We start from the raw sequence: 56,087 nt of genomic DNA, 5'->3' as shown, positions 1-56,087 counted from the left end.
AAGGTGTTGAAATACCGCGCATTGCGGCCGAACTCCTCGACCAGCGCCGCGCCGATCGCCAAGCCGGCGACCGGGTGGCCGTTGCCCATCGGCTTGCCCATGGTCACGATGTCCGGCACCACCCCGTGACGCTGGAACCCCCAGAACCCTTCGCCGGTGCGGGCAAAGCCGGGCTGCACCTCGTCGGCGACGAACAGCCCCCCGGCCTGCCGGATCGCCGCTGCCGCCGGGGCCAGGAACCCCGCAGGCCCCGGCCGCACCCCGTCCGAGGTGAACATCGTGTCCACGATCAGCATCGCCGGGCGGATGCCGCGGCGGCGCAGCCGCGCGACCGCCGCCTGAACCGCAGCGCCGAAACCCGCCTCGCCCTCGGCCCCCGGATCGCCGGGGGCGGGGACCAGCTCGACCTGCATCCCCAGGTCCACCGCCGTCCCCAGCGAGGGCGAGAACTGCGCCACCGCGTCGGTGATGCCGTGATAGGCGGTCTCGGTCACGATGACGCCGCTGCCGCCGGTCGCCGCCTTCGCGATGCGCAGCGCCAGGTCGTTGGCCTCGCTGCCGGTGCAGGTCAGCATCATCCGGTCCAGCGCCGGCGGCAGCGTTGCCAGCAGCCGCTCGGCCAGATCGAGAATGCCCTCTTGCAGATAGCGGGTGTTGGTGGCCAGCGTCGCGGCCTGCTGCGCGATGGCGGCGACCACCGCCGGGTGGCAATGGCCCAGCGAGGTGACGTTGTTGTAGGCGTCCAGATAGCGTCGCCCGGCAGCGTCGATCAGCCACGCCCCTTCGCCGCGCACGAAATGCAGCGGCTCATCATACATCAGCCGGTAGGCCGGGCCCAGCAGTCGCTCGCGGCGGGCGATCAGGCGCTCGGTCTCGGGCGGCAGCGCCACCTTGCCGGGCACGAAGGCGTTGGCCATCGCCTCTGTCTGCTGCGTCATGCGGCCTCCTTTGCCAGGCTGGCGATCCATCCGGCGTTCTGCGCCGGGCTGCAGCTGCGCATCTCGGCCAGCGCGGCGCGCGCGGGGGCGTTGTTGCGCAGGATATAGGGCGCGTTCTCGGGGTAGCGGCTGGCGCGGTAGCCGGTGATCAGCAGGGTCAGCGCCAGCCGCGCCTCGATCAGCAGCGGCAGCAGCGCGGTTTCCGCCGCGGTCAGCGGCAGCGCGCGCACCCAGGCGGCGATGAACTCGCCCGCCTCGGCGCGGTTGCCGTCGGGGCCGAACTGATAGGACGCGGCCACTGCCAGGTCGTTGACCAGCGGCGCGGTGACGATATCGCCAAAGTCGATGATCCCGGCGATGCGGTCGGGGTCGCCCGCATCCACCAGCACATTGTGGAAATTGAGGTCGTTGTAGATCACCTGCCGCCGCAGCCCCGGCAGCGCCGGCAGCGCGATGCGGGTGAAATCCTCAAGCACCGCGGCCACCAGCCAGCGCATCTCGTCCCCCCCGACATGGGGCAGCAGATGCCGCATCCGGTGCAGCTTGCTGCTGTCCCATTGCAGATACTGGTCCTGCCCGGGATGGGTGAAACCGGCAAAACCCGCGCAAAGTCGCGCGTGGACCCGGGCCAGCGCCCGGCGCTGCGCGGTCGAGCGCGGGGCGTCGACCAGCGGCAGCCCCTCGACCCAGCCCAGCAGCCGCAGCGCGCTGTCCCTACCGTCGGCCAGCCGCACCTGCACCAGCCGGGCCCCGTCCAGGCTGCGCCGCAGCCGGGGCACCGGCAGCCCGGGGTCCGCCGCTTGAAGATGGCAGATCGCCGCCGCCTGGAAATCGCTCAGCAGCGGGTTTTCGTCGGGGTTGGCCAGCTTCATCACCCAGCGCCCCCCGTCCGCAACGGTCAGCAGCAGGTTCTGGTCGCGCTCGGACGCCAGCGGCTTCACCGTCTCGACCCGCAGGCCATAGTGGCGCAGCGCCAGCGCGCGTGCCTCGTCGGGGCCGATGCGCGGCGGGGCGGAACTGAGGGTCTGGCTGTCGGCGGTCACGGGCAAGGGGCTTTCGGCAGGGCGCGGTTCCGCGGGGTCCCGGGGCAATGGCTTGTCAGCACGCGGGTTCTTGGGCATTTTCGGCGCAACTTGCCGGTGTCCTTCCACCGCGCAGCAACAGGCAGGACGAAAGCGCGATGACCGGACGTCTGGAATACAGGGCGCTGAGCGATCAGGCCTATGCCGCGATCAAGCAAGAGCTGATCTCGGGCCGGTTCGCGCCGCGGCAGATGCTGGTGCTGCGTACGCTGGCGGAAACCTATGGCATCTCGACCACCCCGGTGCGCGAGGCGCTGCAGCGGCTGGTCGGCGAAGGCCTGCTCGAGATGCTGCCCAACCGCTCGATCGCGGTGCCGGACTGGGACCCCGCCAAGTTCAGCGAACTTTACCGCATCCGCTGCGAGCTGGAAGGTCTGGCGGCCGAGCTGGCGACCGGCTATGCCACCCCGGCGCTGGTGGCCGAGCTGACGCAGCTGGTCGGCGCGATCGACGCGGCGCTGGCCGAAAACCGGCATGGCGATTACGTGGCGCTGAACCAGCGGTTCCATTTCGCCATCTACCGCACCGCCCGCTCGCCCCGGCTGCTGCGGATCATCGAGAACCTGTGGGGCGAGGTCGGCGTCTACATGAACGAGCTGTTCGCCGGGTCCGATTTCGGCGGCATCGCCAACGACGCCCACCGCGCGATCCTGTCCCGGCTGGTCGAGCGCGACGCCGCGGGCGTGCGCGCCGAGATGGTGCGCGACATCACCGTGGCGGCCGACGCCATGCTGCCGCGCATCCGCGAACTGGCGCAGGGCGGCGGGCAAGCCGCGTCGCGCACGCAGCTCTAGGCCCGGCCGCCGCCCCCCGTCCCCCTCACAGCTACCGCGATTTCGCATCCCGTCGTCCCCCTCAGGCCCATTCTTCCCCCGGCCTTTGTGATATCATATCACAGATATCAGATCTTGAAGTCAACCGCAGCCGTGGGCGACCATCGCCCTTGCGAACCAAGAGGGAGGAAGACGTGAGACCCCAGGCTGAACCCGTCGTGCATATCGACGACGCCCGCTTTCGGGTGACCGAGTGGCGCTTTGCCCCCGGTGCGGAAACCGGCTGGCACCGGCACGGGCATGATTACGTAGTAGTGCCGCTGACCGACGGGACGCTGGGGCTGGACACCCCCGGCGGCGCGCAGGCCCAGGCGCAGCTGGCCCGCGGCATCCCCTATTCCCGCAGCGAGGGGGTCGAGCACAACGTCACCAACGCCGGCGACGCGCCGCTGTCGTTCCTGGAAATCGAGGTCGTGGACCAGACGCCGGAAGCGGCGCTGACCCGGGCGCGGCTGGCGACGCTGGAGCGGCTGGCCGCCGGTTTCAACGACCGCGACCTGGACGGGGTGATGGGCTGCATGGCCGAGGATTGCAGCTACCGCACCGCTACGGGCGAGCTGCATGAGGGCGCCGCGGCCGTGCGTGCCGCCAGCGCCGCGCTGTTCACCGCCTGGCCCGAGGCCGCCTGGACCGGGGTGCAGCACGCGGTGGCGGGGGACAGCGGCCTGTCCTATTGGCGCTTCCGGGGCCGGGACGCGGCCGGCAACGCGGTCGAGGTCGCGGGTTGCGACCTGTTCACCTTTGACGGCGACCGGATCGCCTGCAAGGACAGCTACCGCAAGGCGGGCTGATCCTGCTCCGGCCCGGCGCCCCCGGGCCGTGGCGCGCTAGCGCACGTAGCGGATGAAGGGCGTTACCTGCGCGATCCGGTCATACAGCTGGCGGCCGGTGGTGTTGAAATCCTGCGTCAGCCAGTAGACCGCGGGGGTGCCGTTGGCGTCGGCCGCGGCATAGACCGCCTCGATCAGTTTGCGGCCCAGCCCGGTGCCGCGCGCCTGCGGATCGACGTAGAGATCCTGCAGGTAGCAGACATTCTCGATCTTCCAGCAGTGGCGGTGGAACAGGAAATGCACCAGCCCCATCGGCCGCCCCCCGACCAGCGCCAGAAACCCGTTGAAATCCTGCGGATCGTCGCCCAGCAGCCGGGAAAACGTGGTGGCATAGACCTCTTCGGGGACGGTGGTCTGGTAGAACTCCAGATAGCCGGTCCACAGGCGGCGCCATTCCGCGGCATCCTCGGGGCGAAGCGGGCGGATTTCGATGTCGGGCATGTGGGGCTCCGTCGGGGTGTCTGCCGGTGGGGACGACGCTAGCGGGGCGGCGCGGCGGTGGGAAGGGGCGGGGCGGTGCAAAGAGGATGCGCCCTTGCCCAAGGCGCCGCGCGGCGGCATGATCGCGGGCGCACACACAGGCAGGCCGATGTACATCCCCCCGCATTTCCAGGAAATCAGCCCGGACGAGATCGCGCGCGTGCTCGACGCGGCGCCGCTGGCCTGTGTCGTCGCCCAGACCGAATCGGGGCTGCTGGCCAACCACCTGCCGCTGCTGGCGGGCCCCGACGGCACGCTGCTGGGCCATGTGGCGCTGGCCAACGACATGCACCGGCTGATCCGCGACGGGCAGGAGGTGCTGGCGATCTTCCGCGGCGAGGACGCCTATGTCTCGCCCAACTACTACCCCAGCAAGCCCGAGCATCAGCGCCATGTGCCGACCTGGAACTATCAGGCGGTGCATGTCCACGGCCCCATCCGCTTTCAGCACGACCTGCGGTCGAAACGCGCCGCGGTCGGGCTGCTGACCCGCCTGCACGAGCGGCGGCTGAACGGGGACCGCGCCTGGCGGATGGCCGACGCCCCCGCCGACTACATGCAGCAGATGCTGGACACGATCGTCGCCTTCCGCATCGAACCGCAGCGCACGCTGGCCAAGTCCAAGCTGAGCCAGAATCGCGAGCCCCGCGACCAGCGCGCGGTGGTCAAGGCGCTGGCCGCCGACGGCCACGCCGCCCTGGCCGCGATCATGGAGCCGCGGCTGCCCGAGGGCTGACGGGGACGCAAGCCCGTTACGCAGCCCCCAGCAGGGCCCAGTCCTCGCCCGGCTCCATCACCAGATGGCCGGGGGCGCATTCGCGATAGCTCCGCGGGGGCGGGATGTGGCCGGGCGGGCGCAGCGGGCTGCGGATTTCCAGTTCCGGCAGGCGGCGCTTGCTGCCCCGCCGCTCGGGGTCCGGGATGGGCACCGCGGCCAGCAGGCGCCTTGTATAAGGGTGCTGCGGGTTGGCAAAGATCGCCGCACGGGGGCCGATCTCGACGATCTCGCCCAGGAACATCACCGCGACGCGGTGGCTGACCCGCTCGACCACCGCCATATCGTGGCTGATGAACAGATAGGCCAGCCCCAGCCGCTCCTGCAGGCGCAGCATCAGGTTGACCACCTGCGCCTTGACCGAGACATCCAGCGCCGACACCGCCTCATCCGCGACGATCACCTTGGGCTGCACCGACAGCGCGCGGGCGATGCAGATGCGCTGGCGCTGGCCGCCGGAAAATTCGTGCGGGAACCGGTTCATCATGTCGGGAGACAGCCCGACCTCGGCCAGCAGCGCGGCGACGCGCTGGCGCGCCTCGGCCTTGTCGGCGATCCCGTTCACGATCATCGGCTCGGCGATCGACTCGCCGATGCGGATGCGGGGGTTGAGGCTGGCGAACGGGTCCTGGAAGATCATCTGCAGGTTCTGCCGCTGCCGCTTCATCTCGGCCCGCGAGGCGCCGGTCAGCTCGGCCCCGTCCAGCAGGATCCGCCCCTGGGTGGGCGCGGCCAGCCCCAGGATCGAGCGTCCGGTGGTCGATTTCCCGCAGCCCGATTCGCCGACGATCGACAGGGTTTCCCCGGCATTCAGGCTGAACGAGACGTTTTCCACCGCATGGACCCGCCCCACCAGCCGGCCCAGCATCCCCTTGCGCACGTCGAAGCGGGTCGAGAGGTTCTGCACCTCGAGCACCGGCCGCGGCGCCGCGGGCGGCGGGGCGGTCTGCGCATCAGGGCCGGCCTGCCCGGTCTCCGGGTCGATGGTGGGGAAATACGCCGGGCGCGGGCGGCCCGCCATCGACCCCAGCCGCGGCACCGCCGCCAGAAGCGAGCGGGTGTAGTTGCTGCCCGGCTGGCGGAACACCCGCGTGGTCCGGTCGCATTCGACGACATCTCCGCGCAGCATGACCAGCGTGCGGTCCGCCACCTCGGCGACCACGCCCATGTCGTGGGTGATGAACATCACCCCCATGCCCTCTTCGTCCTGCAGTGTCTTGATCAGGTCGATGATCTGGGCCTGGATGGTCACGTCCAGCGCGGTGGTCGGCTCGTCCGCGATCAGCAGCCGCGGCTGGCAGGCCAGCGCCATGGCGATCATCACCCGCTGCCGCATCCCCCCCGAATAATTATGGGGATAGTCCGACAGCCGCGAGGCGGCAGCGGGAATGCGCACCTTTTCCAGCAGCTGCACCGCCTCGCGCCGGGCATCGTCGCGGCTGATGTCGCGGTGCAGGCGGATCGCCTCGACCAGCTGCGCGCCGATGGGCAGCACCGGGTTCAGGCTGGTCATCGGTTCCTGGAAGATCATCGCGATCTCGTTGCCGCGGATGGCGCGCATCCGGTCCTCGGGCAGTTCCAGCAGGTTCCGGCCCAGGAACTCGATCCTTCCGCTGTGGCGCACCGACTGCCGCGGGTGCAGCCCCATCACCGACAGCGCGGTCACGCTTTTGCCCGACCCGGATTCCCCGACCACGGCCAGCGTCTCGCGCGCCGAGATGTCGAACGAGATGTCGCGCAGCACCTCGGTCCACCCGTCGTCGGTGCGGAACGAGGTGTGGAGGTTCTGGACGGAGAGGATCGGTGAGGTCATCGGGATTATCCTGTCGGTGGGGGCGCCGGCCGGCCCGCTTCAGCTCTTGCGGCGGGGGTCGAGCATGTCGCGCAGCCCGTCCCCCACCAGGTTGACGGCCAGCACCGTCAGCGACAGCACCACCGCCGGAAAGGCGACGATATGCGGCTTGACCTGCCACAGCGCCCGGCCCTCGGTCATGATGTTGCCCCATGACGGGATGTCGGGCGGGGTGCCGGCGCCGATGAAGGACAGGATCGCCTCGATCACCATGGCCGAGGCGCAGATATAGGTGGCCAGCACCCCGGCCGTGCGATCCAGATCGGGGAAGAACCCGCCACCGCCATCCTGAAGGAATGGGCGCAGCGGATGGCGGCTTCCCGGCAAAAGGCATGACGATATGACGAAGGATCATTGACGATTCCGCCGTTTGCCGCGAGATTGGCTGCCGGACAGACGACCGGCAGCGGTTCGACGCGCGCGGCGGAACCCAGGCCGGCAGCCGGCCGCACAGCCATGAAAGGTAGCCCGATGAGCGAGGTGGTTTCGCCGACGCCGCTTTACCATCGTGTTTACGCGGTGATGCGCGAGCGCATCGTCAACGGCTATTACCCCGAGAACATCCCCGTCCCCAGCGAGGCCGAGCTGGCCGAAAGCTTTGCGGTCAGCCGCATCACCATCCGCAAGGCGATGGAGATCCTGGCGGCCGAGGGGCTGGTGACGCGGATGCGCGGGCGCGGGACTTTCGTCACCGACCGCGCGCAGCGCACGCAGCTGAACCGCACGGTGGTGTCGAACGTCAACGGGCTGTTCAGCTATCTGAACGCGGTGGGGGAAAGCACCCGGCTGCGGGTGATCAGCCTGGACCGGGGCGAAGCGCCGCCGCGCATCGCCCGGCTGATGGGGATCGCCCCGGATGCCGAGGTGGTGCGTTCGGTCCGGGTGCGCGATCTGGACGGGCGGCCCTATTCGCTGTCGATGGCCTATCTGCTGCCGGAAATCGGCGCCCAGATCGGGCAGGAGGAGCTGGCCCGCACCAACATGATCGACCTGGTGCAGCGCGCCGGGGCCAGCGTCGAGCAGGTCGAGCAGGTGCTGACCGCGACGCTGGCCGACGAATACGCCGCGCAGCATCTGGCGATCCCCATCGGCTCGCCGCTGATGCGGCTGATCCGGGTGTTCGTCGACGCGCGGCTGGGGCCGTTCTACGCCGCCGAGATCCTCTATTGCGCCGACCGCTACGAATACCGCGTCTCGCTGAAGCGCGAGCCGGGCAAGGATTTCCTGCTGCACGGCACCCAGCCGGAGTAAGGGGGCGACCGACCCGCCTCAGCCCCCTGTGCCGGTCTCGGCCTCGGCGCCCGCGCGCATCATCCGGTGCAGCAGGTCCAGCCGCGGCTCGACCGGGGCGGGATAGGCGGCGCGGCCGTGGCTCAGGCCAAGCGCCAGAAAGGTCTCGATCAGCTTGTAGCTGAGCGGCCCGGGGTTGACGACCGGCACCGGCAGCTCGGCCGCCAGATATTCCGCCGCCTGATGCATGGTGGTCGAGCCCAGGCAGATCACGTCGGCGCCGTCCTCCTCGATGCAGCGCAGGGCGACGTCGCGCATCCGGGGGAACACCTCGTCTTCCTTCCCGGTCAGCAGATTGGCGAAATCCGGCGGCTGGCCGAGGCTGCGCACCGAGGCGCATTGCCCCTCGAACCCGTATTCGCGGATCACCTTGCGATAGCGCGGTAACGCCGGGTCCCATTGCGCCAGCACCGAGAACCGTGCGCCCAGCGTCAGCGCGTACAGCATCGACGCCTTGCCCGCGCCGATCACCGGAATATCCAGCACGGAACGCAGCGCCGCCATGCCGCCGTCCGACATGGTATCGATGCAGACCGCATCGAACCCCTCGGCCTGCGCGTTGCTGCCGGCCTCGAAGATCGCCAGCTCCATCAGCCCCCAGTCATGCGGCGACATGAAGGACGACGGGCCGCAGGCCACTGGGCGATAGGTCAGCTGCCAGCCCTCGGGCAGCGGCACATGCGCCGACTGCGCCTGACGGTTGGCCAGCCCCGCCGCATCCAGCGCAAACGGGACGATGACAAGGATACGGGTCATTGCGCGCCCTCCAGACAGGCCGCGCCGGCGGCGCCGATGGCGCGGATCATGTCGTGCTTGGGGGCCAGCGGCGCGGGCCATGTGGTCCGGGAATGGCTCAGCCCCAGATCCAGCGCGACCGAGGCCAGCTTGTAGCTGAGCGGGCCGGGATTGATCACCGGCACGTCGACGCGCGCGGCCAGCCAGGCATGGGCCTCGTGCATGGTGGTCGAGCCGAGGATCAGCACCTGCGCGCCGTCCTCGTCGATGCAGCGGCGGGCGGCGGCCAGCAGCAGCGGGAACACCTCGTCCTCTTTCCCCGACAGCAGCGCCTTGTTGTCGGGGGTGACGCCAAGGCTGCGCAGCGAGGCGCATTTATGCGCCATCCCCAGTTCGGCCAGCGTGCGGGTATAAAGCATCCGCCAGCGGTCCCACATCATCAGGATCGAGAAACTGTCACCCAGCATCTGCGCCACCAGCATCGCGTGGCGTCCCGGCCCGATCACCGGGATATCCAGCATCGAGCGCAGCATCGCCATGCCGCTGTCGGACATGGTGTCGATGCAGACCGCGTCATAACCTTGGGCCTGCGCATCCAGCCCGGCGTCGAGGATCGAGAAATCCGCAAGCGCCATGTCGTGCTGGCTGGAATAGTTCTTGGGGCCGACCCGCACGGCGCGATAATGGAACGCGATCCCCGGCCCCAGGTCGACCGCGCCCAGCTGCGCCTGCCGGCGCGCCAGATCGTCGTCGCCCATGGGGAAGGGAACGATCACCAGGACCTTCTTCATCCTCTCCTCCTCCTTTAAGTCACGCGCCGGCTAACCGGCGGCTGCGATGCGCGCGGCGCTGATCCCGGCCAGCCGGCCGAAGGCCGTCGCCGACAGCAGCCCGTTGCCCGAAAGATAGCCATAGTTCGAATCGCCCGAGAGCCCGCGGGCGGCGCCGCCGCCGGCCATCAGGTTGGGCAGGGGGGTGCCGTCCTCGCGCAGCACCCGCGCCTGATGGTCGATGACCAGCCCGCCCTGGGTGTGGAACAGCGCCCCATTCACCTTGACCGCCCGATAGGGCGCCTTGAGCATGTCGCTGTCGCTGAAGCGGCGGCCGAAGCGGTCGGGCGTGCCGCTGGCGGCGGCCGCGGCGATCGCGTCGAACTCGGCCTTCAGCGCGGCCAGCGGCAGGCCGGTCGCGGCGGCCAGCTCCTCCAGCGTGTCGGCACTCTTGACCGCGCCCAGCTTGCGGATCTCGCGGTAGTCGTGGAACTCCAGCGCCGCCGTCTCGCAGCGCGCGTCATAGATGTCCCAGGCGACATGGCCGGGCTGGGCGGCCACCTCGGCGCCGTGTTCCGAATAGCCGCGCATCTCGTTGGAAAAGCGGCGTCCGTCGGTGTTCACCAGGATGCCGCCCTGCGTCACCACCGCCCAGGTCAGCGGCAGCGAATGGGGATGGGCGACCGAGCCATGGCCCTGATAGGCGCCCATGTCGGCCACGGAAGCGCCAAGGCCAAGGCCCCATTTCACCGCATCGCCCGTGTTCGACATATGCCCGCAGCATTCGGCGTCGGCGATCTCGGGGATATGGCGGCGGACCATGTCCGCGTCGCCCGCAAAGCCGCAGCAGGCCAGCACCAGCGCCTTGCAGCCCAGCGTTTCCAGCGCGCCATCGGGGCGGCGGAACCGCAGCCCCCTCACCCGTCCATCCGCGTCGGCATACAGGTCCTCGACCGAGGCGCCGGTGATCAGGTCGATCCCCGCGGCCGACACCGCCGACAGCAGCGCCTGTTCCAGGTCGGCGCCGGTGCGGCTTTTCGGCCCGTGCATCCGCATCCGCGAATGGCCGGGATAAAGGAAACCGGTCACCAGCTCGAACTCGATGCCGTGGGTTTCGGCCAGCCAGTCGATCATCGGGCCCGAGGTCCGCGCGGCCAGCATCGCCATGTCGGGGGGCGTGCGGTCATGGGTCTTGGCGATGATGTCGGCGGCGAAAACCTCGGGGCTGTCGTCGATCCCCGCTTGCGCCTGCAGGCGGCTGCCCGCCGCCGGGATCAGCCCGGCCGAAAGCGAGGTCGAACCCTGCGGGTTCGCGTCGCGTTCAAGGATCATCACCTCGGCCCCGGCATCATGCGCGGCCAGCGCGGCGACCAGGCCGCAGGCGCCGGCGCCGACCACCACGACCGGCATTTCGGCATCGAACTCCACGCGTTCGGCGGAAAGAACAGCCATATCGGACCTTTCACCTTGCAAAGGCGCACGAGGGCTGCGCGCCGGGGTGTCTCAATACTCGGTGCGATGCTCGGGCGACGTACCGTAGCGGGCCTCGAGCTCCTGGATCTCGGCCATGCGGGCGGTGTCGAAGAACTGCTTGAAGCTCATCACCCCCGGCGCGACCGAGGCGATGGTTTCCTCGGCCCTGAGCACCTCGAGCGTGCGCCGCGCCGCTTCGAGCGCCGACAGCAGCAGCCAGTTCGGATAGATGATGAGCTTGAAGCCCAGCGCCTCGATCTCGGCCCGGGTCAGGAACGGGGTCTTGCCCGAGGTCGCCATGTTGTAAAGCAGCGGCACCCCCGGAAACCGGGGCGCGATATGGGGCAGGTCCTCGGGCAGCGGGCTTTCGACGAAGATCACGTCGGCGCCGGCCTCGCGATACATCGCGGCGCGGTCCAGCGCGGCCTCGCGCCCATGGACCGCCAGCGCATCGGTGCGGGCGATGACCACGAAATCGGGATCGACGCGGGCATCGACCGCGGCCTTGACCTTGGCCACCATGTCCTCGGCCGGGATCAGCTGCTTGCCGGCCAGATGGCCGCAGCGCTTGGGCAGGACCTGATCCTCCAGATGCACGGCCGCGACGCCGCCGCGTTCGTAAAGCTGGATGGCGCGGCGCACGTTCAGCGGGCCGCCAAAGCCGTTGTCGGCATCGGCGATCAGCGGCAGGTCGGCGGCATCGGCGATGCGGGTGGCATTGTCCACCATCTCGGTCATGGTCAGCAGCCCGACATCGGGATAGCCCAGCCGGGTGGCCGAGGTCCCCGCCCCGGTCATGTACATGGCCTCGAACCCGGCCTCGGCGACCAGCCTTGCATACATGGCATCGACCACCCCGGGGGCCATGATGGCGCGGTCCCCCGCCAGGGCCAGGCGCAGGCGGCGCGTGCGTGTCAGCGACATGACTTCCTCTCCATTTCCGGGCGACCGGCGGGCGCCGGCCGCCAGCTTCACAGGCCCAGATAGGCCTGCCGCAATCTGGGATCGGCCAGCATCTCGGCCGCCGTCCCCTGCATGACCAGCTGCCCCTGTTCCAGCACATAGGCCCGCCCGGCGACGCCCAGCGACTGCATGACGTTCTGTTCGATCAGCAGCACCGCGACGCCTTCGGCATTGATCCGCGTGACCAGGGCGAACATCTCTTCGACCAGCAGCGGCGACAGGCCCAGCGAAGGCTCGTCCAGGATCAGCAGCTTCGGCTCGGACATCAGGCCGCGGCCGATGGCCAGCATCTGCTGTTCGCCCCCCGACAGCGTGCCGGCAAGCTGGCGCAGCCGTTCGGCCAGCCGCGGAAAGATGGCGCAGATGCGGTCGAAGTTCTGCCGCTTGCGCGCCCCCGCCCGGCGAAAGGCGCCAAGCTCCAGGTTTTCCGCCACGGTGAGGTTGGGAAACACCCGCCGCCCCTCGGGGACCTGGGCGATGCCCATCGCCACGATCTCGCGCGGGCGCCGCCCGGTCAGGCGCTGCCCGGCAAAGCGCACCTCGCCGGCGGTGGGCGGGATGAAGCCGCAGATCACGTTGTTCAGCGTGGTCTTGCCGACCCCGTTCGACCCCAGCAGCGCGACGATTTCCCCCTCGCCGATCCGCATGTCGATGCCGCGCAGCACCGCCATCTGCCCGTAGCCGGCGTGGATTCCGCTGATCTCAAGCATGGGCGGCCTCCTGCAGGCGGGCGGCCGCGCCGTGGCCCAGATAGGCCTCGACCACCGCCGGGTCGCGCACCAGCTGCTGGGGCGTGCCCTGCGCGATCATCTTGCCGTAGTTCAGTACATAGGCGGTTTCGGCCAGGCTCATCACCGCCTGCATGACGTGTTCGATCATCAGGAAGGTGTGCCCCTCGTCGCGGATCTGGCGGATGATGCCGACGATCTCGGTGACCTCGGTGGGGATCAGCCCGGCCATCACCTCGTCCAGCAGCAGCAGCCTGGCCCCGGTCGCCAGAGCCCGGGCGATTTCCAGCCGCTTGCGCCCGGCGATGGTCAGCGAGGCGGCGGGGCGGTCGAGCAGCGCCCCCATCCCCAGCCGCTGCCCGATCCGCCGCGCCTCGGCCAGCGCCTCGCGCCGGCTTTCATGGCGCAGATAGGCGCCGACGGCGATGTTTTCCTGAACCGTCAGCCCGGCAAAGGGCTGCACGATCTGGAAGGTCCGCACCATTCCCAGCCCGCAGATGCGATGCGGGGGCAGGCCGGTGATGTCCTGCCCGTCCAGCCGCACGCTGCCGGAATCGGCGCGGGTAAAGCCGGCGATGATGGTAAAGCAGGTGGTCTTGCCGGCGCCGTTCGGCCCCAGCAGCCCGACGATCGCCCCTTCGGGCACGTCCAGCGAGGCATCCGACAGCGCCAGCAGCCCGCCGAACCGCTTGGTCAGGTTGCGCACCTCAAGCATCGTCGCCCCCCTTTCGGCCCAGGACCCCGATCCGCGCAGCCAGCCCCATCAGCCCCTGCGGCAGGAAACGCAGCGCCGCGATCAGCACCAGCGCATACAGCACGAAGTTCAGCCCCGGCGCGCCGTGCAGCGCCGTCTTGGCGCCCTCGCCCAGCAGATGCAGGCCCAGCGTGCCGACCAGCGGCCCCCAGACCGTGCCCGCCCCGCCGATGATCGGCCCGATCAGCGCGGTGACCGAGATGCTGACCCCGTAGACCACGGTGCTGTCGATAAACAGCCACAGCTGCAGATAGACCGCCCCCGCCAGCCCCCCGAACGCCCCCGAGATCGCCATCGCGGTCACCTTGACCCGATAGGTGTCGATGCCCAGGGCGCGGGCGGCGTCCTCGTTCTCGCGCACGGCGACCAGATAGGCGCCGAAGCGCGAATATTTCAGACAGGCGGTCAGCGCCATCACCAGCGCAACAATGGCCAGCAGCAGCGTATAGGTCAGCACCCGGTCGTTGTTGAACTGCAGCGTCGCGACCCCGGGTTGCAGCTTCAGTTGCAACCCGCGCCCGGCGCCGGTGAGCTCGAAGGCCGAGGCGCAGATGCGCAGCACCTCGGCAAAGGCCAGGGTGACCAGCGCGAAATACGAGCCCTTGACCCCATAGCGGAACGCCAGCGCCCCGATGAACGCGCCCATCAGCGCCCCTGCCGCGATCCCCGCGGCAAAGGCCACCCAGGCATTGACGCCGAACTGCACCTGCAGCACCGCCGAGGCATAGGCCCCGGTGCCGTACATCGCCGCATGGCCAAAGGACGCCATGCCGCCAAAGCCGCCGGTGATGTTCCACGACAGCGCCACGATGGACATGGCCAGCGCGTTGATGGTGAACCCCATCCACACCTGCGAGGGCAGCAGATAGACCGCCAGCAGATAGACGACGACCAGCGCGACCAGCGCCGCCTGGCCAAGCGAGGCAAAGCGCATCATGTCGGCCTCCGGCCCAGAAGCCCGGCGGGGCGGAACAACAGCGTCAGGATGAAGGCCACGAAGATGCCCAGCTGGCCCAGGCTCTCGCCCAGGAACAGCCCGCCCAGCGCCTCGATCACCCCCAGCAGCAGCCCGGCGACCAGCGCCCCCGGCAGGCTGCCCATGCCGCCCATCACCACGGTGGTGAAGGCGACCAGCACGAAGGTGTAGCCAACCTGCGGCGTGACGTAGAAGGTCGGCAGCAGCAGGCAGGCGGCCAGCGCCACGCAGGCCGTGCCGATGCCAAAGCACAGCGCATAGGTGTGGCCGACGTCGATGCCGACGATCTCGGCCCCGCGCTTCTCGATCGCGACGGCGCGGATCGCCGCCCCGGTGCGGGTGCGGGTCATGAACAGCCACATCAGCCCCGCCACCAGCAGCGCCGCGAAAAACGCGATCACCCGGCCCAGCGTCAGATAGGCGCCAAGCACCTCGACGGTATCATAGGCATAGGCGATGTCGGCGGTGCGGGTGTTCGAGGTCCAGAAATACAGCGCCAGGTTGTCGATCACCAGCGACAGCGCCAGCGTCACCAGCAGCACGTTCTGTTCCGACCCCGCGCTCATCGGGGCGATGATGCCGCGCTGCAGGACATAGCCCAGCGCAAAGAACGCCGGCACCACGATGACGATGGCCAGATAGGGGTCGATGCCCCAGAAATGGAACAGGAAATAGGCCGCATACAGCCCCAGCATCAGCAGGCTGCCGTGGGCAAAGTTGATGATGTGCAGCACGCCGTAGATCAGGGTCAGGCCAAGCGCGATCAGCGCATAGACCGCCCCCATCGTCAGTCCGTTCAGCACGGCAGGCAGGATCAGGCTGGACATGGGTCACGAGCTTTCGGGGGTCGGGGCGCCCCCGCCGACTACGCCGGCAGGGGCGACGGTGGTTCAGCCCTGGGTGGGGCGCGGGAAGACCGGCTCGATGGTGGCGTATTCCTTGGGGAAGATCACCTCGATCTTGTCCCCGCGCACCTGCAGGTTGACCGGGCGCGAGTTCACATTGTCGCCGTTGACGAACTTGGTCGGCCCATAGGGCATGATCGAGCCGTCATAGTCCGAGGCCGCCAGCGCCTCGATCATCGCCTTGCGGTCGGCCGAGCCGCTGCGTTCCAGCGCATCGGCGATGACCTGGATCGTTGCATAGGCAACCATCACGTCATAGGTCATGTCGATGCCCGCGCCGGCGGCCGAGGCGGCCAGCGCCTTGGAGGCCTCCTTGTTGGGGTCGTACCAGTGGTTGCAGTCGATGACATACTGGGCGATATCGTTGTTTTCGCGCACGAACTTGATGTTCGACGCCGCCCCGCCCAGGATCGAGTAGATCGCCATCAGCTCGACCCGCTGCTGCTGCAGGGCCCGGGTCATCAGCGTGTATTCGTTGATGTAGTTGGTCGGGATCAGGATGTCGGCCTTGGACGCCTTGACCCGCAGGGCGATGTTGTTGAAATCGCGGTGCGGCGTCGGGTGGGCAATCTTCTCGACGATCTCGATGCCCAGCTTGGGCAGCTCGGTTTCAACGATACCGGCCAGCTGCGAGCCGAAGGGGCCGTCCTCGTGGACGATGGCGGCGGTCTTGACCGGCTTGCCGGCGGCCTCGTTCAGCAGCCCCAGGTTTTCCAGCGCCACCGCGGTGATCTTGGTCACGCCGGGGGTAAAGCGGAAGACGTTGGGCAGGCCGCGCTCGACGATCGCCTCGGCAGTGCCGACCGAGAACACCTGCGCCAGGTCGTATTTCGCCGCCGCCTGCGACGAGGCCAACCCCAGCGCCGAGGCGCTGGCCCCGGTAAAGGCGCAGACCCCGGCCTCGGCCAGCGTGTCCACGGCGGCGGCCGCGACCTCGGGGCGGCTTTCGGCGTCGACGATCACCAACTCGATGGGCGCGCCGCCCATGCTCTTGATGCCGCCGGCGGCGTTGATCGCCTCGGCGGCAAAACGGGCCCCGGCGGCGCACTGGTTGCCGTTATAGGCCAGGTTGCCGGTCAGCGGCTCGAGCACCCCGACCTTGATGGCGGGGGTCTGGGCGCGCAGGATCGCGGGGCTGGCAAGCCCGCTCAGCAGCGCCATGGCCCCGGATGCCTTCAGCAGGCCGCGGCGGTTGATATAGTGGGTCATCGTGGTTTCCTCCCTGGTGTTATCAGCCGTCTGGGGGCCGAGCTTGGTTCGCATCGGTCTCAACGCCCCAGCCACGGGTTCGCGGCGATCCGCGCCGCCTCAAAGGCGCGGATCTTGTCCATGTGGGTCAGCGTCAGCTCGATCTCGTCAAGGCCGCGCAGGATGCAGTCGCGCGCAAACGCGTCCAGCACCAGCGGGTGGCTGCCCAGCCCGCCCGGCAGCACCACCTGCCCCACTGCCAGATCGACCGTCACTTGGGCCTCGGGGTGGTCGGCCAGATGCGCGGCCAGCGCCTCGCACAGCGGCCGGGGCAGCCGCACCGGCACCAGCCCGTTCTTGAGCGCGTTGTTGAAGAAGATGTCCCCGAAAACGGGCGCGATCAGGGCGCGGATCCCGGCATCGACCAGCGCATAGACCGCCCCCTCGCGCGACGAGCCGCAGCCGAAATTATCCTCGACCAGCAGGATCCGCGCCTTGTCGGCGCCGGGGCGGTTCAGCGGGAAATCCGGGTCGAGCGTGCCGGTGGCGTCGCGGCGGATGTCGTGGAACAGGAACTTGTCGTAGCCCTCGGCGCGGTCTGCCTTGATGAAGCGGGCCGGGATGATCTGGTCGGTGTCGCAGTTCATGCCGGGGACAAAGACCACGGTCGAGGTTTCGCGGGTGAACGCCTTCATGCCGGGCCCTCCGCCAGCCGCCGCACGTCTGTCAGCCGCCCGGTGACCGCCGCCGCCGCCGCCATCGCGGGGCTGAGCAGATGCGTGCGCGCCCCCGGCCCCTGCCGCCCGACGAAATTGCGGTTCGAGGTCGAGGCACAGCGTTCGCCCGGCGCCACCACGTCACCGTTCATCGCCGCGCACATCGAGCAGCCCGAATGGCGCCACTCGAACCCCGCCTCGCGGAAGATGCGGGCCAGCCCCTCGGCCTCGGCCTGTTCGCGCACCCGGGTCGAGCCGGGCACGACGATGGTCGGCACCGCCGCCTTGCGCCCGGCCACGATGGCGGCGACCTCGCGCAGGTCCTCGATGCGGCTGTTTGTGCATGAACCGATGAACACGCGGTCGATCGCCAGCCCTTCCAGCGGCGTGCCCGGCACCAGCGCCATGTAGTCCAGCGCCTTTGCCGCGGCATTGCGCTTTTCGGTGCCTGCAAACTGCGCGAGGTCGGGGACCCGGCCGGTGATCGGCACGGCATCATCGGGGCTGGTCCCCCAGGTCACCATCGGCGCGATCCCGGCCGCGTCCAGCGTCACCTCGCGGTCAAAGACGGCGCCGGGGTCGCTGGGCAGCGCCTGCCACTGCGCCAGCGCCATGTCCCATTCCTCGGCGCTGGGGCCGTGGTGGCGGCCGGCGACATAGCGGAATGTGGTCTCGTCCGGGGCAACCATCCCCAGCCGCGCCGCCGCCTCGATCGACATGTTGCACAGGGTCAGCCGCGCCTCGATCGACATGTCGCGCACCGCGCGGCCGGCGAACTCGATGGCGTGGCCGCCCGCGCCGCCCGCCCCGATCTGCGCGATCAGCGCCAGCATCACGTCCTTGGCGGTGACGCCGGTGCCCAGCACCCCTTCCACATTGACCCGCATGGTGCGCGGCCGCGCCTGCCACAGGGTCTGGGTGGCCAGAACATGGGCGTTTTCCGACTGGCCGATGCCGAAGGCCAGCGCCCCCAGCGCCCCCTGGGTCGAGGTGTGGCTGTCGGAACAGACGATGGTCAGCCCCGGCAGGGTGATCCCCTGTTCCGGGGCGACGACATGGACGATGCCCTGGTCGCGGCTGCCCAGCCCGAAATGCCGCAGCCCGCCCCAACCCATGTTGTCGTCGAAGGTGCGGATCATCCGGGCGATGGCCGGGCTGGCCGCGTCCTCGGCGGCGCGCCCCAGCGTGGGCACGTAATGGTCGGCGATGCCGAAGATCTGCAGCGGCCGGCGCGGATGCATCCCCCGGCGCCGCAGGTCGGCAAAGGCGTGAAAGCTGCCCTCGTGGATCAGGTCGCGGTCGATATAGAGCAGCGACTGCCCCGAGGGATGGCGCAGGATCTCATGCGCCTCCCAGATCTTTTCGAACAATGTCCGCGGTGCGGGGGCCCGGGGGTCGGTCATTCGGGTCGTTCCTGTGTCTGGCGCCGCCTGTGGCGGCGATGGCCCGCGCGGGATCTGGCGCGCGGACCGGGGCCGGTCATTCCTGACCGGCAAAGGCCGCGGCGATCTCGCCCGCCGGGGCGGTCCACACGCCGTCATGGGCCAGCATGTAGCCCAGGGCCTCGCGCAGATATTCCACCCGATAGGGCATCCCCGAGACCCAGCTGTGCAGCGGCAGGCTCATCACCCGGCCGCCGTATTCGGCGCTTTCGCGATACAGCACGTCGAAGCGGTCCTTGACCTGCTGCACCCATTCCGGTTCCGAGTGGAAATATTCGTTGGCCACCACCCGGTCGTCGGTCTCATAGGCCAGCGGCATCGCCAGCAGCGGCCCTTCTGCGGTGCGCATCCGATAGGGCAGGTCGTCGTTGGCCCAGTCGAGGCACCAGCGCACACCGTTGCGGGCCAGCAGCTCGGGGGTCCTGAACCCCTGCGCGCGCCCGGGCGACAGCCAGCCGGTCACCGCCTGCCCCGAGCCGTCGCGCAGCAGCCGCAGCGCCTCGGCGATGATCGCGTCCTCGTCGGCCTCGGTCAGGCCCGAGTGGTGGACCTTGCCCATGTCCAGCCCGTGGGCCACCACCTCGTGCCCCCCCTCGACCACCGCCCGCACCACCGCCGGATAGCGGGCGGCGATGCAGCCGTTGATGGCGAAACTGCCGCGCAGCCCCATGTCGGACAGCAGCCGCAGCACCCGGAACACGCCCAGCCGGTTGCCATAGTCACGGTTGGTGAAATAGCGGAAATCCGGATAGGGCATCGACAGCGCGCCCGGCGCCTTGAAGGGCTTGGCCGGCATGTCCAGCGGGAAATGCTGCACATGGGTGACGATGGACAGCGCCACCCGCGCACCACCCGGCCAGCGGATCGGCTTGCGCGCGAACATGTCGGACCAGTCGTAGCGGTCGTGGTCCATGCCATGGCGGCGGGCGGGATAGTCCAGATAGGAATCGGGCAGCGGCATCAGCGTTCCCCCTGCGCATGTGCGGCCGCGGCGGCGGCCATCGCGTCATAGGCACCGCTGGCGTGATAGGCGGCGGCGATCTCGCGCCCCGTCGCCTGCCACACGCCGTCATGGCCGGCGATATATTCGATGGCCTCGGCAAAGGCGTCGATCCGATGCGGCTGGCCGACCAGATAGGGGTGCAGCGGAATGCACATCACCATGCCGCTTTCGTCCGATTCCCGGTAAAGCTGATCGAACTGGCGCCTGATGATCTCGCCATAATGGCGGGGCGTCACCTTCTGGCTGTTATAGACGATGACGTCGTTCATCTCGAGCGAGTAGGGCATGGAAATCAGCCGCCCCGAGGCCACCTTGACCGGCATCGGCTGGTCGTCGTGGAACATGTCGCAGGTGTACTGGATGCCGGCCTCGGCCAGGATATCCATGGTCCACAGGTTGTTGGACAGCGCCGGGGACAGCCAGCCCGCCAGCTCCTGCCCGGTGTGCTTCCTGACCGTGTCGAAGGCGTCGCGGATGATCTCGCGCTCCTGCTCGATGGTCATGTTGTAGACATAGCGGGTGTTGTAGATGCCGTGGGAAAAGAACTCCCACCCGCGGTCGGCGCAGGCGCGGATGATCTCCGGATGGTGGTCGCACAAAGCCACGTTGAGCGAGACCGAGCCACGGAACCCCGCCCGGTCCATCGCCGCCATCATCCGCTGCCAGCCCGCGCGGTTGCCATAGTCGCGGTGCGAATATTGCAGTACGTCGGGGTTGGGCCGCCCCCAGGGGGTGCGGGTCGGATTGTCGGGCGGGTCGTATTCGTAGAACTCGATGTTCGGGGCGATCCACACCGCCAGCTTCTTGCCGCCGGGCCAGGTGATCTTCGGCCGCCCCGGCCAAGGCAGATAGTCGTAAAGCCCCAGGTCGGATTGCATCTGCGCGGCCATCTCAGCGCGCCTCGGGCTGGTGGGCATCATACCAGGCGATGACCTCGGCCACCGGGATCACGTCGCCATATTTGACCGCAATGTCGTAGAGATTGGCGAAATGCGGGCTTTCGTGCTTGTCGGCCACACATTCCTCGGGGACGATCACCCGATACCCGCGCGAGATTGCATCGACCACCGTCGCGCGCACGCAACCCGAGGTCGAGCCGCCAGTCAGCACCACCGTATCGCATTGATGCCAGACCATCAGCGATTGCAGGTTGGTTTCGTGAAAGGCCGAGGCCATGCGCTTGTTGACCACGATGTCCTTGACGTGATCGACCTGCAGCCGCGGGTCGAGTTCCGCGCGGCGCGAGCCGACCTTGATGTTCTGCAACGAATCCGGGGTGTCGGTGCGGGTGCCCCAGACCCCGCAATCCTCGCCCGACTGCATGTAGGCGACATAGGTCCAGGTGATCGGCAGCCCCTTGGCACGGGCCAGCGCCGCCAGCTGGTTGACGTAATCCAGCTGCTGCGGGTCGGTCTCATAAGCCGTCGCGAACTCGCCGACGCCGGTATAGGCCAGCTGCAGGTCGATGTTGATCAGCATCGGCCGCCGGCCGAAGCCGAAGCGGCGCCGGGTGGGGTTGGCCTTGGCGTGTTCGTACAGCTGGCGCGCCGTCAGCGATGACGTTTCCATCGGGGACCTCCTCTGTCTGGCACCGGCCGCCACCCCTCCTCTGGGTCGTGGCTGCGGCCTGTCACGCCTGCTGCTTATATTGTTATTCCTTTATGTCGTTTGTAAAGTGCTTTCCGGTGCGACACGCTGACAAGACGGCGCACGCCAGCAGGGGAGGAGGACCCGATGACCGAACCAACCACCGCCATCGCCATCTGCGAGGCTTTCCTGGGCGCCATGGAGCGCCGCGACCTGGACCGCGCCCGCAGCTTCGTCGCCGCCGACGGGCTGGAGATGGTCTTTCCCGGCGGCGCAAGGTTTTCCGGGATCGAGCAGATGGTCGCCGGCGCGGCCGGCCGCTATCGTTTCGTCGGCAAGCATTTCGACCGCCGCGACAGCTGGGGCGCAGAGGGGCAGGAAAGCGTGCTGATCGCCGGCACGCTGCACGGCGAATGGCTGGACGGCAGCCGGTTCGAGGGCATCCGCTTCGTCGACCTGTTCGACCTGCGTGACGGCAGGATCTGGCGCCAGCAGGTCTGGAACGACATGGGCGAATACAAGCTCAAGGCGCTGGCCGGACAGGGGTGATCCGCGACGCCGGGCTTTCCCGCAGCCGCGGCCGCCGGGCGGCGCGTCCTGCGCCGTCCGGGCACGGAACGCCCGCCCGGACTGCCTACGGCGCGGCCAGTTGCCGCCCGGCGGTCAGCCCCGACACCGCGCGCACGATCGAGCCGGTGTCGATGCCGAAATGGCGGTAAAGCTCGCCGATGGTGCCGGTCTGGCCGAAATGCTCGACCCCCAGCGGGATGGTCTGGTGCCCCGCGACCGAGCCCAGCCAGGACAGCGTGGCCGGATAGCCGTCGATGACCGTGACCAGCCGGCAATGCCGGGGCAGCGGCGCCAGCAGCCGCTCGACCTGCGCGCGGGCGCCGGGCTCTCCGTGCCAGCGGGCGCGCTGCGCCGCCGTCCAGCCGGCGTGCAGCCGGTCGGCCGAGGTCACCGCCAGCACCCCCACGTCGCGCCGCGCCTCGGCGATCAGCCCGGCGGCGGCGATCGCCTCGGGGGCGACGGCGCCCTGATAGGCGATGACGATCTCGCAGTTCGGCCCCGGCGGGCGCAGCCAGTAGCCGCCGTCGATCACCCCCTGCGCCAGCCCCTCGCGCGGCAGCGCCGCCTGGTCGATGGGACGGGTGGTCAGGCGCAGATAGACCGCGCCGCCCTTGGCATCGCGCAGCCAGGTGCGGGGATCGACCACCGCCTCGCCGTCGCGCTGCATGTAGTCGAAGGCCCATTCCATGATGATCGCCAGCTCTTCGGCAAAGGCGGGCTCGAACGCCGCCAGCCCGTCCTGCGCCATCCCGATCAGCGGGGTCGAGATCGACTGATGCGCGCCGCCCTCGGGCGCCAGCGTCACCCCCGAGGGCGTGCCCGCGATCAGGAAGCGCGCGTCCTGATAACAGGCATAGTTCAGCGCATCGAGCCCGCGGCAGACAAAGGGGTCGTAGACCGTGCCCACCGGCAGCAGCCGCTTGCCGAACAGCGAATGTGACAGCCCGGCGGCGGCGAGCTGCAGGAACAGGTTCATCTCGGCGATGCCCAGCTCGATATGCTGGCCCTCGGGGGCAAAGTCCCATTTCGCGGTCGAGGGGATGTTCTGCGCCCGGAACACGTCGCCCCGCGCCTCGCGCGCCCACAGCTTGCGGCGGTTCACCCAGGGGCCCAGCCCGGTGGTGCCGGTCACGTCGGGCGACATGGTAACGATGCGTTCCGCCAAGGCCGACTGCCCGCGGGCCAGATCGTCGAGGATGCGACCGAAGGCCGCCTGGGTCGAGGTCGCCCGCTCGGCCGCCACCGCCAGCGCGGGCACCGGGACGGGGTTGTCGCAATAGCGGCGGGGGCCGCGGGCAAAGAACGGCACCTGCCGCAGAAAGCCGCGCAGCGCCTCGGGGTCGGCGACGCCGGCCATCTTCTCCCACTCCTGCCCCTCGGGGACGCCCATGTGGCGCTGCCATTCGGCCATCTGCGCCTTGGTCATCAGCCCGCCGTGGTTGTCCTTGTGCCCGGCGATGGGGGTGCCCCAGCCCTTGACCGTATAGGCCAGAAAGCAGACCGGCCGGTCGTGGTCGATGGCGGCAAAGCTTTCGGCCATGGTCTCGACGCAGTTGCCGCCCAGGTTTTCCATCAGCGCCGCCAATTCGACATCACTGCGCCGCTCGATCAGCGCCGTCACCTCGCCCTGGTCGCCCAGATCGTCCATCAGCCGCTGCCGCCAGACCGCGCCGCCGGAAAAGGTCAGCGCCGAATAAAGCTGGTTCGGGCAGTCGTCGATCCACTGCCGCAGCCGCTCGCCCCCCGGCTCGGCAAAGGCGGCGCGTTGCAGCACCCCGTATTTCACCCGCACCACGTCCCAGCCAAAGGCCTCGAACAGCCGCTCGATCCGCGACCACAGCCCTTCGCGCACCACCCCGTCCAGCGACTGGCGGTTATAGTCGATCACCCACCAGACATTGCGCAAATCGTGCTTCCAGCCCTCTTGCAGGCATTCGTGGACATTGCCCTCGTCCACCTCGGCGTCGCCCATCAGCGCGATCATGCGGCCGCGCTCCAGCCCCGCGCCCCAGGTTTTCCCGGCGATGTAATCCTGCACGATCGAGGCGAACGAGGTGATCGCCACCCCCAGCCCCACCGAGCCGGTCGAGAAATCCACGTCGTCCACGTCCTTGGTACGGCTCGGGTAGCTCTGCACCCCGCCAAGGCCGCGGAAGTTCTGCATCCTCTCCAGATCCAGGTTCCCCATCAGATATTGCATGGCGTGGAACACCGGCCCGGCATGGGGCTTGACCGCAACCCGGTCCTGCGGCCGCAGGGCCGAGAAATACAGCGCCGTCAGGATCGAGACCATCGAGGCCGAGGACGCCTGATGCCCGCCGATCTTGATGCCGTCGCTCTTGTCGCGCAGGTGGTTGGCGTTGTGGATCATCCAGTGTGACAGCCACAGCAGCCGGCTTTCGATGGTCTTGAGATGCGGGTGGGTCACGCTTCGCCTCCTTTTCGCGCCGGGGTCAGGATAGGGCAGGACCTGCGGGGTTTCCGTGCTATCTCTGCCATCATGGCGCCGTATTTTAGCGAAATCCTGCAAGAATGAAGAAAAACCTGCCCGAAACCCCTGCCCTGGATGAGTTCGACATCCGTATCCTGCGAATCCTGCGCCACGAGGCCCGCATCCCCGTGCAGGAGCTCAGCGACCGCATCGGCCTGTCCCCGACCCCGGTGGCGCGGCGGATGCGCAACCTCGAGGCGGCGGGGATCATCAGCGGCTATGCCGCGATGATCGACGAGGCCGCGCTGGGCTATCCGGTGTCGGTCTTTGTCTCGGTCAAGCTGGATCGGCAGGTCGACCAGGCGCTGGCCGAGTTCGAGGCCGCGATCCGCGACTGCCCCGAGGTGGTCGACTGCTGGCTGATGACCGGCAACCGCGACTATCTGCTGCGCGTGGTCACCGACGGGCTGGCCGGGTTCGAGGCGTTCCTGACCGGCCGCCTGACGCGCTTCCCGGCAGTATCCAGCATCGAAAGCTCGATCCCGCTGCGACGGGTCAAGGCCGGGATCAGCCGCCAGCCTTGAGGTGGGGCGTGTCCCGGCGGGGAGGGGGCGTTGCGGAGAGGCGCACCAGCCAGGGACAGGACGGCGTCGCAGCACCTGCTGCGGGACGAGGCGGATTCCGCAAGGCGGCAACAACATTGCGGCGGTTGCCCGTCCCGCGGGGCATCTTGGCGGCTGCTCGGGGCCCGGTGGCGACCGTAGCGTGCTGGCAGCAACAGCGCACCAGCCATGGGCGTCATCGCGTACCTCTTCCCCCGGGCACGGCAACCAGGGCGTATCAGCGGAAATCCCGGGTCGGGACGCGGATCGAGTCTCCGGGGCGGCGGGGGGCTGTCTCGTGCGGCCTTTCTGTCTGGCCCGCGCCGTCTTGCCGGTTTTCCCCGCCTGCCCAGCCGTGCTTTTCCGTCCCGCCCCTCTCCTCCGGCAAGGCTCCGCGTTCGCCGACGCTGGCAAGCTCGGGGGAAAGATCGGCGATGCGCTGGGCGACCAGGTGCACCACCCCGTCCGCGCTCTGGATGCGGCCGCTGACCGCAATCATGCCGGCGGACAGGATCACCCGGCGGTATCGCTCGAACAGCTTGGGCCAGACCACCACATTGGCGATGCCGGTCTCGTCCTCGAGCGTGATGAACATCACGCCCTTGGCCGAGCCGGGGCGCTGGCGGACCAGGATGATCCCGGCCGCCTCGACCCGGCGGCGGTTGTCCGCGCCCATGGCCTCGGCGCAGGTGACGATGCGGCGGCGCGCCAGCTCGGGCCGCAGGAAGGCGACCGGGTGGCGGCGCAGGGTCAGGCCGGTGTGGCCGTAGTCCTTGACCACCTCGCGCCCCGCGGGCATCGGGCGTAGCGCCACCGCCGGTTCCACCACCTCGGCCAGCATCGCGCCCTCGCGCCGCGCGGCAGCGGCGAACAACGGCAGTTCCTCGTCGCGCAGACCGCGGATCGCCCACAGCGCCTCGCGCCGGGCAAGGCCGAGGGCGGGGCGAAAGGCGTCGGCCTCGGCCAGGGCGGTCAGGGCCGTGACGGGCACGCCTGCCCGGCGACACAGATCCTCGACCGAAGCGAAGGGCGCATTCCGCGCAGCGGCGACGGCCCTGCCATGGGGCTCGGACAGGCCCTTGATCATGCGCAGCCCCAGCCGCACGGCAAAACCCGCCCCCGCCGGTTCCAGCGTGCAGTCCCAGTCGCTGGCATTGACGCAGACCGGGCGGATCCCGACCCCGTGCTCGCGGGCGTCGCGGACGATCTGCGCGGGCCCGTAGAACCCCATCGGCTGGCTGTTCAGCAGCGCTGCGCAGAACACCTCGGGGTGGCGGCATTTCAGCCAGGCCGAGGCATAGGCCAGCAGCGCGAAGCTGGCGGCATGGCTTTCGGGAAACCCGTAAGAGCCGAAACCCTCCAGCTGCCGGAAGATGCGTTCCGCGAAATCCGCCTGATAGCCGCGGGCGACCATCCCGGCGACCAGCTTGTCGCGGAAATGCGAGATCCCGCCCACGGATTTGAAGGTCGCCATGGATTTGCGCAGCAGGTCGGCCTCGCCCGGGGTGAAGCCGGCACATTCGATGGCGACGCGCATCGCCTGTTCCTGGAACAGCGGCACGCCATAGGTCTTGCCCAGCACGTTTTCCAGTTCCGGCGTGGGGTAATCGACGTCTTCCTGATGGTTGCGGCGGCGCAGATAGGGATGCACCATGTCGCCCTGGATCGGGCCGGGGCGGACGATGGCCACCTGGATCACCAGATCGTAATATTTGCGGGGCTTCAGCCGCGGCAGCATCGACATCTGCGCCCGGCTTTCGATCTGGAAGGTGCCCAGCGTGTCGGCCTTGCAGATCATGTCATAGGTCGGCCCGTCGTCCTGCGGGATCGTCGCCAGATCAAGGCGCAGCCCCTTGTGGTCGGCCAGCAGCTTCAGCCCCCGTTTCAGGCAGCTGAGCATCCCCAGCGCCAGCACGTCCACCTTCATGAAGCGCAGGGCGGCGATGTCGTCCTTGTCCCATTCGATGATCTGGCGGCCCGCCATCGCCGCGGGCTCGATCGGCACCAGATCGTCCAGCCGGTCATGGGTCAGCACGAAGCCGCCGGGATGCTGCGACAGATGCCGGGGCGCGCCGCGCAGCTGAGCGGCCAGCTCCAGCGCCAGCCGCAGCCGGCGGTCGCCGGGGTCCAGGTTCAGCTCGGCCAGCTCGCGCGCGCCGATGCCGTCGTTCCAGCGCCCCAGCTGGCGAGACAGCAGCCCGATCAGATCCTCGGGCAGGCCCATCGCCTTGCCGACATCGCGCAGCGCCCCTTTCGAGCGGTAGCGGATCACCGTCGCGGTCAGCGCGGCCCGGTCGCGGCCGTAGTTTTCAAAGACCCACTGGATCACCTCTTCGCGCCGCTCATGCTCGAAATCCACGTCGATGTCGGGGGGCTCGCGGCGTTCCTCGGAGACGAAGCGCTCGAACAGCAGGTCCGAGTGGTCCGGGTCGATCGAGGTGATGCCCAGCACATAGCAGACCGCGCTGTTCGCCGCCGAGCCGCGCCCCTGGCAGAGGATGCCTTGCGCGCGGGCATGGCGGACGATGTTGTTCACCGTCAGGAAATACGGCGCGTATTTCAGCTTGCCGATCAGCGCCAGCTCATGGCGCAGCGTAACCGCCACCTTGTCGGGGATGCCGGCGGGATAGCGCCCGGCCGCGCCCCTCCAGGCCAGAAGCTCCAGCATTTCCTGCGGGGTCAGCGCCGGATCGTCGCGTTCCTCGGGGTATTGATAGCGCAGCTCGTCAAGGCTGAACCGGCAGCGGTCGGCGATTTCCAGCGTGCGGGCCAGCGCCTCGGGCCAGCGGGAAAGCAGGCGGTGCATCTCGGCCGGGGGTTTCAGATGGCGGTCGGCGTGGCGTTCGCGGCGCAGCCCCAGCTCGTCGATGGTGGTGCCCAGCCGGATCGCGGTCACCACGTCCTGCAACCGCCGCCGCCCGGGGTCGTGGAACAGCACGTCGTTGGTGGCGACCGTGGCCACGCCGGCGCGCTGCGCCAGCTGCGACAGCTGCCACAGCCGCAGCTGGTCGTTGGGGCGCCGCCGCAGGGTCAGCGCCAGATAGGCGCGGTCGCCGAACACCTCGCGCAGGCGGCGCAGCCGCAGGGCGCAGCCGTCGTCGGCCAGATCGGGGACCAGCACCGCCAGCAGCCCCTCGGCACTGGCGGCCAGGTCCGGCCATTCCAGATGGCAGGCCCCCTTGCCGGCCCGCGACTTGCCCAGCGTCAGCAGCCGGCACAGCCGCGAATACGCCGGGCGGTCGGTCGGATAGACCAGCACCGACATGCCGCAGGCCAGGTCCAGCCGGCAGCCGACCACCAGCCGCACGCCCGTGTCCTTCGCCGCCTCATGCGCGCGGACGATCCCGGCCAGGCTATTGCGGTCGACCACCGCCAGCGCCTTTATCCCCATGGCGGCGGCGGTGGCGAACAGCTCGGCCGCCGACGAGGCCCCGCGCAGGAACGAGAAATGCGAGGTCACCTGCAATTCGGCATAGCGCAGGGTCATGGGCGCCCTCCGGGTGCGTGTTCGCACGCACCGTCCCCGCGACCATGCCCGCGATCCTGTCCGGGGCCCCGGCTCATCCGAACACCCCGTGCATGAACCAGCGGTGCGAGCCGGTGGCCGCGTCCTCGCCGTCACCGGCGCGGAAGATCCAGAACCGCGCACCGCTGTCGTCCTCGATGCGGAAATAGTCGCGCACCGCGGCCAGCTCGGCGTCGCGCTTCCACCATTCGCCGAACACCCGCTCGGGGCCGTCGGCGCAGCGCACGCTGTGGCGCACCCCGCGCCACGAGATCCAGCGCGGCGGGTGGTCGGGCAAAAGCGCCATGGTCTCGATCGGCTCGGGCCGGGGCAGCAGCCGGGCGGGGCGCGGCCAGTGGCCGGGCCAGCCGGCGCCGGTATCCGCGGCCAGCGCCGGGATGCGGCGGACCGAGCGTTCCGGCACGTCGCTGGCGACCGGCGCCAGCCGGTAGATCGCCCCCGCGCCGACCCGGTTCGCCAGCGTGTCGATCAGCCCCGACAGGTCCGGCTCGGCCACCCCCGCCAGATCGCTGGCCGCCTGTTGCGGCGCCAGCGGCTCGGCCAGCGTGGCGGCCAGGGCCATGGTCTCGATCCCCAGCCCGGGGTCGATGGTCTCGATCCGGTCGCAGAGCAGCCGCGCCAGCCGCGCGGGATCGCGCAGCGGCCGCGCCAGCCCGACGCGGGTGCACAGGATGCGGTTGTCGATGCGGTGGCACAGCAGGTCCAGCCGGCGCGCGCCCAGCCCCCGTTCCCCCAGCGTGGTGCACAGCGACTGGACCAGCAGGGTGATATGGCGGGCGATGGTTTCCGCAGCGGCGATGGGTTCGGCAAAGCTGCGCCGGGCCTCGACCATCTCGGGCGGGCGCAGCGGCTCGATCGGCTCGGGCGCGCGGGCCAGCGCCTGGTCCAGCCGGCGGCAGAGCTGGGACCCAAAGCGGCGGGTCAGCGGCGCGCGCGGCTGGGAGGCCAGATCGCCGATCCGGGCAAAGCCCAGGTCGCGCAGCGCCGCCGGGACCGCGGGCGGCAGCCGCAGCGCCTCGAGCGGCAGGCCCGCCACCCGCGCCGCCGCCGTCCCCGGCGCCGCGACCAGCACCGGGTCGGCCGCGTGGCGGGCCAGCGCATGGGCGGCGCCCCAGCTGTCGGCGATGGCGACGCGGGCGATCACCCCCGACAGGCGCAGCCGCGCGACCAGCGCCTGGGCCAGCGCGGGCTCGCCCCCATGCAGATGCGCGGCCCCGGTCGCGTCGATGACGATGCCGTCCGGCGGATCGACCGCCACGATGGGCGCGATCCGCTGCAGCATCCACAGCGCCAGCCGCTCCAGGCTGGCCGCATCCGCACCGGGGTCGGCGGGTTCCACCCGCAGCCCGGGAACCAGCGCCTGCGCCCGGCCGATCTCGATCCCCGGGTGCAGGCCCAGCGCCTGCGCCGCCGCATTCGCGGCCGTGACCACCCGGCGGCTGCGGTCGCGCCCCGCCAGCACCAGCGGCGTTTCAGCCGGCGGCGTCCTGTCGCCGGTCTTCCGCCGCAGCCGATCCGTCGGCCACATCGGCAGGAAGACCGAGATGACCCGTGCCATCACATGCCTCCAGTTCCATCTCGAAGCCTTCGCCGGCGCGCACGCGCAGCAGCTCGACCCGCCAGCGCGCCCGCCCGACCCCGGGCACCGGCAGCGGCGCCGAGGGCAGCGCCGACACCCGCCAGCGCGTCATCGCCGCCGTGGGCTGCCCGAAATCCTGCGCCCCCGCCGCCCCCTGTCGCCAGCGGCGCAGGGCAAGGCCCAGCGTGCCGCCTTCCTTCGCCGCCAGATGCAGCCGGCGCGAGACCGCCATCGGCAGCCGCGGGGTCTCGGCCACCACCGCACCCAGGGCGCCGTGGCGCAGCGCCTCTTCCATGCAGGCCAGCACCGCCCGGTGGTCGCCGGCCTCGACATGGATCAGCCGGTCGGGCGGCAAGCCCGCCTGTTCCAGCCCGGGCGCGAACAGATCGGGCCGGGCCACGCACCACAGCACCCGACCCCGCGTCCGCGCCGCGATTCCGGCCGCGAAACAGGTGGCCGCCGCCCCGTCGTCGGCGCCCGCGCCGCCCCCCGCGATCTCGTGCAGGCAGCCCAGCGCCAGCCCGCCCCCCGGCAGGCGGCGGTCCAGCCGGGGGATGCCGAAAGGCAGCGTCCCGCGCGCGCCCGCACCGCCGCCCTCGAGCTGCGCGATGCGCGCGCGAAGCCCCGCGAGGGCCGGGCTGTCTGCACGGCTGGACATGCGAAATGGCGCCTCCCGGCCCTGCCCTGAGCGATTCTGCCGCCATGTTCCTTGTTTGTTCCTGCAAGGGGTAGGAGTCAATCTGTCCCGCCCCGCCACCGGGAAAGCGCGGGGGACGGGGTGTCGCCCCGTTTCCGCTGGAAGATCAGGGCGCAGACCCCTGCCGGGCCGGTCCCGGCCTTGTCCTACCCCCGCGGCAGTCGCCGGAATGTGAGCGCAGGGCCTGCCGGGGTCCGGTCTAATGCCCCGGCGCGTCGTCGTCCGCCGGCGCCAGTTCGCGGTCGAAGGCCGCGCGCCAGGCCAGCAGCTGCTCGCTTTCCCCGTCCCGCCGCCCGGCCTGGCGCAGGGCCACGCGAAAGGCGACGCGGGCGGCGCGGGCGTCGGGTTCGCGCAGCTGCGTCGGGCGCAGCCCCTGCGCCAGCGCCTGCCAGACCTGCCGCTTGACCGAGACGTTTTCGGCATCGCCCCAAGCCACCAGCAGACGCTGGAACGCGTCGAAGATGCCCCGGTCAAAATCGCGGTCCCGGCCCAGCGGGTCCATGATCGCGCTGGCGGGGTGGAAACCCGCGACCGGCACCAGCCCCTCGGGGATCGGCATGTTTGCCGAGTGGCTGCGCCGGGCGCGCAACAGCTTCGGCAGCACATGGGTGTGCGGCCCGATGGGCGAGGCGCCACCGGTGTCCGGACCGCCGATCGGCTGATAGACCTCGATCCGCCCGATCCGGCTCAGCGCCACGCGATGCGGATGCGCCCCGAGGATCACCCCCATCGCCGGGTTCTCCGGGTCCATCACCGGACGGCCCAGATTCGCGCGCAGGACCGCCAGCAGCGCCGGGTCGGCGGTGCGGATGCAGAAATCCACCTGCGGCTGGTCCAGCCCCATGTCGAACAGGATCGCCGCGCGGTCCTCGGGGCGGATGGCGTCGCTGTCGGGGCCGATCTCGGTCAGGACGGCGAGCCGCGACATGGCCGAGTCTTCCGCCGGCAGGCACAGGGCGACGCCCTGCTGCCAACGGTCGGGGCGCGGGCTCAGCGCCTCCCACGCGACGGGGCGGATGCGGTCGGGGTGGTCCAGCCGCACGGCGCCGCGCGCAGTCACCACGCCGTTGCCCGGCAGATGTGGCGCGGGGTCGCCGGCGACGTGGTGGAACTCGGCGATGGCGCCGAAAGAGCCCATCGACCAGCCGGCCTCGGGGTCGGAAAACGCGGCGAACAGGGTCTCGGGGACGGAAGGCAGGGTCATGGCAGGTCCTTGGTCAGAATGTCGAGCGGCTGGAACACCGGCCCCTGCGGGGTGGTGGCGAACCAGGCGGTGATGCCGAAGACGCGGGCAAGGTTGTCCGCGTGCAGCACCTGTTCCGGCGGGCCGTCGGCGGCGATGCGGCCGCCGTCCATCAGGATCAGCCGCGTACAGTGGCGCGCGGCCAGGCCGAGGTCATGCAGGGACGCCAGCACCGCCCTGCCCTGCCCCGCGATGCCCGCAAAGACCTGCATCACCTTGATCTGCGCGGCGGGGTCCAGCCCCGCGACGGGTTCGTCCGCGACCAGCAGCGGCGTTTCCTGCGCCAGCATCCGGGCGATCAGGGCGCGGGCCTGCTCGCCCCCCGACAGCTCGGTCGCGGGGCGGTGGCGCAGGGGCTGCAGTTCCAGCGCAGCGATGGCGCGTTCGACGGCGGGGGCATCGGCGGGGCTGCGGCCGTGGGGCGTGCGGCCCAGCGCCACCAGACGCTCGACCGGCAGCGGCCAGGCGATGTCGCGCCCCTGCGCCATGAAGGCGGCGCGGCGGGCGCGGTCCCCGGCCGGCAATTCCGCCAGCGAGGAATGCCCGCCATGCGCAAGCAACCCCAGCGCCGCGCGCAGCAGCGTGGTCTTGCCGGCGCCGTTCGGGCCCAGCAGGCCGATGAATTCGCCCCCCGTCACGGTCAGGTCGATGCCGTTCAGGACCTTGCGGCCGTGGCGCGCGACGGTCAGCCCTTGCAGGGTCAGCAGGCTCATGCCCCGTCCCCCCGCGTGCGCCAGATCAGGTGCAGGAAGAAGGGCGCGCCGACCAGCGCCGTCAGCACCCCCAGCTTGAGATCGCGCCCCGGCGCCAGCATCCCCACCGCGATGTCGGCCGCCAGCACCACCGCCGCGCCCCCCAGCGCCGAGGCCGGCAGCAGCCGCGAGGGGCTGGCCCCGACCGCGCGGCGCAGCAGATGCGGCACCACCAGCCCGACGAACCCCACCGCGCCCGCCACCGCCGTGGCCGAGCCGATCAGCGCGGCCACCCCGATCACCAGCGCCAGCCGCAGCCGCCCCATGCGCAGGCCCATCGAGGCGGCGGTATCCTCGCCCAGCGTCAGCGCATCCAGCCCGCGGCCGCAGGCCAGCAGCAGCCCCGCGCCCAGCGCAAAGAACGGCAGCGTCATCCAGACATGCAGCATCGAACGGTCGGCCAGCGAGCCCATCATCCAGAAAATGATCTCATTGGCCGCGAACGGGTTGGGCGACAGGTTCAGCACCAGCGAGGTCGCCGCCCCCGCCAGCGCGGAAATCGCGATGCCCGCCAGGATCAGCGGCAGCGCGCCGCCGCGCGACCCGGCCAGCAGCAGGATCAGCAGCACCGACACCAGCGCCCCCGCCAGCGCCGCCAGCGGCAGCCCCAGCGGCATCGCCGCGGCCAGCCCGGTCTGGATCGCCAGCACCGCCCCCAGCGCGGCCGAGGCCGAGGTGCCGATCAGCCCCGGCTCGGCCAGCGGGTTGCGCAGGAACCCCTGGATCGCCGCCCCCGCCAGCCCGAGGCTGGCGCCCAGCAGCACCCCCAGGATCGCCCGCGGCAGCCGGATTTCCTGCATGACCATGGCGATCAGGTCGTCCCCGCGCCCGAACAGCGCGGGAACCTCGTCGCGCGGGCCAAGCCCGGCGGGGCCGATCAGGACCGATCCCGCAAACAGCGCCAGCACCAGCGCCGACAGCGCGCCCAGCAGCAGCCGCTGGCTCATCATGACCCCTGCTCCAGCCCCAGCCGGGCGTCGCGCAGCCTTGCGATGGCGCCCAGCACCCGGGGGGTGCCGCAGACCCAGTCCTGATCGGCGATGCCGGTCTGGCCGGCACGTTCCGCCAAGGCCGCGACGGCGGGGTGGTCCAGCACCTCTTCCGCGCGCGAGCGGCCGGCGTAGCGCCGCCCCCGGATCAGCAGGTCGGGGTTGGCCAGCACCAGCTGCTCCAGCGCCAGCACGCCGCTGCCCGACAGCCCGGCATCGGCGGCGATATTGTGCAGCCCCGCTGCCTCGACGATGCGCCCGGCCAGGCTGTCGCGGCCCGAGGTGTAGCTGTTGGCATAGTAAAGCGCCGCGGTCGGGCGCTGGACGGGCGTATCCATCAGCGCCGCAAGCCCCTGGTCGAAAGCGGCGATCTGGGCCTCGGCCTCGGCCTCGCGCCCCAGCAATTCGCCCATCCGGCGCAGATTGCCGCGGATGCCGTCGAAATCGGCCTCGGGCGGAAAGATCGCCACCGGAACCCCCAGCCGCTGCAGCATCGCCACGGTGGCGCGGGTGGTATAGGCCCCGGCCAGCACCAGATCGGGCCGCAGGCGATAGATCTCCTCGGCCAGCCCGTGATTGGCGGGGTAGGCGCGCGCCTGTTCCACCATGGTCGAGGCCTGCGGGTCCTGCGCCAGATAGCTGACCGAGACCAGCTGTCCCGGCGCCGCCAGCAGCATCGCCAGCTGGTCGGTGCACAGGTTCATCGACACCACCCGCTGCGGCGGCGCGGCATGGGCCGCACCCCCAAGCCACAGGCCAAGCGCGATGCACCCGGCCCTGAGCAGCCGCCCTACCATTTCGCCTCGACCCCGACATAGGCGGTGCGGCCCTGGCCGTAATAGCCCCAGGCCTCGGAATATTCCTTGTCGAACAGGTTCACGATGCGGCCCTGCAGCCGGATCTCGTCGGTCAGGTCGTAATGCGCGGCCAGGTTGACGGTGGTGAAGCCGGGCAGCTTGCTGTTGGCCGGGCTGGGGGTGGTGTAGTCCCAGCCGAACCACTCCATGTCATAGGTGCCGCTGACATGGCGGATATCCACCGACGCCAGCCCGCGCCCTGCGGCGAAACCCTGGCTGGCGCGCAGGCCCAGCTGGTGGCGCGGCGCGCGCACGATCGGCAGGCCGTTGGCCTGGGCCGCGTCGACATAGGTATAGTCGGCGCCCAGCGACAGGCTGTCGGTCGCCTGCAGGCTCACGCCCAGCTCGAACCCCTTGCGGGTGCTGGTGCCGGGCGCGTTGACCGCGCTGTCGGCGGTGCCGGTGATCATGTCGTCGATCTTGCTTTGAAAGACCGCAAAGGAGGCCAGCCCGCGTCCACCCGCAAACCCCAGATCGGCACCCAGCTCATAGTTCATGCTGCGCGCGGGCTTCAGGTCGGGGTTCCCTTCCCAGACGCCGGGAACATTGCCGTATTGCTGGAACATGGTCGGGTTGACATGGGCGCGGCCGGCCGCGGCCCGCAGCCGCAGATCCTGCCCCGGCACCTGCCATGCCGTTGCAAGATTCCAGGTCGTCGCATCGCGGAACACGTCGTTGAACTCGCGCCGCACCCCGGCCTGCACCGAGACGCCATCGGCAAAGCGGCCCTGATATTCCAGCGCCAGCGCATGGGTGTCACGCTGATAGGTGCCGCCGGGGTTGTAGCTGGAACGATAGGTCTCGCGCTCGGTTTCGGCTGCAACGATCAGCTTCTGGTCGGCGCTGCTTGCGTCGCGGCCATCCAGCGCCAAGCTGCCGGTATAGCGCAGGCTGCGGCGGGTCGAGCGGTCGTCGGATGTGGCCACGCCCGCGTCGAAATGATCCAGCGTCTGGTTCATGCCCGACAACGCCAGCCGGCTGTGCAGCCTGCCGTCCAGCGCCGCGGCCTCGAGCCAGAGCGCGCCATAGCTTTCGCCCCGCTTCGCGGTCAGCGGCGCGTCCAGCTGATAGTCACGCGGATCATCCACTGGCGAGGTGGTGGTGTCGTAGCCGTAGTCCTGCCAGCTGCGGCGCAGGGTGAAGCCGGCGGTCACCTCGTCGGTCAGCGCGTAGGACCCGCCCAGCGCCGCGGTGGTGAGGTCGTTAAAATCCTTGTCGCCGCCGCTGCGGGAATCGTCGTCGCCGTCGATATTGCGGGCGGACAGCGAAAGGCTCAGCGCCCCGCGCTCGCTGCGCTGGCGGATGTAGGTCGAGGCCGCGCGCGTGCCCAGCCCCCCGACCTCGGCCGCGCCGCCGTAGGACAGGCCCGGCTTGCCCGCCTGGGTGGTGGTGATCGAGATCACCCCCGCGGCGGCGTTCGAGCCGTAGATCGTCGATTGCGGGCCGCGCAGCACCTCGATCCGGTCGATCTCCGCAAGGTCCATGCCGGTGAACAGATACGAGCCGCCGCTGGGCGAGTTCGCCTCGACCCCGTCGATCAGCACCAGCACGTGGCTGAACTCGCTGCCCCGGATGCGGACCTGCGTATAGCTGTCGCCGGTCGAGGTGACCGCCACCCCCGGCACCCGCCGCAGGGCATCCTGCACCGAGGTCACGCCGGCGGCGGCCATGTCCCCGGCCGTCAGCACGGTGTAGGAGCGGGCGTAGTTTTCCGCCGCGAGCGGCGTCAGCCCGCCGGAAATCACGATGGGGTCGAGGGTCAGCGTATCGGGCAGTCCCGCGTCCTGCGCGAGGACGGCCATCGGCGCAAGCGCCGCACAAAAAGCGATCCCTGGGATCTGGGGGCGGATCATGACATTGCCTTTCCCACGCAGGCGGCGCCTGCGGATTACAGATTGGCCGGCGGGAAAAAGGCGCACCTTCCCCGCAGACCGGTTGGGTGTCACCGCTGCGGGAGGCCGCTTTCCATGCGCGCCCCGCGCAGGAAATGGGTGATCGCTTGGGCAGGTCTCCTGGCTCGCGGGTCAGGGCTCGGGCCGGTCTTCCCGGGACATTGGGTCCCAGTGACATGGTCGGCCGTCGCTCGCCGCTTACAGTTGCGGGGGCAGCCGCGGCTTTGCCCTCAGGCGCACCGCAGTTCCCTTTTAATCCAGCGGCAAGCCGCCGGAACCAAAGCTGCCCCTGTCATGGCAAACCGTTCGGCAAAGTCAAGGCGATTGCGCGGGCCGATGGGCGCGGCTTGCTCGGGCCCCTGCCCCGGCCGTTGCGCCGGATTTCAGCCCGGCGGGGCGGGCGGCTCCAGCCGCCGGATCGCGGGCCAGTAGTCGGCCAGCCACAGCAGGAAACCCGCCGCCCACAGGACCACGGCCAGCAGGTGCAGCGGGCCGGGGGGCCAAGGGGCCAGCCCCATGTCCGGCAGCGCCCGCAGCAGCACCGCCGCGGCGGCCAGCGCGAACCCTGCCCGCGTGGCCAGGTTGAGGCCCAGCCCCTGCCCGGTATGGAACCGCCCCGCGATTGCCAGCACCGCCAGCACGCCGAGCCCCAGCCCGCCCATCAGCGCCAGATGCAGCGGCCCGGCCGCGGCCCAAGGGGCGCCCAGCCCGGCCGCGCCCAGTCCCAGAAGCCCCAGCCCGGCAAAGCCCGCGGCCCCCATCAGCACCATGATCTCGGCCCGCAGCGCCTCGGGGCCGACAAAGCCCTCGGCCATGCGGTCCATGAAGGCGGCGCCGGCGGCGATCCACAGGAAGCCGGCGACCGCGGGCGACAGGCCGGCGATCTCTGCGGCCAGCGCCAGCGCCACCAGCCCGGCCGCGAGATTGCGCCGCCCCGGATGCGGCCGGAACGGAGAGCTGCGCTCGGACGGGTCCAGCACGATATTGGTGATCGGGACGGTGATGCGCGACAGCGCCAGGCTCAGCAGGCCAAGGAAGGTCAGCCCGGCCAGCCGCAGCCACTCGGCCGCGGCCACGCCGTCGCCCGCCAGCATCGCCAGCCGCGCCATCATGCAGCCCACCGCCAGCGCGAACAGCCATGCGGCAAAGACCACGACGCGGGTGCTGCGCTGGCGGATGGTCAGCTGCAGAAGATAGGCGATCAGCAGCACCAGCCAGCCCATGTCGGCCAGCATCGCGGGCAGGACCAGCGCGTCGGCGCCGACCAGCCCCGCGACCCGCGCCGCCCCCCACAGCGCCGCCAGCACCCACAGCGCCCCGCCCCGCAGCCGCGGGGTGTCGGTCCATTCCGGCGCAGCCGTGGTCAGGAAACCCAGCAGCGCCGCGCCCCAGGCGCCGAACACCATCTCGTTCGCGTGCCAGACTCCGGGCGGGATGTTCCGCGCAAAGGGCAGGTCGAACCCCCACAGCGCCACCCATGCCAGCGGCCACAGCGCGGCGTAAAGCGCGGCGAGCGGGAAGAAGATGCGGAACCCCTCGTCCGAAAGGACGCGGTGCAGCGGTGTGGTCATGGTCGCAGCCGCTCGTCGGTGTCGTGGATACGGGCGAACAGCGGATCCTCGGTCAGGAACCGCTGGCGCAGGGCAAAGACGGCGGCATCGTCGCGACTGCCGGGGGCGCCGGGCAGGATGCGCGCGCCGGCGATGCCGCGCCCGTTCGCGTCCAGCACAAGGATGCGGTGGCTGATGCGGATCGCCTCGGACAGGTCGTGGGTGATGAACAGGGCGGCAAACCGGGCGCTGGCGGCGGCCGTTATCACCAGATCCTGCATCCGCCGCTTCAACGCCACGTCCAGCGCGGTGAAGGGCTCGTCGAAATAGATGAAGTCGGGGTCCGTCACCAGCGCGCGGGCGATAGCGGTGCGCTGGCGCATCCCCCCCGACAGTTCCGAGGGGTATTTGTCCAGATCCTCGGGCAGCAGCCCGGCGCGCAGCGCCGCCGCGCGGATCGCCCCGTCGCGGCCGCCCCGCCGCACCCCGGCCAGGCGCAGCGGAAAGCCGATATTGTCGCGCGCCGTCGCCCAGGGCATCAGCCGCGGGTCCTGGAACACCATCGTGTGCCGGTGATAGCGCCGGACCACCCGGCCCTCACCCGCATCGACCACCCCGGCGGCGATATGGGCGATGGTGGATTTCCCCGAACCCGAGGGGCCGACCAGCGCCACGATCTCGGCCGCGCCGATGCTCAGCGAGATCCCTTCGAGCACCTTGCGGCCGAAGAAGGAATGGCCGATGCGCTGCAGTTCCAGCACGGTCATCGCTTGACGCCCCAGGGCGCGGCGGCGTCGCGCCAGCGTTCCAGCTCCGACCGCAGCGGCCGGATCAGCACGTATTCCACCACGATCAGCGCCGCGACGGCCAGCCCGACCCAGGCCATCGCCTCGGCGATGTCCAGCATCGCCCGCGCCCGCGCCAGCGCGCCGCCGATGCCGCCGGCGTTGGCCAGCAGTTCCGCCATGATCGCGACCTTGAAGGACGACCCCAGCGCCAGGATCAGCGCCGGAAACAGCTGGGTCGAGATCTGCCGCGCCGCGACATGGGTAAAGCGGCGGATCGGCCCGGCGCCAAAGACCCGGGCCATGTCCTCGATCCCGCGGTCGCGCGTGGTCACCCCCTCGACCGCGCCGATGAAGACGACGGGGGTGGTCGAGACGAGGATCGTCATTGCCACCGTCCGGTCCGAGGCGCCGAACCAGATCATCGCCAGCACGATCCAGGCGATCGGCGGCACCCCCATCAGGACCGTCAGCACCGGCCGCGACAGCCGCAGCGTCGCCGGGGAATAGCCCGCCGCGACCCCGGCCGCGGTGCCGATCACCGCGCATAGCGCGAACCCGGCCAGCGCGCGGCGGGTGGTCAGGGCCAGCAGCTCGACGGCCGTGCCGTCATGCAGCAGCCGCCACCCCGCCGCCAGCGTGTCCAGCGGCGCGGGCAGGATGAAATCGCCGTAAGCCTCATGCCCCGCCTGCCACAGCCCCGCGATCAGGGCGAGCCCGGCCAGCCCGGCCCACCCCGACCACAGGAAGCGGCCGAACCGCGACAGGCGGTCCAGGGCAGAAGGCACCGGCCTCACAGCAGATAGAACCCGTCGTCGGGCAGCTGGCCGCCGATGATCGCGGGATCGCCCTTGGCCATCAGCGACAGCATCGATTCGACGGCGGGGCGGGCCTGACTGGCCGGGCGGGCGACCAGCCGCGAATGCGGGATCGACAGCGCCAGCACCGGCGCCGGCATCTCAAGCGCCGCGGTCGCGTCCGTGCCCGCGCGCACCGGATCGGCCAGCACGGCGGCGGTGGCGCGCTCAAGCACTTCCTGCAACTGCGGCAGCAGCTCGCGGCCCCGGTCCAGGAACGCCTGCGTCGCGGCCAGCCCGGCCTGCGGCAGCACCGGGGCGCCGCCGGTCTGCCGGCCCCATTCCTCTTGCAGGTCGATCACCCGTGCCAGATGCCGCCCGGAGGGGATGCCGCGCATGATGGCGACGGTCGAGGCCGGCTCGGACAGCAGCGCCGCGTCGATCTGGCCGGCCAGCAGCATCTGCGCGGCCTCGATCGGGCTGCCGACCGGCACCTGCTGCACGGCGTCCGACAGCCCCTGCGCCTCGAACAGCGCCCGCAGCACGAAATCCGGGGTGTCGTTGACGAAGGGCACGGCCAGCCGCTTGCCCTGCAACCCGGCCAGATCGGTGACCGAGCCTTCCTCGGCCACCACATGCAAGAGCCCGTCGGTCATGCTGTTGACCAGCCCGACCCCCATGCCGCGGTTGTAAAGATTGGCCGCGACCTGCACCGGCATCACCGACAGGTCGATGGTCCCCGAGGTCAGCCCGGCGCGCAGCTCGTCCGGGGTGCGCCAGGTGGACAGCGTCACCTGGGGCGCCAGCTCGGCCAGCATTCCGGCGGCGATGGCATGGGCCAGCACGATGCTGGGCGCGGCCGGCGGGCCGTAAAGCGCCAGCCGCGCCAGCGGCGCCGCGCGCAGGATCGAGGGCGTGGCGAAAGCCGTCGCCACCGCGGCCGCCCCGGCAAGGACCGAGCGGCGTGAGGGGCGGAAAGCGGTCGGGGACATGCGGGCCTCCTTGGGACTTGCATCGGGTCTCGGGGGGATGGTGCTGGCGAAGGCTGGCATTGATCCAGATGATCTATGGGCAGGAGGGCGGCGCTTCAAAGAGGGTCGTTGTCGCAGCGCCAGTCCGCGACATGGACCAGCGCCGGGTCGTCCGCCGCCGCCAGCATCCGCGCGATCCGGCGCTGCCACAGCGCGGCAAACCGGGCCAGCGCCGCGGCGTCGGCGGTGCCGTCCACCGCCTGCGGCATCAGCTCTCCGATCTCGGGGTCGTGGGGAATGCGGGTGCTGTCGATGTCCAGCACCACCCCCGCGCCGGTATCGCGCCGCCGTAGCGCCATGATGGCGTCGATGGGCGCGCCGAAGCGCAGCAGCCGGCGCCGCGCGAACCGCCGCGCAGGGCCGATGCCGCCGAAACCCGATTCCGCCGCCGCGCCGGTGACCAGCGTCGCGACCGAGGCGGTGACCCCGGTGGTGCCGTGGCTGGATCCGTCGCGCATGTGGACCTCGATCCCGCCGCGCTCGGGCAGGTCGTCGCCGTAAAGCCGGGCCAGCCCGGCCGCCACCATCAGCCAGGCCCCCGCGACCACCGGGCAGGAATGCCCGGCCAGCCGCACCGCATCGGCATAGCGATAGGTCATCACCCCACCCTCGGCACTGCCCAGAAACGCGGCCAGCGGGTCGCGCATCCGGATTTCCGGGGCGTCGTCGAAGAATGCGGGAAAGCTCATGTTGTCCTTACCTTGATCCGCGGGCGGGGCGCGGGCGATGAACCGCCGTCAGAACCGCAGCCTTGTGCCGACATGGATGGCCCGCCCCTCGCCCGGGATGAACGCCGCCTGCCCGGCCGTCGCCACGTCCACCACCAGCGTCGAGGCCGCATAGCGTTCGTCGAACAGGTTGGTGACGCGGGCGAACAGCACCGCACGGTCGTTCAGCGCGTAATCCGCGCCCAGATCGACCACCGCATAGGCATCGTTGAACTTCGTGTTCATGTTGTCGACCGGGGTTTCGTCGGGAATCCAGTGCAGCGTGCCGCCGACGGTCAGCTGCTCGGACGCCTGCCAGTCCAGCGCCGCGGTGATGAGATGGCGCGGCGCCCCGGCGATGCGGTTGTCGCCCCGCACCGGGTCGCCGTCAAAGCGGAAATCCTGCCAGGTCCAGGCCAGCCGCCCGCGCAGACGCTCGCCCAGATCGCCCGACAGCCCCAGCTCCAGCCCGGTGTGCCGCGTCCGGTCGGCGTTGACCGAGGCGAGCGTGGCGCCCGAGATGTCGCGCAGGGACAGCAGCTCGTTCCTGATCCGCGAGTGATAGGCGGTGGCGTCCCATTCCAGATTCTGCCAGCGCCCGCGCCAGCCCAGTTCCAGCGTGGTCGAGGTCTGCGCCTTCAGGTCGGGGGTGGCGAACATCGCTGCCGGGGCCCCGGGATCGGCGGGGTTGGGACGCCCCGGTCCGCTGTTCGGGGTGCCGCCCACCGTGCCCAGCAGGTCGTCATGGGTCGGCGGCTCGAACCCGCGCGAGATCGAGATCCAGGCGAACTGATCCTCGGCCGGTTGCCAGGACAGCGCCAGCGCCGGGGTGAAGCCGCTGTAGCTGCGGTCATAGCTGGTGTCCTGCGCCGCCACCGTGCCATTAGGCAGGGGCATACCAGGGTTCGCTGGGTTGTAGGCCACCGTCGGCCTTGTCGCCGCGCCCCAGCGGTCGTCGTTTTCCCGGTTGGCGTGGTTGAACGCGACCGAGGGCGACAGGGTGAACCCGCCCAGCGGCAGGTTCGCGCCGGCAAACAGCGACAGCGTGTCCGCGCGCAGCCGATTGTGGCCGAAGGCGGGGCCGCGGGTGCCGGACAGGTTGTGGTAATAGTCGCGGTCGGCCTCGCCCACCGACCAGTAAAGCCCGGTCTCGAACAGCGGCAGCTCGCCCTCGCCCATGCGGGAATAGCGCGCGGTCAGGGTGGCATCGGTGCCGTCGGTGTCGCGATAGCCGGCCGAGATCGGAAAGCGGAAACTGTCATCCGTCCGCGACAGGCTGAACCCCAGGTCATAGATGTTGTCGCCGTCTTCCAGCGTGGTGCGCGCGCCGGCAAGGGTCTGCGTGGTCGCCCGCCGGGGCAGGTCGCGCAGCACGTTCGGTCCCGGCTGCAATGGCGGTGTTCCGGGGATCGGCCCGGTATGGTTGCTGGTCGGATCGTTGCGGATCGCGTCCCAGGTCAGCGGCCCCGCCACGTCGAACCGCAGGTCGGTGTGGCTGAAGAACAGCCGCGTGGTCGCCTCGCCCATCTGCAGGGTGGCGTTGCCCCCGACCGACGAGCGGCGCGAGCTGTTGTAGTCGCGATACCCGTCCTTTTCGGAATGCTCGAACCGCAGCAGCGCGTCGCCCTGGTCGTTGACGACCCCGTAGCTTCCGGCAACATCCACCCGCCCGAAGCTGCCGGCGCCAAAGGACAGCCTTGTGCCCGGCGTGGTGGCTCCGGAAGCCGAGATGAAGTTCAGCGCGCCCCCCAGCACATTCGCGCCCAGCCGGTTGGCGGCGGCGCCGCGGAAGACCTCGATATCCCCGGCGGGGCCGGGGGTCGCCAACCCCACCACATAGGACCCGTCGGCCCGGTTCACCGGCATCCCGTCCTGCAGCACCAGCAGCCCGCGCTCGGTCGGGTTCTGTTGCAGCCCCGAGCCGCGGATCTGGATGCGGGGCTGGTCGTTGCCGCCGAAGAACTCCTGCACCACCACGCCGGGGGTTCCGGAAAGCGCGTCGGACAGGGTGGGGGCGGCTTCCTCGGCGGTGGGGGTCTCGCTGCGGTCGATCAGGGCCACGCCGCCGGGGGTGGCGCGGAACCGCGCGGCGGTGGCGTCGCCCTGGATCACCACCGGATCAAGCACGATCACCGAGCCGGGGGCGGCGGACTGCGCCAGGGCACCCGCCGCGTGAAACGTCATGAACGCGACTGTCCCCAGCAGGGAGATCCGCCTGGTCGTGCGGCTGTGGGCCATGGGCTGCAATCCTTTGCATCCGTTCCGGATAGTGCCGCCACGGCGGACGGCGGAATGTCGGGGAACCGGCTGGCGAAGGCTTGCGGCGATGCGTGCCGGGGCGAACCCTGCACGCATCGCAAAATTAACAGGACGCACGGAGATTTGAAATGGAAGATGTCGCCCGCGCGGCGCGCATCATTGTCGCAGGGCGCGCGGTCCGGGGCCTGCGGCCGGGGCCGGCAGGGCGGCGGAACTGGCGTTTCGGCGCGCCGCGTGGCAAGCGCGCAAGCGCCGCCGCCATGGTCAGGAGCGTCCCTTGCCCCGCCCGTTCGCCGATCTCTGGCTGATGCCGCACCGGCCGTTCCTGCTGGCGGCCGCGGCATGGGCGGCGGTGGCGATCCTGTGGTGGCAATGGGGCGCAGCGCTGGGGCTGGCGCCGCCGGTCCTTGGCACCGCCGCCCTGTGGCACGCGCATGAGATGCTGGCCGGCATGGGCGGCGCGGCGGCGGCGGGCTATCTGCTGACGGCGCTGGCCAGCTGGACCGGGCGGCCGGCCCCCTCGGGGCGGGTGCTGAAGCTGCTGGTCGGCTGCTGGCTGCTGCAACGGCTTGCGGTGGCCGCGCCCGGGGTCGTGCCGCCCGCGCTTGCCCTTCTGCCCGGCGCCGGGTTCTTCGGGCTGCTGTCGGCGGTGCTGGCCATCGGCATCCTGCGGGCGGGGGCGTGGCGGCGGCTGGGCCTTGCGGCGGTGATCGCGCTGCTGGGAGGCGGGGACGCGCTGCTGATCCTTGCCGCGCTGGAGGGCTGGGCCCGGCCCGACCCGGCGCTGCTGGCCCGCGCCGGGGTGATGCTGTTCGCGCTGCTGATCGCGGTGATCGGCGGCCGCATGATCCCCGCCTTTACCGACAACTGGCTGCGCCAGGCCGGGGCCGCCGCCCGCTGCCGGCCCACGCCCATCGCCGACCGGCTTGGGCCGCTGCTGATCGCAGCCGCCGCCGGGCTGATGCTGGCCGAGTTGGGCACGGCGGCAGGGGCGGCGCTAGTCGCGGCGGGGCTGGTGCAGGGGTGGCGGCTGGCTGGGTGGCGCGGCTGGAAGATCCGCGCCAACCCGCTGCTGCTGATGCTGCACGCAGGGTTCGCCTGGCTGCCCGCCGGGCTGGTGCTGACCGGGCTGGCGCGGCTGCTGCCCCTGCGGCTGGCCGAGGTCGACATGCTGCACGCCCTGACCATGGGGGCGATGGGCGGCCTGATCCTCGCCGTCGCCGCCCGCGCCGCCGCCCATCGTGCAGGCGGCGCGCTGGTCGCCGGGCGCCTGCTGGCCGCAGCGGCGCTGCTGCTGTGGCTGGCGGTCTGGCTGCGGCTGGCGGCAGGGCCGTGGCCCGGCACGGCTGCGGTGCTGAACGGGGCGGCGGCGCTGGCGTGGCTGGGGGGCTGGGCAGCGTTCCTGGCCGCATTCCTGCCCACCGCCCTCGGCCCCGTCCGCCGCCCGGTGTTCAGCGGCACCCGCGGCTGAGGCGGCGATGGTTTCCGTTTATCCTTCGTTGGGTTTCGGCGCGCTAGAACCGCCGCAGGATCAGGCAGGAAGGCAGGAACATGGCGCTCAGACGCTGGCTCGGCATCATCGTCGTGCTTGGAGTGGTCGCAGGGGCATGGGCGTGGTGGAGCGCCCGCTCGACCGCCGCGGTGGGCGAGCCGCCGGCGACCGCGGCGGTGGCGCGCGCCGATGTGCGGCGCACGGTGCTGGCCACCGGCGTGATCGAGGCGTCGCGGCTGGTGTCGGTCGGCGCGCTGGTCAGCGGCCAGATCCGGGCGCTGCCGGTGGAACTGGGCCAGCGGCTGGCCGCGGGCGATCTGGTCGCCCAGATCGACCCCGAGGACCAGCAGAACGACCTGTTGCGGGCCGAGGCCGCGCTCGCGCAGATCGAGGCGCAGATCGCCGCGCAGCAGGCCTCGCACGCCGAGGCGCAGCTGGCGGTGGACCGCAAGCGCCAACTGGCGCAGCGCGGACTGCTGACCCCGCAGGAGCTCGAGGCGTCCGAGGCGCAGCTGGCGGTGGCCGCAGCCAATGTGAAGGCCAGCGAGGCCTCGCGCGCGCAGGCGAAGATCGCGGTGGAATCGGCGCGGGTGGCGCTGGAACGCACCCGCATCCTGGCGCCGGTGGATGGCACCGTCGTCGCCATCGTGGTGCGCGAGGGGCAGTCGATCAACGCCAACCAGTCCAGCCCGACGCTGGTCAAGATCGCCGATCTGGACACCATGGTGATCAAGGCGGAAATCTCGGAAGCCGACATCATCCATATCCGCCCGGGGCAGAAGGCCAGCTTTTCGCTGGCGGGCGAACCGGGCCGCAGCTATCGCGCCACGCTGCGGGCGCTGGAACCCGCCCCGGCGGCGATCGCCGACAGTGACGAGATCGACACCGGCAGCGCCATCTATTACCGCGCCGCGCTGGACGTGCCGAACCCCGACGGCACGCTGCGCATCGGCATGACCGCCGAGGTCACGCTGATCCTGGACGAGGCCGAGGACGTGCTTGCCGTGCCCAGTGGCGCCGTCCGCAGCGGCCGCGACGGGGGCGCCACCGTGCAGGTCCACGACCCGCACAGCGGCGAGACCAGCACGCGCGAGGTGGAAACCGGCGTCGCTTCGGCCAGCCTGACCGAGATCCGTTCCGGGCTGGAGGAAGGCGAGCTGGTGGTGACCGGCCGCGCCGCGCGCGCTGCCGCCACCACGCAGGGCCAGCAGGGCCGCACGCCCGGCGGCGGCCGCTTCGGCCCGCCGGGGCTGTTCTGACCATGGCGGCGCTGATCGAGCTGCGCGGCATCTCTCGCGCCTTTCCCGCCGGCGACGGGATGCTGACCGTGCTGCACGGCATCGACCTGACCATCGAGGCGGGCGAGATGGTGGCGATCATCGGCACCTCGGGGTCGGGGAAATCGACGCTGATGAACATCCTCGGCTGTCTCGACCGGCCCAGCGGCGGCAGCTATCTCTACGCCGGGCAGGACGTCGGCGCGATGGACGAAGAGGCCCGCGCCCGCCTGCGCCGCCGGCATTTCGGCTTCATCTTCCAGCGCTACCAGCTGCTGCCCGACCTGGACGCGCTGGGGAATGTCGAGGTGCCCGCGATCTATGCCGGCCAGCCGCGCGACACCCGCCGCAGCCGCGCGCGGATGCTGCTGGACCGGCTGGGGCTGGAAAGCCGCACCGGCCACCGCCCCCGCGCCCTGTCGGGGGGCCAGCAGCAGCGCGTCTCGGTCGCCCGGGCGCTGATGAACGGGGGCGAGGTGATCCTGGCGGATGAGCCCACCGGGGCGCTGGACAGCCGTTCCGGTGCGGAACTGCTGGACCTGCTGCAGGAGCTGAACGCCGAGGGCCACACCATCGTCATCGTCACCCACGACCGCGAGGTCGCCTCGCGCGCAGGACGGGTGATCGAGATGCGCGACGGCCGCATCATTTCCGACCAGCGCAATGCCCCGCCGCCCGCGCCGGCGGCGGCCCCACCGCAAGGCCGGCGCCCCGAGGCCGACAGTATTGCCGCCCGCAGCGGCCGGCTGGCCGAGGCCTTCAGCATGGCGGTGCGGGCGCTGAACGCGCATCGGCTGCGCAGCTTCCTGACCATGCTGGGAATCATCATCGGCATCGCCTCGGTGGTGTCGGTGGTGGCGCTGGGGACCGGCAGCAAGGAACGGGTGCTGGAAAACATCGCCTCGCTGGGCACCAACACCATTTCCGTGCGCCCCGGGTCCGGCTTTGGCGACCGGCGGGCGCGGGCCATCGACACGCTGGTCGCGGCCGACGCCGAGGCGCTGTCGGCGGAACCCTATGCCGCCTCGGCCTCGCCCGAGATCCAGACCTCGGCCAATGTCACCTGGCGCGGCACCTCGGCCACCATCTCGGTGCGGGGCGTGGGGACGGAATATTTCGACGTCGGCGGCTTTACCCTGCAGCAAGGCCAGCTGTTCACCCCCGAGGCGCTGGCGGCGCGCCGGCAGGTGGCGGTGCTCGACCCCGATGCGGCGGCGGCGTTCTTTCCCGACGCGGCCTCGGCGCTGGGGCAGGTGCTGACCGTCGGCCGCGTGCCGGTCGAGGTGATCGGCGTGGCGGCGCAAAGCGCGCCCGCACCCGGGCCGCAGTCGCCGCGGATGTTCCTGCCCTATACCACCATCGCCATGCGCATCACCGGGCAGTCGCAGGTCGATTCCATCTCTGTCCGCGTCCGCGACGACGCCGACATGGCCGAGGCCGAAGCCGCCATCGAGGCGCTGCTGACCGAGCGCCACGGCAAGAAGGATTTCTTCCTGACCAATTCGGACACGATCCGCTCATCCATCACCTCGACCACGCAGACGCTGACGGTGCTGATCTCGTCCATCGCGGTGATCAGCCTGATCGTCGGCGGCATCGGGGTGATGAACATCATGCTGGTGTCGGTGACCGAGCGCACGCGCGAGATCGGGGTGCGCATCGCGGTCGGCGCCCGCCGGTCGGACATCGTGGCGCAGTTCCTGACCGAGGCGGTGCTGGTCTGCCTGCTGGGCGGGCTGCTGGGGGTGATGCTGGCGCTGGGGGGCGGCGCAGTGCTGGGGCAGATGCAGGACAACCTGCGGCTGGTCTATTCCGCGCCCACCATCGTGCTGGCGTTCCTGTCCTCGACGCTGATCGGCATCGTCTTCGGCTTCCTTCCCGCCCGCGCCGCCGCCCGGCTGGACCCGGTGGAGGCGCTGAGCCGGGAGTGAGACCCCGCCCTGCCTGCCCCGGGGCCCGGTCCGCCGGGCCCGGGGGCTGCTGCAGTCACTCGCCCGACAGCGGCGGCCGCTCGCGCGCGGCGAGTTCGACCGCCGCATTCGGGCTGATCCCGGTCATGCACAGCAGCCGCACCAACACCTGGTCCTTGATGCTGTCGGGCATCTCGCCGCAGCCCCTGCGCGCGCTGTTGCAGCGCGCCCGGGAAGGGGCCGAGCCCGAGGTGTGACGGAACCCCTGCCCCTAGTCCGGCAACACCGGACCGGGGAAGCCGCCGCGGGCGGGGTGCGGCAGTGCCGTCCGGCTGGCAGCAGCTGCGCCCCCGGGGCGCCGGACAGCGCCGTCCCGGCACCGCCCGGAGCGCAATCAGCCCCAGCGCCTCCCGCGTTCCAGCGCGGCGCGGGACAGCCGGTCGAGCAGCAGCGCGACGGCGACCACGGCCAGCCCGTAGGCATCGACGGCATCGGCCGCCTCGCGCATCAGCCCCGAGCCGGGCTCGATCCCGATGATCTTGCCGCCGAACTTGTCGGCGTTGTCGTTCAGCTCTTCGATCGAATTGATGGTGACGTATTTCGGCACCGCGATCGCCTGATAGAGCCCATGCGAGACCGGAGATATCTTTTCCAGCCGGTTCTTGTTCTTGTTCCAGTAGTCCTGCGCGACATAATCGGTCTGCGAGGCCAGCACCTGCACGTCGCCCTTGGTCAGCGCCGCATAGGCGATGCCCCATTCGGAAAACTCGGTCACCTCGACGGTATAGCCCTTGTCCTCGAGCACCTTCCTGGTGATGCCGGTGATCGGGGTCAGGTCCTCCCAGATGATGGTGCCCATCTTGATCACCTTGTCCTGCGCCATCGCCGGCACGGCAAGTTCCAGGGCAGCACCAGACCGACCACGCCCACCGGCTCGCGCACCACCATGGCGATGTGGTTGTCGGATGCGGGCGAGACCTGGTCGTAGATCTTGTCGATCAGTTCGGCATGCCACTTGATGACATGGATGGTTTCCGGCACGTCCACGGTTTCGCAGTCGAAGATGGTCTTGCCGGCGTCGAGGCTCTCCAGCACCGCCAGTTCGCGGGCATTCTCCTCCATCAGCGCGGCGAGGCGCAAAAGCGTCTCCTTGCGCTCGCCGGGATGCAGGCGCGACCAGCGCCCATCGTCAAAGGCGGCGCGGGCGGCGGCGACGGCGGCGTCCACGTCCTGCGCATCGCAGGCGGCGATCTCGGCCAGCGCTTCACCCGTCGCCGGATTGATGGTGGTGAAGGTCCTGCCCGAGGCCGCGGGGCGGAACTCCCCGTCGATGAAGGCCAGCGTCGGGAAGCTCAGCCCGGCGGCGATGGATTTGTATTCCGCAGTGGTCAGCAGTCCGATCATGTCACCTCCCCTCCACGATCGTGGCGACATCGGCCTTCAGGGCCGCAATGACGGTTTCCAGTTCGGCCTTTTCCCCGGCGGTCAGCCCTTGCAGCGGCGGGCGCATCGGCCCGGCGCGCAGGCCCGAGACCTCGACCCCGTGCTTGACGCACTGGATGAACTTGCCGCACTGTTCCAGCACGCCCATCAGCGGCATCATCGCGGCTATGATCTTGCGGCCCTTGGCGAAATCGCCCTCGATGGCGCAGGCCCGATACAGCGCCACGTGTTCCTCGGGCAGGAAGTTCGAGCCGGCGCAGATCCAGCTGCGCGCGCCCCAGGCAAAGAACTCCAGCGCCTGGTCGTCCATGCCGCAGCTCATCTGGATCTGCGGATAGTCGCAGGCCAGCAGGTGGATGCGGTTCACGTCGCCCGAGCTTTCCTTGATGCCGATGAAGTTCTTCGACTGGCTGACGATGTCCAGGAACTCGCGTCCCATGCTGACGCCCATGCGGCCGGGATAGTTGTAAAGGATGATCGGCAGGTCGGCGGCGGCGTCGATGGCCAGCGCATTCGCCGCGTTCTCGGCCTCGGTCGGGACGGAATAGGGCGGCGTGCCCAGCAGCAGCCCCGCCGCGCCCATCTCGCGCGCGCCTTGCGCCAGCGCGATGGAATCGGGGGTGCGCATGGCGCCGGTGCCGACGATCACCGGCAGCCAGCCGGCGGTGCGTTCGGTGATGAAGCGGGCCAGTTCCAGCCGTTCCTCGACGGTTTCGGCATAGTTCTCGCCGGTCGAGCCGCCCGAGATCAGCCCGTGCACGCCCGCCGCGATCAGCCGCTCGACCAGTTCGGCCAGCGCATCCAGATCGAACGACCCGTCCGTGTGGAACGGGGTGATCAGCGGTGTATAGATACCTTCGAGCTTCAGGAAATCAGTCATGGTGCGGCCTCCTCGACGCAATCCGCACCCCCGGTATTTCATACCGTCCGGGGCGCGCTCCTCTTGCGCCGGAAGGTAATGGAACGCGCCCCTGCCCCGCAAAGGAGAATATTCACGGATCCCGCATTAGAAAAACTATGGCGAATGCCGGCGACCCGGAATTGCGAAAACAGCGCGGCATTCCGGCGAATTGCCGCAATGCCGCGCTGCAGGGTTCCGGCATATTCAGGAACCCGATGTTTTCGCATTGAATTGCCGGCGGCCCGGAATACGGACGCGCCGGCGGGGCAGAGCCGGGGCGTCACCGCCCCGGTGCCGGTCTGGACGGTCTAGCCGCCGTAGATCGGGTACGCTCCGCAGATGGCACGGACCTCGGCCCGCACCTCGGCCTCGACCGTCGCGTCACCCTCGGGGTTTTGCGACAGCGCGTCCAGAACCCGCAGGATCAGGGCGCCGACCTTGCGGAACTCGGCCTCGCCAAAGCCGCGGGTGGTCCCGGCCGAGCTGCCCAGGCGGATGCCCGAGGTGACAAAGGGCTTTTCCGGGTCGTTCGGGATGGCGTTCTTGTTGCAGGTCAGGCCCGCACGCTCCAGCGCGATCTCGGCCAGCTTGCCGGTCACGCCCTTGGGCCGCAGGTCGACCAGCACCATGTGGCAGTCGGTCCCGCCCGAGACGATGCCCAGCCCGCCCTCTTTCAGCACCGCCGCCAGCGCCTGCGCATTGGCGATGACCCGACCGGCGTAATCGGCAAACTCGGGGCGCAGCGCCTCGCCGAAGGCCACGGCCTTGGCGGCGATGACATGCATCAGGGGCCCGCCCTGATTGCCGGGAAACACGGCGCTGTTGAGCTTTTTCGCCAGCGTCTCGTCGTTGGTCAGGATCACCCCGCCGCGCGGGCCGCGCAGGGTCTTGTGCGTGGTCGAGGTGGTGACATGCGCATGCGGCACCGGGTTCGGGTAATGCCCGCCCGCGATCAGCCCGGCGTAATGGGCCATGTCGACCATCAGCCAGGCGCCGACCTCATCGGCAATCTTGCGGAACGCCGCGAAGTCCAGCTTGCGCGGATAGGCCGAGGCGCCGGCGACGATCAGCTTGGGCTTGGTTTCCAGCGCCCGCTGGCGGACCTTTTCCATGTCCAGCACATGGGTGTCCGGCTCGACCTCATAGGACACCACGTCGAACCACTTGCCCGACATGGTGACCGGCGAGCCATGGGTCAGGTGGCCGCCATGGGCCAGCGACAGGCCCATGATCCGGTCGCCCGGCTGCAGCAGCGCCAGGAACACCGCCTGGTTGGCCTGCGCGCCCGAATGCGGCTGGACGTTGGCGAAACCGGCGCCGAACAGCTGCTTCAGCCGGTCGATGGCGACCTCCTCAACCTTGTCGACGAATTCGCAGCCGCCGTAGTAGCGCTTGCCGGGGTAGCCTTCGGCATATTTGTTGGTCAGCACCGAGCCCTGCGCCGCCAGCACATCGGCCGAGACGATGTTTTCCGAGGCGATCAGTTCGATCTGGTTCTGCTGGCGGTCCAGCTCTTCGGCCACCGCCGCGGCGATCACCGCGTCCGAGATGGTGGTCTTGGGAAGGCGGTCAAACATGTGGATTGTCCTTTCGAAAGCTCAGGCCGATTCGGCCGCCAGTTCGCGCGCCCCGATGTCCAGAAGCTGGGCCAGATGCGGGGCGAAGCTGTTCCAGATATCCATGCGGAAGCTGTTGTCCGCATCGCGCCACAGCACCACGGTGGCGCCGTCGAAAACGGTGCGGCGGCCTTCGCCCACGGCGATGCCGTCGATGTCGCGGGGGCAGCCCAGGGTCAGCAGCTCGGCCGCGCGGGGGCCGTCGATGCGCAGCGTCACCTCGCGCCCCGAGATGTCCACCAGGCTGTGCGGCTGGTCCACGCCCGCGCTGGCGGCCATCAGTCCGGCCACGCCGTTGGCAGAGGTCAGGATCGTCCATTCGTCGGGGCCAAGGCAGATCGCCTCGGTCCCGTCGCCCGCCGCACGCTGCCCAATGCGTTCGGGCAGGGTCAGGCCAAGGGCCGCGCCAAGCGCGGGCAGCGCGGGTTTGCGGGCGCGCAGGGACAGGCGGCCCGGCGCGGGCTGGGTGCTGACCCGGGCGGCGCGGGTTTCCACCAGGACGCCGGGGGTCAGCGAGGAAATCTGGATGCTCATCTTCGCCTCCGGGTCAGATTTTCAGGCGGGAGTTTTCGGGATCGACAAAGACCGTCCCGGTGATTTTCGCGGCGATGACGCGGTCGGGCATCGGGATATGGACGGTCTCGCCCATCCGGTCATGCCCGCCCTCGACCAGCGCCAGCGCGATGGGCCGGCCGACCGCGTCCGAGACATAGGACGAGGTCACATGCCCCACCATCGTCATCGGCACCGGCTGCCGCGGATCGAAGACGATCTGCGCGCCCTCTTCCAGTTTCGAGCGGTCCTCGGTCAGCAGCCCGACCAGCTGCTTGCGGCCCTTGGCGGCAAGGTCTGGCCGCGCCAGACCGCGCTTGCCCACGAAGTCGGGCTTCAACTTGCCGACCGCCCAGCCCATGCCGGCGTCAAAGGGCGTGACCGTGCCGTCGGTGTCCTGGCCGACGATGATATAGCCCTTTTCGGCGCGCAGGACGTGCATCGTCTCGGTCCCGTAGGCCACGATGCCGTATTGCTGGCCGGCCTCCCAAAGCGTTTCCCACAGCTTGCGGCCAAGGGGCGCGGGCACGTTGACCTCGAACCCGATCTCGCCGGTGAAGCTGACGCGGAACAGCCGCGCTTGCATCCCCGCGACGGTGCATTCCACGCAGGACATATGCGGGAATGCCGCTTCGGTCAGTTCCACCCCTTCGACGAAGGGCGCCAGCAGCTTGGCGGCATTGGGGCCGTTCAGTGCGATGGTGGACCACTGTTCCGTGGTCGAGGTCAGCCACACGTCCAGATCGGGCCATTCGGTCTGGAGGTAATCCTCCATCATGTTCATGACCCGCGCGGCGCCGCCGGTGGTGGTGGTGACGTGGAAACGGTCCTGCGCCATGCGCCCGATCACCCCGTCATCGCGGATATAGCCGTCATCGCCCAAGAGCAGCCCATAGCGGCAGCGCCCGACGCCCAGCTTGGCCCAGGGGTTGGTATACATCCGCTCCATGAAGGTGACGGCATCGGGGCCGACCACCTCGATCTTGCCAAGGGTCGAGGCGTCGAAGATGCCGACGCTGGCGCGCGTCTGGCGGCATTCGCGGCGCACCGCGGCCTCCATGTCCTCGCCCGCTTTCGGGAAATACCAGGCGCGGCGCCACTGCCCGACCGGCTCGAAGACGGCGCCGTTCGCAGCGGCCCAGGGGTCGATCTGGGTCTTGCGGGTCACCTCGAAATGCGCGCCCCGCTGATAGCCGGCAAAGGCCCCGAAGGTGGTCGGCGTATAGGGCGGGCGGAAGGTGGTCAACCCGACCTGCGGCGCGGGCCGGCCAAGCGCGTCGGCGGCGATGTTCAGGCCGTTGATGTTCGACATCTTGCCCTGATCGGTCGCCATGCCGTTGGTGGTGTAGCGCTTCACATGCTCGATCGAGCGCATGCCTTCGCGCACGGCCAGCCGCAGGTCCTTGGCGGTCACGTCGTTCTGGTAATCGACGAAGGCCTTGGCGCGGCCCGGATTGCGGTCGGTCGGCAGTTCCTTGTGCGACACGCCGCTGCCCGGGCGGTCGTTTTCCACCGACAGCGCGACGGGATTGCCCGGCTTGCCAAGGGCGGCGGCGACCTCAAGCCCGCGCTGGGCGCCGTCCTTCAGCGCCGCCTCGATCCCCCACAGCCCGCGGCCCGCGCCGGCGATCACGCAATCCTCGCGCGTCCAGTCGGGCAGGAAGGTCGAGAGATCGTCGTCCCAGGCCAGCTTGCCCTGCGTATGCGAGAAGAGATGCAGCGAGGGCGTCCAGCCCCCCGACATCAGCAGCGCGTCGCAGGTGATCTGCTGGCCCGCGCCGACCGTGGCGCCGCTGACCGGGTTCACCCGCACGCCGCTGACCCGCAGCCGCCCCGAGGTCGCGGTCACCGTATGCGACAGCTTGACCGGGATGCCCAGCGCGCGCGCCTCGTTCACCAGATCCTCGCGGACATGGGGGCGGGTGTCGACGATGGCCTGCACCCGCGCGCCCGCGCCCTGCAGGTCGAAGGCCGCATACCAGGCGCTGTCATGGCTGGTCACCACCACCGGCGCATTGCCGACCTTGACGCCGTAGCGGTTCAGATAGGTCTGCGCCGCGCCCGCCAGCATCACGCCGGGACGATCGTTGCCGTGGAACACCAGCGGCTTTTCCAGCGCGCCCTGCGCCAGCACCACCTGCCGCGCCCGCACCCGCCACATCCGTTCGCGCGGGGTGTCGGCGGGCAGGGTTTCAAGGTGATCGGTCACCCGCTGGCACAGGCCCAGCATGTTCTGGTGGTAATAGCCGATGGCGGTGGTGCGGGTCATGATGCGCACGCCCGCCCCCTTCAGCGCCGCGACCTCTGCGGCCAGCCAGTCCCACGCCGGGCGGCCGTCGATCCGCGCCTGCGGTTCGGACAGCAGCGTGCCGCCGGGCTCGGCGTTCTCGTCCACGATGACGATCTTCAGCCCCTCGGCCAGCGCCGCGCGAGCCGCTGCCAGCCCCGCCGGCCCCGCGCCCACGATCAGCAGGTCGCAATGCAGATAGCGCGAGGCGTATTGGTCCGGGTCTTCCTCGGTCGGGGCGACGCCCAGCCCCGCCGCGGCGCGGATGAAGGGCTCGTAGACCTTGTTCCAGAAGCTCTTCGGCCACATGAAGGTCTTGTAGTAGAACCCGGCCGAGAACATCATGTAGGCCGCGTCGTTGACCGCGCCCACGTCCCATTTCAGGCTGGGGAACTTGTTCTGCGAGGTGGTCTCCAGCCCGTTCCAGATCTCCTGCACGGTGGCGCGGGTGTTCGGCTCGAACCGGCCCGGACCGCGGCGGGTGCCGATCAGGGCGTTGGGTTCCTCGGACCCCGCCGCGATGGCGCCGCGCGGGCGGTGATACTTGAACGACCGGCCCATCAAATGGACGCCGTTGGCCAAGAGCGCCGAGGCGACGGTATCGCCCTGCGCGCCGCGGTAGCTGCGCCCGTCAAAGGTGAAGTTCACCGGGCGCGACGTATCCACCCGGCCGCGGCCGGGGACGCGATACTGGCTCATTTGCTGGGCTCCGAAGCTGCGGTCAGAGAGGCCAGATCCGGGCGCGGCTGACCTGCGGGATAGGTGGTCAGGAAGCGGTCGCTGACGGTATCGCGCACCGCGTTGAAGAAGCGGCCGCAGCCGTGCACGTGCCGCCAGCGTTCGTAATGCGGGCCGCGCACATTGCTGCGGATGAACAGGAAACCTTCCCATTCGTCGTCCGACAGCGCCGAGGGATCCTGCGGCCGGACGATATGCGCCTCGCCGGCATAGGTGAACTCGGTCTCGGGCAGGGTTTCGTTGCAATAGGGGCAATGGATCAGAAGCATGGGTCTATCCTCAGT

At 70.3% G+C, this 56,087-nt stretch carries 50 protein-coding genes, 1 pseudogene and 1 riboswitch (2 of these 52 cut by a window edge); of the genes and pseudogenes, 9 read left to right on the top strand and 42 right to left on the bottom strand.

Annotated features, from left to right (window positions below; translation table 11 throughout):
* On the bottom strand, positions 1 to 938 hold the 5' portion of the coding sequence (locus RSP45_RS12445) for an aspartate aminotransferase family protein (protein WP_415392168.1). Its footprint begins 376 nt before the window's first position; the window shows 938 of its 1,314 coding nt (coding positions 1-938); its start codon is at positions 936 to 938; its stop codon lies off the left edge, out of view.
* On the bottom strand, positions 935 to 1,981 hold the full coding sequence (locus RSP45_RS12440) for a phosphotransferase (RefSeq protein ID WP_415392167.1): 1,047 nt from the start codon (positions 1,979 to 1,981) through the stop codon (positions 935 to 937). The genes RSP45_RS12445 and RSP45_RS12440 overlap by 4 nt, the downstream gene beginning before the upstream one ends.
* Before the next feature lie 137 nt (positions 1,982 to 2,118).
* On the opposite strand from RSP45_RS12440, the gene RSP45_RS12435 reads away from it, so the two are divergent.
* On the top strand, positions 2,119 to 2,814 hold the full coding sequence (locus RSP45_RS12435; RefSeq protein WP_415392166.1) for a GntR family transcriptional regulator: 696 nt from the start codon (positions 2,119 to 2,121) through the stop codon (positions 2,812 to 2,814).
* Between the two features lie 173 nt (positions 2,815 to 2,987).
* Complete coding sequence (locus tag RSP45_RS12430; RefSeq protein WP_415392165.1) at positions 2,988 to 3,644, top strand: nuclear transport factor 2 family protein; 657 nt, start codon at positions 2,988 to 2,990, stop codon at positions 3,642 to 3,644.
* Between the two features lie 36 nt (positions 3,645 to 3,680).
* On the opposite strand, the gene RSP45_RS12425 is transcribed toward RSP45_RS12430, so the two are convergent.
* Positions 3,681 to 4,124, bottom strand: a complete 444-nt coding sequence (locus RSP45_RS12425) for a GNAT family N-acetyltransferase (protein ID WP_415392164.1) — start codon at positions 4,122 to 4,124, stop codon at positions 3,681 to 3,683.
* A 148-nt stretch (positions 4,125 to 4,272) separates the two neighbouring features.
* Between RSP45_RS12425 and RSP45_RS12420 the strand changes: the two genes are divergently transcribed.
* Complete coding sequence (locus tag RSP45_RS12420) at positions 4,273 to 4,899, top strand: FMN-binding negative transcriptional regulator (protein WP_073068162.1); 627 nt, start codon at positions 4,273 to 4,275, stop codon at positions 4,897 to 4,899.
* Positions 4,900 to 4,915: 16 nt separating this feature from the next.
* Here RSP45_RS12420 and RSP45_RS12415 read toward each other — a convergent pair whose 3' ends face one another.
* Entirely contained in the window at positions 4,916 to 6,751 is a 1,836-nt protein-coding gene (locus tag RSP45_RS12415) for a dipeptide ABC transporter ATP-binding protein (protein ID WP_415392163.1), read from the bottom strand.
* Positions 6,752 to 6,790: 39 nt separating this feature from the next.
* On the bottom strand, positions 6,791 to 7,033 hold the full coding sequence (locus RSP45_RS12410) for a hypothetical protein (RefSeq protein WP_415392162.1): 243 nt from the start codon (positions 7,031 to 7,033) through the stop codon (positions 6,791 to 6,793).
* 228 nt (positions 7,034 to 7,261) lie between these two features.
* On the opposite strand from RSP45_RS12410, the gene RSP45_RS12405 reads away from it, so the two are divergent.
* Positions 7,262 to 8,041 (top strand): GntR family transcriptional regulator, encoded by a 780-nt coding sequence (locus RSP45_RS12405; protein WP_415392161.1) that lies wholly within the window; start codon positions 7,262 to 7,264, stop codon positions 8,039 to 8,041.
* Positions 8,042 to 8,059: 18 nt separating this feature from the next.
* Here RSP45_RS12405 and RSP45_RS12400 read toward each other — a convergent pair whose 3' ends face one another.
* The 14 genes from RSP45_RS12400 to RSP45_RS12335 form a co-directional block, all read right to left on the bottom strand.
* Positions 8,060 to 8,836, bottom strand: a complete 777-nt coding sequence (locus RSP45_RS12400; protein WP_415392160.1) for an aspartate/glutamate racemase family protein — start codon at positions 8,834 to 8,836, stop codon at positions 8,060 to 8,062.
* On the bottom strand, positions 8,833 to 9,606 hold the full coding sequence (locus RSP45_RS12395) for an aspartate/glutamate racemase family protein (RefSeq protein ID WP_415392159.1): 774 nt from the start codon (positions 9,604 to 9,606) through the stop codon (positions 8,833 to 8,835). The genes RSP45_RS12400 and RSP45_RS12395 overlap by 4 nt, the downstream gene beginning before the upstream one ends.
* Before the next feature lie 30 nt (positions 9,607 to 9,636).
* Positions 9,637 to 11,037, bottom strand: coding sequence for an FAD-dependent oxidoreductase (locus tag RSP45_RS12390; RefSeq protein WP_415392158.1), 1,401 nt, complete (start codon positions 11,035 to 11,037; stop codon positions 9,637 to 9,639).
* Positions 11,038 to 11,088: 51 nt separating this feature from the next.
* Positions 11,089 to 11,982, bottom strand: a complete 894-nt coding sequence (locus RSP45_RS12385; protein ID WP_415392157.1) for an isocitrate lyase/PEP mutase family protein — start codon at positions 11,980 to 11,982, stop codon at positions 11,089 to 11,091.
* Between the two features lie 47 nt (positions 11,983 to 12,029).
* The gene (locus tag RSP45_RS12380) at positions 12,030 to 12,731 is read right to left on the bottom strand and encodes an ABC transporter ATP-binding protein (RefSeq protein WP_415392156.1); all 702 of its coding nucleotides are present in this window, start codon (positions 12,729 to 12,731) and stop codon (positions 12,030 to 12,032) included.
* Positions 12,724 to 13,464, bottom strand: a complete 741-nt coding sequence (locus tag RSP45_RS12375) for an ABC transporter ATP-binding protein (RefSeq protein WP_073068134.1) — start codon at positions 13,462 to 13,464, stop codon at positions 12,724 to 12,726. The genes RSP45_RS12380 and RSP45_RS12375 overlap by 8 nt, the downstream gene beginning before the upstream one ends.
* Positions 13,457 to 14,440, bottom strand: coding sequence for a branched-chain amino acid ABC transporter permease (locus RSP45_RS12370; RefSeq protein ID WP_415392155.1), 984 nt, complete (start codon positions 14,438 to 14,440; stop codon positions 13,457 to 13,459). The genes RSP45_RS12375 and RSP45_RS12370 overlap by 8 nt, the downstream gene beginning before the upstream one ends.
* Entirely contained in the window at positions 14,437 to 15,306 is an 870-nt protein-coding gene (locus tag RSP45_RS12365; protein ID WP_073068130.1) for a branched-chain amino acid ABC transporter permease, read from the bottom strand. Before RSP45_RS12365 ends, RSP45_RS12370 begins: the two co-directional genes overlap by 4 nt.
* A gap of 63 nt (positions 15,307 to 15,369) precedes the next feature.
* On the bottom strand, positions 15,370 to 16,593 hold the full coding sequence (locus RSP45_RS12360; RefSeq protein WP_415392154.1) for an ABC transporter substrate-binding protein: 1,224 nt from the start codon (positions 16,591 to 16,593) through the stop codon (positions 15,370 to 15,372).
* A 59-nt stretch (positions 16,594 to 16,652) separates the two neighbouring features.
* On the bottom strand, positions 16,653 to 17,267 hold the full coding sequence (gene leuD, locus RSP45_RS12355; RefSeq protein WP_415392153.1) for a 3-isopropylmalate dehydratase small subunit: 615 nt from the start codon (positions 17,265 to 17,267) through the stop codon (positions 16,653 to 16,655).
* Complete coding sequence (gene leuC / locus RSP45_RS12350; protein ID WP_415392152.1) at positions 17,264 to 18,691, bottom strand: 3-isopropylmalate dehydratase large subunit; 1,428 nt, start codon at positions 18,689 to 18,691, stop codon at positions 17,264 to 17,266. The genes leuD and leuC overlap by 4 nt, the downstream gene beginning before the upstream one ends.
* Before the next feature lie 76 nt (positions 18,692 to 18,767).
* Positions 18,768 to 19,691, bottom strand: coding sequence for a polysaccharide deacetylase family protein (locus RSP45_RS12345; protein WP_415392151.1), 924 nt, complete (start codon positions 19,689 to 19,691; stop codon positions 18,768 to 18,770).
* Positions 19,691 to 20,623 (bottom strand): polysaccharide deacetylase family protein, encoded by a 933-nt coding sequence (locus RSP45_RS12340; protein WP_415392150.1) that lies wholly within the window; start codon positions 20,621 to 20,623, stop codon positions 19,691 to 19,693. The genes RSP45_RS12345 and RSP45_RS12340 overlap by 1 nt, the downstream gene beginning before the upstream one ends.
* A gap of 1 nt (position 20,624) precedes the next feature.
* Positions 20,625 to 21,302, bottom strand: a complete 678-nt coding sequence (locus tag RSP45_RS12335; RefSeq protein ID WP_073068120.1) for an isochorismatase family protein — start codon at positions 21,300 to 21,302, stop codon at positions 20,625 to 20,627.
* 165 nt (positions 21,303 to 21,467) lie between these two features.
* On the opposite strand from RSP45_RS12335, the gene RSP45_RS12330 reads away from it, so the two are divergent.
* On the top strand, positions 21,468 to 21,869 hold the full coding sequence (locus RSP45_RS12330) for a nuclear transport factor 2 family protein (RefSeq protein ID WP_415392149.1): 402 nt from the start codon (positions 21,468 to 21,470) through the stop codon (positions 21,867 to 21,869).
* Between the two features lie 85 nt (positions 21,870 to 21,954).
* Here the strand turns inward: RSP45_RS12330 and RSP45_RS12325 are convergent, their stop codons facing one another.
* The gene (locus tag RSP45_RS12325) at positions 21,955 to 24,261 is read right to left on the bottom strand and encodes a transketolase (protein ID WP_415394062.1); all 2,307 of its coding nucleotides are present in this window, start codon (positions 24,259 to 24,261) and stop codon (positions 21,955 to 21,957) included.
* A gap of 161 nt (positions 24,262 to 24,422) precedes the next feature.
* Here RSP45_RS12325 and RSP45_RS12320 point away from each other — a divergent pair, with 161 nt between their 5' ends.
* A complete protein-coding gene (locus RSP45_RS12320) occupies positions 24,423 to 24,905 on the top strand; it encodes an Lrp/AsnC family transcriptional regulator (protein ID WP_415392148.1) in 483 nt (160 codons plus the stop codon).
* 256 nt (positions 24,906 to 25,161) lie between these two features.
* Here RSP45_RS12320 and RSP45_RS12315 read toward each other — a convergent pair whose 3' ends face one another.
* The 14 genes from RSP45_RS12315 to RSP45_RS12250 form a co-directional block, all read right to left on the bottom strand.
* On the bottom strand, positions 25,162 to 28,410 hold the full coding sequence (locus RSP45_RS12315; RefSeq protein ID WP_415392147.1) for an error-prone DNA polymerase: 3,249 nt from the start codon (positions 28,408 to 28,410) through the stop codon (positions 25,162 to 25,164).
* A gap of 73 nt (positions 28,411 to 28,483) precedes the next feature.
* Complete coding sequence (locus tag RSP45_RS12310; protein ID WP_415392146.1) at positions 28,484 to 30,007, bottom strand: Y-family DNA polymerase; 1,524 nt, start codon at positions 30,005 to 30,007, stop codon at positions 28,484 to 28,486.
* Positions 29,922 to 30,686, bottom strand: a complete 765-nt coding sequence (locus tag RSP45_RS12305) for an ImuA family protein (RefSeq protein ID WP_415392145.1) — start codon at positions 30,684 to 30,686, stop codon at positions 29,922 to 29,924. The genes RSP45_RS12310 and RSP45_RS12305 overlap by 86 nt, the downstream gene beginning before the upstream one ends.
* 238 nt (positions 30,687 to 30,924) lie before the next feature.
* Positions 30,925 to 31,929, bottom strand: coding sequence for a DUF6925 family protein (locus tag RSP45_RS12300; RefSeq protein WP_415392144.1), 1,005 nt, complete (start codon positions 31,927 to 31,929; stop codon positions 30,925 to 30,927).
* A complete protein-coding gene (locus tag RSP45_RS12295) occupies positions 31,926 to 32,681 on the bottom strand; it encodes an ABC transporter ATP-binding protein (protein WP_415392143.1) in 756 nt (251 codons plus the stop codon). The genes RSP45_RS12300 and RSP45_RS12295 overlap by 4 nt, the downstream gene beginning before the upstream one ends.
* Entirely contained in the window at positions 32,678 to 33,667 is a 990-nt protein-coding gene (locus tag RSP45_RS12290; protein ID WP_415392142.1) for a FecCD family ABC transporter permease, read from the bottom strand. Before RSP45_RS12290 ends, RSP45_RS12295 begins: the two co-directional genes overlap by 4 nt.
* Positions 33,667 to 34,506, bottom strand: coding sequence for an ABC transporter substrate-binding protein (locus RSP45_RS12285; protein WP_415392141.1), 840 nt, complete (start codon positions 34,504 to 34,506; stop codon positions 33,667 to 33,669). The genes RSP45_RS12290 and RSP45_RS12285 overlap by 1 nt, the downstream gene beginning before the upstream one ends.
* The gene (locus RSP45_RS12280) at positions 34,500 to 36,419 is read right to left on the bottom strand and encodes a TonB-dependent receptor plug domain-containing protein (protein WP_415392140.1); all 1,920 of its coding nucleotides are present in this window, start codon (positions 36,417 to 36,419) and stop codon (positions 34,500 to 34,502) included. The genes RSP45_RS12285 and RSP45_RS12280 overlap by 7 nt, the downstream gene beginning before the upstream one ends.
* 131 nt (positions 36,420 to 36,550) lie before the next feature.
* Positions 36,551 to 36,755: riboswitch (cobalamin riboswitch) on the bottom strand.
* An 86-nt stretch (positions 36,756 to 36,841) separates the two neighbouring features.
* Positions 36,842 to 38,029 carry an NnrS family protein gene (locus tag RSP45_RS12275; protein WP_415392139.1) on the bottom strand — a complete coding sequence of 396 codons (1,188 nt, stop codon included), beginning with the start codon at positions 38,027 to 38,029 and terminating at the stop codon, positions 36,842 to 36,844.
* Positions 38,026 to 38,775 (bottom strand): ABC transporter ATP-binding protein, encoded by a 750-nt coding sequence (locus tag RSP45_RS12270; RefSeq protein ID WP_415392138.1) that lies wholly within the window; start codon positions 38,773 to 38,775, stop codon positions 38,026 to 38,028. Before RSP45_RS12270 ends, RSP45_RS12275 begins: the two co-directional genes overlap by 4 nt.
* A complete protein-coding gene (locus RSP45_RS12265) occupies positions 38,772 to 39,581 on the bottom strand; it encodes an ABC transporter permease (RefSeq protein ID WP_415392137.1) in 810 nt (269 codons plus the stop codon). Before RSP45_RS12265 ends, RSP45_RS12270 begins: the two co-directional genes overlap by 4 nt.
* A gap of 5 nt (positions 39,582 to 39,586) precedes the next feature.
* Positions 39,587 to 40,582, bottom strand: a complete 996-nt coding sequence (locus RSP45_RS12260; RefSeq protein ID WP_415392136.1) for an ABC transporter substrate-binding protein — start codon at positions 40,580 to 40,582, stop codon at positions 39,587 to 39,589.
* A gap of 95 nt (positions 40,583 to 40,677) precedes the next feature.
* Positions 40,678 to 41,310 (bottom strand): hypothetical protein, encoded by a 633-nt coding sequence (locus RSP45_RS12255; RefSeq protein WP_415392135.1) that lies wholly within the window; start codon positions 41,308 to 41,310, stop codon positions 40,678 to 40,680.
* Between the two features lie 48 nt (positions 41,311 to 41,358).
* Positions 41,359 to 43,566: a TonB-dependent receptor family protein gene (locus RSP45_RS12250; protein WP_415392134.1), complete on the bottom strand. Its 2,208-nt coding sequence runs from the start codon at positions 43,564 to 43,566 to the stop codon at positions 41,359 to 41,361.
* 298 nt (positions 43,567 to 43,864) lie between these two features.
* Here RSP45_RS12250 and RSP45_RS12245 point away from each other — a divergent pair, with 298 nt between their 5' ends.
* The 3 genes from RSP45_RS12245 to RSP45_RS12235 all read left to right on the top strand — a co-directional run bounded on the left by RSP45_RS12245 (position 43,865) and on the right by RSP45_RS12235 (position 48,287).
* Entirely contained in the window at positions 43,865 to 45,058 is a 1,194-nt protein-coding gene (locus RSP45_RS12245; RefSeq protein WP_415392133.1) for an NnrS family protein, read from the top strand.
* An 80-nt stretch (positions 45,059 to 45,138) separates the two neighbouring features.
* Complete coding sequence (locus tag RSP45_RS12240; RefSeq protein ID WP_415392132.1) at positions 45,139 to 46,338, top strand: efflux RND transporter periplasmic adaptor subunit; 1,200 nt, start codon at positions 45,139 to 45,141, stop codon at positions 46,336 to 46,338.
* Positions 46,339 to 46,340: 2 nt separating this feature from the next.
* Complete coding sequence (locus RSP45_RS12235) at positions 46,341 to 48,287, top strand: MacB family efflux pump subunit (RefSeq protein ID WP_415392131.1); 1,947 nt, start codon at positions 46,341 to 46,343, stop codon at positions 48,285 to 48,287.
* A gap of 373 nt (positions 48,288 to 48,660) precedes the next feature.
* Here RSP45_RS12235 and RSP45_RS12230 read toward each other — a convergent pair whose 3' ends face one another.
* From RSP45_RS12230 to RSP45_RS12195, 8 genes and pseudogenes are all read right to left on the bottom strand, one after another.
* Positions 48,661 to 49,149, bottom strand: coding sequence for a glycine betaine ABC transporter substrate-binding protein (locus RSP45_RS12230; RefSeq protein ID WP_415392130.1), 489 nt, complete (start codon positions 49,147 to 49,149; stop codon positions 48,661 to 48,663).
* An 8-nt stretch (positions 49,150 to 49,157) separates the two neighbouring features.
* A pseudogene (locus RSP45_RS12225) lies at positions 49,158 to 49,670 on the bottom strand (aldehyde dehydrogenase family protein); the annotation flags it as partial.
* A 1-nt stretch (position 49,671) separates the two neighbouring features.
* On the bottom strand, positions 49,672 to 50,589 hold the full coding sequence (locus tag RSP45_RS12220; RefSeq protein WP_415392129.1) for a dihydrodipicolinate synthase family protein: 918 nt from the start codon (positions 50,587 to 50,589) through the stop codon (positions 49,672 to 49,674).
* A gap of 329 nt (positions 50,590 to 50,918) precedes the next feature.
* On the bottom strand, positions 50,919 to 52,187 hold the full coding sequence (gene glyA / locus RSP45_RS12215; RefSeq protein WP_415392128.1) for a serine hydroxymethyltransferase: 1,269 nt from the start codon (positions 52,185 to 52,187) through the stop codon (positions 50,919 to 50,921).
* 21 nt (positions 52,188 to 52,208) lie between these two features.
* Positions 52,209 to 52,760 carry a sarcosine oxidase subunit gamma family protein gene (soxG, locus tag RSP45_RS12210; protein ID WP_415392127.1) on the bottom strand — a complete coding sequence of 184 codons (552 nt, stop codon included), beginning with the start codon at positions 52,758 to 52,760 and terminating at the stop codon, positions 52,209 to 52,211.
* 13 nt (positions 52,761 to 52,773) lie between these two features.
* A complete protein-coding gene (locus tag RSP45_RS12205) occupies positions 52,774 to 55,764 on the bottom strand; it encodes a sarcosine oxidase subunit alpha (RefSeq protein ID WP_415392126.1) in 2,991 nt (996 codons plus the stop codon).
* A complete protein-coding gene (locus RSP45_RS12200; RefSeq protein WP_415392125.1) occupies positions 55,761 to 56,072 on the bottom strand; it encodes a sarcosine oxidase subunit delta in 312 nt (103 codons plus the stop codon). Before RSP45_RS12200 ends, RSP45_RS12205 begins: the two co-directional genes overlap by 4 nt.
* Before the next feature lie 10 nt (positions 56,073 to 56,082).
* Positions 56,083 to 56,087: the end of a sarcosine oxidase subunit beta family protein gene (locus tag RSP45_RS12195; RefSeq protein ID WP_415392124.1), read on the bottom strand. Its footprint extends 1,249 nt past the window's final position; only the last 5 of its 1,254 coding nucleotides appear in the window; its start codon lies beyond the right edge, outside the window; its stop codon occupies positions 56,083 to 56,085.

Source organism: Paracoccus sp. SJTW-4 (genome assembly GCF_047716885.1).
In the GTDB taxonomy this organism is placed as follows: Bacteria; Pseudomonadota; Alphaproteobacteria; order Rhodobacterales; family Rhodobacteraceae; genus Paracoccus; species Paracoccus solventivorans.
The sequence above is the reverse complement of the archived record's forward strand: the minus strand, read 5'-3'. Positions and strand labels throughout refer to the sequence as shown.

What these genes read in the sequence shown, in the direction of transcription:
- RSP45_RS12435 (WP_415392166.1), top strand. Translation starts at nt 2,119, where the DNA reads ATGACCGGACGTCTGGAATACAGGGCGCTGAGCGATCAGGCCTATGCC.
- RSP45_RS12425 (WP_415392164.1), bottom strand. Translation starts at nt 4,124, where the DNA reads ATGCCCGACATCGAAATCCGCCCGCTTCGCCCCGAGGATGCCGCGGAA.
- RSP45_RS12420 (WP_073068162.1), top strand. Translation starts at nt 4,273, where the DNA reads ATGTACATCCCCCCGCATTTCCAGGAAATCAGCCCGGACGAGATCGCG.
- RSP45_RS12415 (WP_415392163.1), bottom strand. Translation starts at nt 6,751, where the DNA reads ATGACCTCACCGATCCTCTCCGTCCAGAACCTCCACACCTCGTTCCGC.
- RSP45_RS12405 (WP_415392161.1), top strand. Translation starts at nt 7,262, where the DNA reads ATGAGCGAGGTGGTTTCGCCGACGCCGCTTTACCATCGTGTTTACGCG.
- RSP45_RS12400 (WP_415392160.1), bottom strand. Translation starts at nt 8,836, where the DNA reads ATGACCCGTATCCTTGTCATCGTCCCGTTTGCGCTGGATGCGGCGGGG.
- RSP45_RS12395 (WP_415392159.1), bottom strand. Translation starts at nt 9,606, where the DNA reads ATGAAGAAGGTCCTGGTGATCGTTCCCTTCCCCATGGGCGACGACGAT.
- RSP45_RS12390 (WP_415392158.1), bottom strand. Translation starts at nt 11,037, where the DNA reads ATGGCTGTTCTTTCCGCCGAACGCGTGGAGTTCGATGCCGAAATGCCG.
- RSP45_RS12385 (WP_415392157.1), bottom strand. Translation starts at nt 11,982, where the DNA reads ATGTCGCTGACACGCACGCGCCGCCTGCGCCTGGCCCTGGCGGGGGAC.
- RSP45_RS12380 (WP_415392156.1), bottom strand. Translation starts at nt 12,731, where the DNA reads ATGCTTGAGATCAGCGGAATCCACGCCGGCTACGGGCAGATGGCGGTG.
- RSP45_RS12375 (WP_073068134.1), bottom strand. Translation starts at nt 13,464, where the DNA reads ATGCTTGAGGTGCGCAACCTGACCAAGCGGTTCGGCGGGCTGCTGGCG.
- RSP45_RS12370 (WP_415392155.1), bottom strand. Translation starts at nt 14,440, where the DNA reads ATGATGCGCTTTGCCTCGCTTGGCCAGGCGGCGCTGGTCGCGCTGGTC.
- RSP45_RS12365 (WP_073068130.1), bottom strand. Translation starts at nt 15,306, where the DNA reads ATGTCCAGCCTGATCCTGCCTGCCGTGCTGAACGGACTGACGATGGGG.
- RSP45_RS12360 (WP_415392154.1), bottom strand. Translation starts at nt 16,593, where the DNA reads ATGACCCACTATATCAACCGCCGCGGCCTGCTGAAGGCATCCGGGGCC.
- leuD (WP_415392153.1), bottom strand. Translation starts at nt 17,267, where the DNA reads ATGAAGGCGTTCACCCGCGAAACCTCGACCGTGGTCTTTGTCCCCGGC.
- leuC (WP_415392152.1), bottom strand. Translation starts at nt 18,691, where the DNA reads ATGACCGACCCCCGGGCCCCCGCACCGCGGACATTGTTCGAAAAGATC.
- RSP45_RS12345 (WP_415392151.1), bottom strand. Translation starts at nt 19,691, where the DNA reads ATGCCGCTGCCCGATTCCTATCTGGACTATCCCGCCCGCCGCCATGGC.
- RSP45_RS12340 (WP_415392150.1), bottom strand. Translation starts at nt 20,623, where the DNA reads ATGGCCGCGCAGATGCAATCCGACCTGGGGCTTTACGACTATCTGCCT.
- RSP45_RS12335 (WP_073068120.1), bottom strand. Translation starts at nt 21,302, where the DNA reads ATGGAAACGTCATCGCTGACGGCGCGCCAGCTGTACGAACACGCCAAG.
- RSP45_RS12330 (WP_415392149.1), top strand. Translation starts at nt 21,468, where the DNA reads ATGACCGAACCAACCACCGCCATCGCCATCTGCGAGGCTTTCCTGGGC.
- RSP45_RS12325 (WP_415394062.1), bottom strand. Translation starts at nt 24,261, where the DNA reads ATGATCCACAACGCCAACCACCTGCGCGACAAGAGCGACGGCATCAAG.
- RSP45_RS12320 (WP_415392148.1), top strand. Translation starts at nt 24,423, where the DNA reads ATGAAGAAAAACCTGCCCGAAACCCCTGCCCTGGATGAGTTCGACATC.
- RSP45_RS12315 (WP_415392147.1), bottom strand. Translation starts at nt 28,410, where the DNA reads ATGACCCTGCGCTATGCCGAATTGCAGGTGACCTCGCATTTCTCGTTC.
- RSP45_RS12310 (WP_415392146.1), bottom strand. Translation starts at nt 30,007, where the DNA reads ATGGCACGGGTCATCTCGGTCTTCCTGCCGATGTGGCCGACGGATCGG.
- RSP45_RS12305 (WP_415392145.1), bottom strand. Translation starts at nt 30,686, where the DNA reads ATGTCCAGCCGTGCAGACAGCCCGGCCCTCGCGGGGCTTCGCGCGCGC.
- RSP45_RS12300 (WP_415392144.1), bottom strand. Translation starts at nt 31,929, where the DNA reads ATGACCCTGCCTTCCGTCCCCGAGACCCTGTTCGCCGCGTTTTCCGAC.
- RSP45_RS12295 (WP_415392143.1), bottom strand. Translation starts at nt 32,681, where the DNA reads ATGAGCCTGCTGACCCTGCAAGGGCTGACCGTCGCGCGCCACGGCCGC.
- RSP45_RS12290 (WP_415392142.1), bottom strand. Translation starts at nt 33,667, where the DNA reads ATGAGCCAGCGGCTGCTGCTGGGCGCGCTGTCGGCGCTGGTGCTGGCG.
- RSP45_RS12285 (WP_415392141.1), bottom strand. Translation starts at nt 34,506, where the DNA reads ATGGTAGGGCGGCTGCTCAGGGCCGGGTGCATCGCGCTTGGCCTGTGG.
- RSP45_RS12280 (WP_415392140.1), bottom strand. Translation starts at nt 36,419, where the DNA reads ATGATCCGCCCCCAGATCCCAGGGATCGCTTTTTGTGCGGCGCTTGCG.
- RSP45_RS12275 (WP_415392139.1), bottom strand. Translation starts at nt 38,029, where the DNA reads ATGACCACACCGCTGCACCGCGTCCTTTCGGACGAGGGGTTCCGCATC.
- RSP45_RS12270 (WP_415392138.1), bottom strand. Translation starts at nt 38,775, where the DNA reads ATGACCGTGCTGGAACTGCAGCGCATCGGCCATTCCTTCTTCGGCCGC.
- RSP45_RS12260 (WP_415392136.1), bottom strand. Translation starts at nt 40,582, where the DNA reads ATGTCCCCGACCGCTTTCCGCCCCTCACGCCGCTCGGTCCTTGCCGGG.
- RSP45_RS12255 (WP_415392135.1), bottom strand. Translation starts at nt 41,310, where the DNA reads ATGAGCTTTCCCGCATTCTTCGACGACGCCCCGGAAATCCGGATGCGC.
- RSP45_RS12250 (WP_415392134.1), bottom strand. Translation starts at nt 43,566, where the DNA reads ATGGCCCACAGCCGCACGACCAGGCGGATCTCCCTGCTGGGGACAGTC.
- RSP45_RS12240 (WP_415392132.1), top strand. Translation starts at nt 45,139, where the DNA reads ATGGCGCTCAGACGCTGGCTCGGCATCATCGTCGTGCTTGGAGTGGTC.
- RSP45_RS12235 (WP_415392131.1), top strand. Translation starts at nt 46,341, where the DNA reads ATGGCGGCGCTGATCGAGCTGCGCGGCATCTCTCGCGCCTTTCCCGCC.
- RSP45_RS12230 (WP_415392130.1), bottom strand. Translation starts at nt 49,149, where the DNA reads ATGGCGCAGGACAAGGTGATCAAGATGGGCACCATCATCTGGGAGGAC.
- RSP45_RS12220 (WP_415392129.1), bottom strand. Translation starts at nt 50,589, where the DNA reads ATGACTGATTTCCTGAAGCTCGAAGGTATCTATACACCGCTGATCACC.
- glyA (WP_415392128.1), bottom strand. Translation starts at nt 52,187, where the DNA reads ATGTTTGACCGCCTTCCCAAGACCACCATCTCGGACGCGGTGATCGCC.
- soxG (WP_415392127.1), bottom strand. Translation starts at nt 52,760, where the DNA reads ATGAGCATCCAGATTTCCTCGCTGACCCCCGGCGTCCTGGTGGAAACC.
- RSP45_RS12205 (WP_415392126.1), bottom strand. Translation starts at nt 55,764, where the DNA reads ATGAGCCAGTATCGCGTCCCCGGCCGCGGCCGGGTGGATACGTCGCGC.
- RSP45_RS12200 (WP_415392125.1), bottom strand. Translation starts at nt 56,072, where the DNA reads ATGCTTCTGATCCATTGCCCCTATTGCAACGAAACCCTGCCCGAGACC.